Source organism: Roseobacter sp. MH60115 (assembly GCF_015644665.1).
In the GTDB taxonomy this organism is placed as follows: Bacteria; Pseudomonadota; Alphaproteobacteria; order Rhodobacterales; family Rhodobacteraceae; genus Roseobacter.
The window spans coordinates 57,672-105,876 of the sequence record NZ_JADOBQ010000009.1 but is presented as its reverse complement, the minus strand read 5'-3'; the positions used below and the strand labels follow the sequence as shown (position 1 = coordinate 105,876).

The window sequence follows — 48,205 nt, the reverse complement described above, 5'->3', positions numbered from 1 at the left end:
GTTTCAACAAGCTCAAACACTTCCGACGCATCGCCACCCGCTTCGACCGCCGCGCAATCTATTTCCTCAGCTTCCTGCACATTGCATCAGCAATACTATGGATGCGCTGAATGTCGATTCAGCCTAGAGGCGCTGCGGGTCAGGCGGCGGCGTTCTTGTTTGCAGCCTTGCGCGGTTTGCGGGCAGGCTTGCCGCTGTTGGCATCGATGAAATCGAGCACAAGCGGGCGGATGTTCCTACGCCAGCTCTTGCCTGCGAAAATCCCGTAGTGGCCCGCACCGTCTTCAACATGGCTGGCTTTCTTGTCGTCTGGCAGACCGGTACAGAGGTCGAGCGCCGCAATGCATTGGCCGGGTGCCGAGATATCGTCATTGGACCCTTCGACCGTCTTGACGGCTACCGTGGTGATCTTGCCGATATCGACCTCTTTGCCCGCAACGGTGAATTCGTTTTTGGCAATCTCGCCGTTCTTGAAGATACGCTCTACGGTCGACAGGTAGAATTCCGCCGTCATGTCCATGACCGCCAGATATTCATCGTAGAACTTATTGTGCTTGTCGTGGTCCGCGCCTTCGCCCCGCGCCACGCGCCCGATCTGATCGGTGAAGGCCTTTGCATGTGTCTCGGCGTTCATCGAGATGAAGGAGCTGAGCTGCAGGAGGCCGGGATAAACCATGCGGCCCACGCCGGGGTATTTGAAGCCCACGCGCTGGATCATCATTTCCTCAAGCTGACCCATCGTCATCCGGTGACCGAAATCCGTGACATCCGTGGGTGTCGCATTCGGATCAATGGGTCCGCCGATCAGCGTCAGACTGCGGGGCTGTGCCTTGGGGTCTTCTTCGGCCAGATAAGCGGTGGCGGCCAGTGTCAGCGGAGCGGGCTGGCACACGGCGATCACATGCGTGTCGGGGCCAAGCTCTTTCAGGAAATCCACGAGGTAGAGGGTATAGTCTTCGATGTCGAACTTCCCGGCGCTGACCGGAATGTCCCGCGCATTGTGCCAATCGGTGATGTAGAGATCGGCATCGGGCAGCAGGCTGATCACGGTGGAGCGGAGCAGCGTTGCGTAGTGCCCCGACATCGGTGCCACCAGCAGCACCTTGCGATCAGGCGTCTCCCGCCCGGGGACTTCGAAATGCAGCAAATCGCCAAAATCGCGCTTCACGACAATCTCGGTTGTAACCAGATGGTCCTGCCCGTCATTTGTCGGAACCGCAGGAATGTTCCAGTCAGGCTTGACGATCATGCGCTGAAAGGTGCGTTCCGTCACCTCACCCCAGGCCTGCATCCAGGCGAAGGCAGGGTTTGGAATCAAGGAGAAAGCAGGGTAGGCTGCCATGGCGAGGGCGGTCGCGCCGAGCCATTGGTTTGTGTTGCGCATCGTTTCCATCAAGTCGTATGTCGCCATATAGCGCATAAGGGGTCTCCTTGTTACAATCCGGGCGCACCGGTTACACGCAGTCGCTTCGCCCCCTGAAGCCAACGACTTTATGCTGCAACTGCAAACATACGAGGGAAAGGTTAACATGACAACACATTCCGACAGCGACGTGATCCCCTCGGGTGAAACACTTGAGAGGATGACTGAAAACCTCCAGAAAGTGGAGGAACTGTCGGAACGATTGCAGCGGGTTCTGACCAACCGTCAGACCCATAACCCCGCGTTAGATGGGCCGAATCAAGAGTTGTTCGGCCGCGCGGCACAGGCCTATTGGGCCGAGGCCGTTAACAATCCCGCGAAGGTTTTTGAACACCAGATGACCTACTGGGCCGACACAATGAAACAATTTGTGCAGGCGCAGCAAGAGCTGGCCAAGGGTAAATTAACGGCACCGGAAGACCCTGGCCCAAAGGACAGACGCTTTGCGAATCCGCTCTGGGACACGCATCCCTACTTCAATTACGTCAAGAAACAGTACCTCATTAACGCCGAAGCGCTGACAACCGCAGTGCAGGATGTGACCGACCTCGATCCGTCGGAGAAAAACCGGCTGACCTATTTCGCGCGTCAGATCGTGGATCTGATGTCGCCAACCAATTTTCTGGCAACGAACCCGGACGCGCTGGAAAAAGCGTTGGAGACAGAGGGGCAGAGCCTGGTTCAGGGGTTGGAAAACCTGATCCATGATCTTGAGGCAAACAAGGGTGAGCTGGTCGTCAAGCTTGCGGATGAGACCGCCTTTGAGCTGGGACGCAACATTGCCACGACGCCGGGCAAGGTGGTCTTTCGCAACCGGATGATGGAATTGATCCAATACACGGCCACCACCGAGGAGGTCCATAAAACGCCGCTGGTGATCTTCCCGCCCTGGATCAACAAATTCTACATCCTTGATCTCAAGGCGCAGAACAGTCTGGTGAAATGGCTGGTAGATCAGGGTCACACGGTGTTTGTCGTCTCTTGGGTCAACCCCGATCCGACATACCGGGACATCGGGATGGAAGACTACATTGAAGACGGCTACCTGACCGCGATTGCGGAAATCAAAGACATCACTGGCGAAAAGCAGGTCAATGCCATTGGCTACTGTATTGCCGGCACGACACTTGCGCTGACCCTGTCGTTGCTAAAGCAGAAGGGCGATAAATCCGTCAAATCCGCGACCTTCTTTACGGCGCTGACCGATTTTTCAGATCAGGGCGAATTCGCGCCCTTCCTGACCAATGACTTTATCGACGGCATCGAAGAGGAGATCGAGGACAAGGGCGTGCTGCCTTCGGTCATCATGGCGCGGACGTTTTCCTTTCTGCGCTCCAACGATCTGATCTATGGCCCGGCGATCAAGAGCTACATGATGGGGGAAACACCGCCCGCCTTCGATCTTCTCTATTGGAATGGGGACGGGGCCAACCTGCCCGGCAAGATGTCGATGCAATATCTGCGCGGGTTGTGCCAGCGGGACGAGTTGGCGCAGGGCGGGTTCGATCTGCTGGGGCACAAGCTGACCCTTGGCGATGTCGATGTCCCGCTCTGTGCCATCGCCTGCGAGACGGATCACATCGCCGCCTGGAAAGACAGCTACCGTGGCATTCAGCAGATGGGGTCAAAGGATAAGACCTTCATCATGACCCAATCGGGCCATATCGCCGGGATTGTGAACCCGCCGACCCGGAACAAGTACGGACACTATACCAACCCTGATCTGAAGCTGGACTACACGGACTGGCTTGCAGGGGCCGATTTCCACGAAGGATCCTGGTGGCCGCGGTGGGAAAGCTGGCTGAAAAAGCGCGCGGGCAAGATGATTCCCGCACGCATACCGGGAGATTCGAGCCATCTGGTGCTCTGTGATGCGCCCGGAACCTATGTGGCCAAGAAGGCAACCCTCTGATTTCAATAGCGGTTTCTGCTAAATCAAAAAAATGCTGCAATGCAGAAAAAACACTTGAAATGCTGCGCTGCGGCATGTATATCCTGTTGCAGACGCAGAAACGCGGGGATCATCCCGCAAGCGACAAAGGATTATTGAAATGACAAAGACACCTGACATGACAGCGATGCTCAAAGACGTCATGGGCGCATTCCCGGTTGACACAGCAGCCATGGAAGACGCGTTCAAGACAACAGCAAGCCTGAACGAAAAACTGTCCGGCGTGGCCCTGACAGCTGCAGAGAAATCCACCGAGATCTCCAGCAAGTGGACCCAAGACACCCTGGCCAAACTGGCAGAGATGTCCAAAGCCAAGGCAGAGCCTGTTGATTATGCAAAAGCGATGACCGATTTCGCCTCCGCATATTCCGAAACAGCTGCTGAGCACATGGCCGCTTTCGCTGAAGTCGCGAAAAAAGCGCAGATGGAAACAGTTGAACTGATGATGGCTGCCGGCAAAGACATGAGCGAAGACGCGTCTGCCGCCGTGAAAAAAGCCACCAAAGAAGCAACAGCTGCCGTCAAAAAAGCAGCAACTGCGAAGTAATTAGTATCCCAGTTAGCGCCTACTTCCTCCCTGAATGGCGTAAACTTTGCGGGCGGGCTTTTTAAAAGCCCGCCCTTTCTTTTTACAAATCTGTGTCCTAAGCTGCAATGCAGCGCAGGATGAGGGAGAAGTCGTGTGGCGGATAAAGACAAACCATTGCTGATCAAGCGATACGCAAGCCGGCGTCTCTACAATACCGAAACCAGCGACTATGTGACATTGGACGATATTGCCACGCTGATCCGCGAGGGCCGGGAGGTGCAGATCGTCGATCTGAAGTCGGGCGACGACCTGACGCGCCAGTACCTGCTTCAAATCATTGCCGAACATGAAAGCCGCGGGGAAAGTGTCCTGCCGGTGGATGTGCTGAACGATCTGGTGCGCAGTTACATGACACCGGGTGCCAGTGTCGTGCCGCAATTCCTGCAAGCGTCCTTTGAGATGCTGCGCGACGGTCAGAGCCAGATGATGGACAAGATGAGCGCGATGAACCCAATGGCCAAGATGCCGGGGTTCGAACTGATGCAGGCGCAGCAACAGGCCTTCATGAAGGCGATGACCGGGGGCTTGGGCGGCGGCAGCGGCTGGAAGGCGCCGGACGAGGAGGCCGCGTCAACGGACCCTGAAAAGGGCGAAGACCTCGACGCGATCAAACAGCAGTTGGCAGAGCTTCAGAACAAACTTTCCAAGTTGAAGTAACCGGTCATCACGCCACGGCGGGCTGCGCGTCTGCCGTGACGGTCTCGATGGCGTTCAGCAGCACGTCTGTGACCGCATCCAATTCCGCGCGGGAGAGGCGCACAGGCAACCGGACATCGCAGGCCCGCATCAGCATGGCACGGGTGCGCGGCAGCTCGGGCAGATCCTCGATAAACTGCCAGTTCCAGAAGGCCCGCGCATTGTCCGCGCTCTGCCCGAAGACCTGCACTTTGACCCCGGCGGCCTCCGCTCTGCGCGCGAAGGCGGCTATGGTGGCGTCCTCCAGTCCGACCAGGTTGAACTGAATGCTGTCGGGCGCGCGCTCTTCGCCCTCCAGCGGCGCAGGCACGTCGATGAAGGGGGAGCGGTTCAGCCGGTCCGCCACGTAGTCGTGATTGCGCCGCCCATCCCGCACCCTCTGCGCCAGGGCATCCAGTTGCGGGCGGATCAGTGCTGCTGACAGGTTGTTCAGCCGCAGATTGTAGAGCGGCAGTTTGTTTTGATGGCGGGAAAAGGCTTCCAGCAGGACCGGGTGTTTCTTCCAATTGTGCTCATAGGCACCCGACATGATGATCGCGCGGGCCACAAGATCGGCGTCATCCGTGATCAGAATGCCGCCTTCACCTGCATTGACCATCTTGTAGGACTGAAAAGAAAAACAGCCGACCTTGCCGAGGGTACCAATCTTTTGCCCGCGCCAGAGCGTGCCGAGCGAGTGTGCAGCATCTTCGATGACGGGGATATCGGCTGCGGTGCAGAGCTTCATGATCGCGTCCATGTCGGACGTATGACCGCGCATATGGCTGATGATGACCGCCTTGATATCGCCTGCCAGCTTTGCTTCGAAGTCGTCCAGATCGATGCGGTAATTGTCGCCAACCTCGCAGAGCACGGGTGTGCACTCCGCATGCACGACCGAAGACGGCACGGCGGCGAAGGTAAAGCCGGGGATCAGTACCCGCGCGCCCCGGGGCAGATCCAACGCTTTGAGGGAGAGGAAGAGGGCTGCCGAACAGGAGGACACGGCCAGCGCATATTTGCTGCCCATCAGCGCGGCAAACTCCGCCTCCAGCAGGGCTACGGGGGCATCTGAGGCGGCAGTGTAGCGAAAGAGATCCCCGGTTTGCAGCAAACGCTCGATCTCCGCACGGGCGGCTTCGGGAATGGGTTCAGCCGTGTGCATGTCGGGGAGCGTCATATTCGGATTTCCTTAATGTGACTTTTGGAAATTCTAAAACAACCGATCCACCACGCCAAGTAAATAGTTTGTAACGTCGCGCCCCGCGTCAGAAACCAAGCCGGTCGCGCAGGGCGTACCAACTCATGGCCAGCACCAGCAGCGGTGTGCGCAAGGCACCGCCGCCCGGGAACGCAGGCGTGGGGATGGTGCGCATCGTGTCGAACCCGTCCGTCTCTCCCTCGATGGCCTGCGCCATCAGCTTGCCTGCGTGCGTTGCGGTCCCGACGCCATGGCCGGAATATCCGGAGGCCGACAGAATGTTGGGCGCAACCCGCGCCAGATAGGGAAAGCGTTTCATCGTGATCCCCAACGTGCCACCCCAGGCGTAATCCACCTTGACGCCCTTGAGATGCGGAAAGACGGTTTCCATCGGTTTGCGCACCGTTGCGGCGATGTCGCGCGGGAATTTGTACCCGTAGCTTTCGCCACCGCCGAACAGCAGGCGGCCGTCATGGCTGAGCCGGAAGTAGTTGACCACAAACCGGCTGTCGGCGACGGCCACATCGCGCGCCAGAACCCGATGCGCCTGATCCTCCAGCGGTTCGGTGGCCACGATGAAATTGTTGATCGGCATGACGCGGGCAGAGACGGAAGGCGCGAGGGATGACAGATACCCGTTGCAGGCCAGGATCACGTGATCAGCTACAACCCGTCCGGCATCCGTGCGGAGGGTTGCCGGCGCCCCGTGCTCCAGCCCGTGCACACAGGACCGTTCGTAAACTGTCACGCCCGCAGCCGTCGCCGCACGCGCTAGACCAAGGGCAAAGGCTAACGGGTGCAGATGCGCGGCCCCCATATCCAACAGGCCGCCCTTGTAGTCCGGCGAGGGGCAGATTGCGTGGCAGGCCTCTGCATCCAGCGCTTCGACCGCGTCATATCCATATTTGTCATTCAGCAGTGCGGCGTATTTGTGCAAATACGCAACGTCTGATTTTGTGGAGCCTGTCCACGCCACGCCGGGTTTCAGGTGGCAGTCAATTTTGTGATCCGCGATCAGTGATTTGACCAGCGCCTTGGCCTCTTCACCCAGGTCCCACAGCGCGCGGGCCTGGGTATCGCCCACCATGCTTTCCAACCCGTGCTGATCGACGCGCTGCCCGCTGCCCAATTGCCCGCCGTTGCGCCCGGAGGCCCCAAACCCCACACGATGGGCCTCCAGAACCACAATCCGCCGCCCCGCTTGCGCCAGATGCAGCGCGGCTGACAGCCCGGTGTAACCTGCGCCGACCACGCAAACATCTGCCTTGACCTCGCCCTTGAGACTGTCAAAGGGCGCGGGCGCCGGGGTGCTGGCCGCGTACCAGCTGGCAGGGTAGGTCCCGAGTGTGTCGTTTGCGTAAAGCAGGTTCAAGGGGCCACCCTCTCCGTGAAATGCGCCTGCGATCAGACGTTCATCAGCAGGTGTTCCCGCTCCCAGGGGGAGATGACCTGCAGGAACTCGTCATATTCGGCCCGTTTCACGATGGAATAGACGCGTGCAAACTCCGATCCAAGCACCTCGTGTAACTCTGTCGCCTGCTCGAATAAATCCAAGGCAGACCCCAGGACGCGCGGAATATCCCCGTCGCCGTCATAGGCGTCCCCTTTGAATTCCGCGGCGGGCATCTTGCCCTGGGTCATCCCGAGGTAGCCGCAGGCCAGGCTTGCCGCGATCCCGAGGTAGGGGTTGCAGTCCATCCCGGCGAGACGGTTCTCGACCCGCCGTGCATCGGGATCGGAGAGCGGAATGCGAATGCCGGTGGTGCGGTTGTCGCGCCCCCAATCGAGGTTGATCGGGGCAGCGTGGTCTTTCACATAGCGGCGGTAGCTGTTCACATAGGGCGCAATCACCGCCAGTGCTGCGGGCATGTGGTTTTGCAGCCCTGCGATGAAATGCATGAAGGCATCGGTCTCGCCCGCGTCCTTGTCGGAAAAGACATTGGCCCCGGTTTCGCTGTCCAGCACGGAGTGGTGAATATGCATGGCACTGCCCGGCTCATCCGCAATCGGCTTGGCCATGAAGGTGGCAAAGCAGTCGTGGCGCAGCGCGGCTTCGCGGATCAGGCGCTTGAAATAAAACACCTCGTCGGCGAGCTTGACCGGATCGCCGTGGCGGAGGTTGATCTCCAGTTGTCCCGCCCCGCCTTCCTGCGTGATGCCGTCGATCTCGAACCCCTGCGCTTCGGCAAAATCATAGATGTCATCGATCACCGGGCCGAATTCGTCCACGGCGGTCATCGAATAGGCTTGCCGTGCAGCGGCAGGGCGACCGGAACGGCCCATCATCGGCTTGATGTCGTGGGCCGGATCGATGTTGCGGGCGACCAGAAAGAATTCCATCTCCGGGGCCACGATCGGCTCCCACCCCTTGTCGCGATAAAGCTGGCAGACCCGTTTGAGCACATTTCGCGGGCTGAAGGGCACTGGCACATCCTCCCGGTCATAAGCGTCATGGATCACCTGCAGGGTCCAGTCGCCGGTCCAGGGGGCAGCGGTGGCCGTGGTCATATCGGGCTTGAGGATCATATCCTTTTCGATGAATCCGTCCTCGCCCGCCGCTTCGCCCCAGTCGCCGGTGATCGTCTGGTAGAAGATGCTGTCGGGCAAATGGAAGTAATCCTGCCGGGCGAATTTCGAGGCGGGCACCGCCTTGCCTCGGGCAATTCCGGGCAGGTCAGAGATGATGCATTCCACCTCGTCCAGCCTACGCCCTTCGAGATAGATCTGCGCGGCGGCAGGCAGTTCTTGCGTCCAGTCGGCCATCAGGCCCTCTCTTTCTTGAAAAACGCGGCCATCATCTCGGCCACATCCATCCGGTCGGTGGGGGCCTGCAGCCGGGCACTGGCCTCATCCAGCAACGTGTCCGGCACAACGCCCTTGCCCCGGGTTCTGATCAGCCCGTCGATGAAATCCGCGTCATATTCGGGGTGCGGCTGGATCGTCCACATCAGGTCACCATAGAACAGGCCCGCGTATTGGCAAAAGGCATTGCTGGCAAATACTTCCGCGCTCTCGGGCTTTGCGACAACCTGATCCTGGTGCCAGGCATTGATGGTCGTGGTGGTGCCGTTCAGGACATAGTCGGTCGCGCCCACGGCCCATCCGCCCTCGAATTTCTCGATGCGTCCCCCCATGGCCTGGGCGATGATCTGATGTCCGAAACAGACGCCGATCATCGGTTTGCGCGCCGCATGTGCGGTGCGAATGAACGCTTCCAGCGGCGGGATCCAATCGTGATCCTCATACGCGCCGTGTTTCGATCCGGTGATCAGCCAGCCATCCGCCGCATCAACGCCGTCGGGAAAGGTGCCATCGCAAACCGCCCAGCCCTCAAAGGTAAATCCATGCCCGTCCAGCAGGCGGGCGAAATACTGATCGTAGAGCCCCCCCTGCATCATCGTATCGGGCGGGTGGCCGGTGATCAGGATTCCGATTTTCATAACCGCCTCATACCGTATCGAGGTAAATGGTAACTTGCTCAGCGGGCGAGAGTTCCTGCATGTAGTGCAGCTCCTGGCGCTTAGTCAGCACATAGTTGCGAATGAGGTCCGGCGCAAAGATGCGTTTCATCTGCGGGCTCGCCTCAAAGGCATCAATCGCGGAGCGCCAGTCGGCTGGGATCTGCGGCAGATCGGCGGCATAGGCATTCCCGGTAATGGGGGCGGGCGGGTCCTCTGCGTCCTCGATCCCGTTGAGCGCGGCGCCCAGAACGGCAGCGAGCATAAGGTAAGGGTTCACGTCCCCGCCCGCGACCCGGTGTTCGATACGGCGCGCAACAGGGGGACCCGAGGGGATGCGAATGGCTGAGGTACGGTTCTCATAGGCCCAGCTGACACCGGTCGGCGCGTGATTGCCCGGCACCATCCGGTCAAAGCTGTTGGCATGGGGCGCAAATACCAGGGCTGAGCTTTGCATCGCATCCAGACAGCCCGCCACCGCGTGGCGCAGAACACCCGTGCCCTCGGGGCCGCCATTGTCAAAGATGTTATGCCCGCCGGCGTCCAGCACCGAAAAATGCACATGCAGGCCAGAGCCGGAATAATCCTCGTAAGGTTTGGCCATGAAACTGGCCGCAAACCCGTGACGCCGCGCCAGCCCCTTGACCAGCATTTTGAAGAGCCAGGCATCATCAGCCGCCCGCAGCGCATCATCGCAATGCATCAGGTTGATCTCGAACTGGCCCAAACCGGCCTCTGAGATGGCGGTATCGGCGGGGATATCCATCTCTTCGCAGGCGTCGTAGAGATCGGTGAAAAAGGTGTCGAACTGGTCCAGGGCGCGCAGGGACAGGATTTCGCCGGCGACCCGGCGCTTGCCTGACCGTGGAGAGGGTGGAACCTGCAGATTGCGCCCGGAATCGTCGATGAGGAAGAACTCCAGCTCCATGGCACAGACGGGCGTCAGCCCGCGCGCTTTGTAGCGGTCCAGCACGGCGCGCAGGGCGTGGCGGGGGTCGCCCTCATAGGGCTTGCCATCCTCATGAAACATCCAGATGGGTAGCAGGGCGGTTGGCGCCTCAAGCCAGGGCATCGGCATGAAACCCCGCTCGGTCGGCTTCAGGACGCCGTCCTTGTCGCCGCTTTCAAAGACCAGTGGGCTGTCGTCGATGTCTTCGCCCCAGATGTCGAGGTTGAGCACCGACATGGGAAACCGCGTGCCGCCCTCCACCGCCTTGTCCGCATAACGCGAGGGGATACGTTTGCCGCGGGCCTGGCCATTGAGGTCGGCAGCAGCCACACGAATGGTGCGGACTTGCGGGTTCTTGCGGAGCCAGTTCTTCATAGGTCACCGATGCGGTGGGCTGGCGAACACGGCTGCAAACCGGCCCATGATCAGCGCCACGGATAATTTGATCAAATTATGGATACTACCGGATCAGGTTCGGGCGCAACCTGATTTTCTGCCGTGTATTTTGCGGCAAATGCCGGTTCAGCCGTTTGTTCACAAAGCCGAAGACAGCGATCACGATCAGGGTCAGCAGGATGAAGTAGAAGGCCAGAATGGGGTAGGGCACAAATGGGTTGAAGGTCTTGTCGGCAAAGTAGCTCGCGTAGTAGAGCGCATCCCCGCGTTGCTGCCAGGCTGGAAAGCCGGAGAAGAACACCAGCGCCGTGGCGTGAAACAGAAAGATTGCCTCGTTGGTATAGCCCGGCCACGCCAGACGCAGCATCGTCGGCCAGATCACACGTGTGAAGCGGGACCAGCCGGACAGGCCATAGGCATCCGCAGCTTCGATGTCGCCTTTTGGGATCGACAGCAGGGCCCCATAGAAGATCTCGGCCGAATAGGCGGCGGTATTGAAGAACAAGACAACCAGCGCGCCGAGCCATGCCGCGGTGAAGGGTTCAAAAAACGGGTGGACCGATTTCAGGTTCAAAAACAGGAAGTAAGCGAAGAAGAACTGGATGAAGAGCGGTGAGCCCCTGAACAGGAAAATGAACCACTCGCTGGGTTTGCGAAAGAGCGTGCGCGATGACGCCTTGCCCATGGCCAGCGCCGTGGCGAGAAAGAAGCCCAGCGTGAGGGCCAGCAGGCCGAAGTAGATGTTCCAGATCATGCCGGAGCCGATCAGGGTGAACTGGTGACAGAGCGTGAAATCCTCGCGTGGAAGTAGTCGTTCACCGATGCCAATGGCACGCAGGCCGTAGTCCTGGATGGTCTGGAAGCAGGACATCAGGCGGTCGCCTTGCGTTGAGCTTCGCCGCCTGCCGTGGCCTGACCATGGGTCAGGCGCGACATGATCCGCGCCAGCACGATTTCCGAGACGCGGGTGAAGAGCAGGTAGAAAACCAGCAGGGCAAGGAAGTACCACATGCGCCAGTCGCCATGCGGATAGTCGGTAAAGCGGGGCGTTTTTGTGCCGCCGAGTTCGCGGGCCCAATAGACGATGTCTTCGACGCCGAGCAGGAACAACAGCGGCGTTGCTTTGATCAAAACCATCCAGAGGTTGCTGAGACCGGGCAGGGCGTAGACCCACATCTGCGGCACAAGGATGCGCCAGAAGGTCTGGTGTTGGCTCATGCCGTAGGCTTCGGCTGTTTCCAGTTGCGCGCGCGGCACCGCGCGCATCGCTCCGAACAGAACATTGGCGGCAAACGCGCCGAACACGATGGCAAACGTCAGAACGGCGAGGCCAAACCCATAGCTTTCGTGCACCCACTGCGGCGCATTGCCCAGCGGCATCTTGGCTGCCTGGCAGACCACGAAATCGTTGCCCTGCCGAATGGGCCCTTCCCAATCGGGGCAGAGCACCTTGTGACGCAGGTATTCGACCGCCTGATCCAGCGCAATGACAAAGAACAAGAAGAACGCGATATCAGGGACGCCGCGGACGATGGCGATGTAGGCTTTTCCGAACCACCGCAGCGGCGCAATCTGTGACCGGGCCGCGGTGGCACCGCCAAACCCGAACGCCAGCGCGATGGGCGCCGTGATCCCCAGCAGCAGCAAAACCGTCAGCACGGAAGTATAGATCGACATGTGCTTGCCCGTGGTCAGGTAGCACGCCATCCATTGCCAGTCCGGCAAGGTGCTGGGATCTGTACAAAAACTGAAAATAATAACCTCTTGAAAAATCAGGGGGCAGCGTCGGGCCGCCCCCTGGCATCAGATCAGAACTGCCCGAAAATTTCCCACTTGGTGAGCAATTCGTTCAGGGAACCGTCTTCCTTCATCGTGGTGATGGCGGCGTTGAACTTCTCTTTCAATTCGGCATCGCTTTCGCGCAGGCCCAGCCCGATGCCACCACCGATCAACTCTTCCTGCTCCAGCAGAACCAGGTCGGCATCAGCCTCCGCGATGGGCAAAAGGAAAGCCTTGTCGGCCAGAACGGCATCCGCTTCACCATTCTTGACGGCGGCGATGGTCTCTTCGGGCGTTGCGAATTCAACCAATGTCGCGCCACCTTCCGCGATAAAGGCGGCCTGGATAGTGTTGGTCTGCGCCGCGACAACACCGCCGGTCAGATCAGCGTCTTCGGATGTGGCGATGTAGGCCGATGGGTCGGGCAGCGTGTAATTCTGTGTGAAATCAATCACCTCGTCCCGCTCGTCGGTGATCGACATGCCCGCGATGATGACATCGTAGTTGCCGGAGACGAGGTTGGGGATGATGCTGTCCCATTCATTGGTGACCCACTCACAGGTCAATTCCGCCCGCTTGCAAAGCTCATCGCCCAGTTCGCGCTCGAAGCCTGCAACCTCGCCAGCGTCATTGAGAAAGTTGTACGGAGGGTAGGCACCTTCTGTGCCCAGACGGATGGTTTTACCGTGGCCGTCGGCCATCACCATGCCAGCCGAAAGAGCCAGCACAGCAGTCGTAAGGATAAGGTTTTTCATTTTGTTACTCCCTTGTTTTTATTTGAGTTACGCCGCGTGGGTTGCTGATAGGAACCCGCGCAATCGTTCGGATTTGGGCGCGCCAAAGAGCGTCTCCGGCGGCCCTTGTTCTTCGATCAGCCCCTGATGCAGGAAGACCACGTGGTCCGACACATCAGCGGCCAGTTTCATATCATGGGTCACGATGATCATGGTGCGGCCTTCGGCGGCCAGATCCTTGATCACCCGGACCACTTCCTGCTCCAGCTCCGGATCAAGCGCAGAGGTGGGTTCGTCAAAGAGCAGCGCCTCGGGCTCCATGCACAGACCGCGCGCAATGGCTGCGCGCTGCTGCTGGCCGCCGGACAGCTGTGCGGGGTAGACGTCACATTTGTCGCCAATGCCGACCTTTGCCAGATAACCGCGTGCCGCCTTTTCCACCTCATCTCTGTCGCGTCGCAGGACGGTCAGCGGCGCTTCCATCACATTCTGCAGGATCGACATATGCGCCCAGAGATTGAACTGCTGGAACACCATCGACAGGTTCGTGCGCATCCGCAGCACCTGGGCCGCATCCGCCGGGCGGCGTCCATGGCCCGATCCTTTCCAGGTGACAGGTTCTCCTTTGAATCTGATCTCACCCTCCTGGCTGTCCTCCAGAAGGTTGCAACAGCGCAGCAAAGTGGACTTGCCGGACCCAGACGATCCGATCAGAGAGATCACGTGGCCCTTCTGCGCCGTGATGCTAACACCCTTGAGCACTTCCAGCGCACCGTAGGCCTTGTGCAGGTTGGTAATTTCAATAACCGGTTGCGCAGCAGTCAACGTAAAGCCTCGTAATGATTCAAGGCGGTATAAGGGGTCAAAATCGCAGCTTTTGCAACGTGGAATGCGGCAAACAACGCCTTCCGCTAGGTCAGGATGCGCATTTTTGGGCTGGATAGCCGGATTTCAGCCCGGAGGCAGCGGTTCGGCTAGGTAGTCTGTCGCCGGAATGGCAACAATCCCTTTCAGCAAAAGCCGGGCGCGATCACGGGCGCTGAGCGCTGAGATGGCTGAGTGCACGGCAGTGAAAAGCGGGTCTGGATCGCGTCCCCGCGCCGTGATCAGCGGCAGCCCCGGTGTCGGCCGCGTGGAGAGCAACACGCGCAGCCGCGGAGCAAGGGACGTTTCGCGTTTGATCAACGTCCAGGTGACAGCGTCGAGGGATGCAAGATCGGCCCGCCCCTCGGCCACGGCCTCGGCAGAGAGAGCATGGCTACCGGTATCGAGCGTATTGCCCGCGAAACTGAAACCGAAGCCGTTTTCCACCAAATGCCCCTCGATTGCGGCCCAGCCGGATTGCGACCGCACGTCATTGCGCGCCAGTCGCGTGCCTGCAAACGCGGCAAGATCGCCGCGTGGATCCTCTTTGCGCACCACGATGATGGATTTGTAATATCCGGGCGGGCAGCCACGTACGCCATAGTCCGGCGTGCCGACCAGCTGCACGCGCCCGTGCAACGCGCTGCGGTAGGGCAGGCCGCAGGTCTGCGACAATACCAGATCAGGGTCTTCCCATGTCTTGTGCGGATCGGTGGTGCGGTCGAGCGCCCTTGGACCAGCACCGTAGCATGCGCGAATTTCCGTCCAGAGCCGGTCATTGGCGGCCTGTGTGCTTGCCACATCGTACATGGGCAGGCTGGCGGTCATGCGCTGCCGTCGACCGCCTGTCGTGCCAAAGCGGAATCACGATCGCTTATCCCCAGGAAATTGGTGACCATACGCACAAGCGCATCTTCTTCCTGCGCGCGGGACCCATCGGCCAACACCACCTGCCAGAGCGCCTGCACCACAGCGCGCCGCTCCTCGTAGGGTACGGCATCCTTGATGGACCGGGTGAACCGCACCGTATCGGGGGCTTCGGCTTCAAGCGCCTCCGCCTCGGAACGCAGGGCAGAGGTGGCCCCGGGCCCAAGCCCGTAGCGCTGTGCGATGATCTGGTCGATCCGGTCCTTTTCGCCTGCACTGTAATCATTGTCGGACCGTGCAATACGGACCAGCAGGGCGGTCAGGGCCAGCCGCGCATCCTCATCGGGGAGCGCGTCTTCACCGGGCTGCGTCAAGCGCTTTAAGAGTTCTCCAAACATAAGCGCGATATAGTCAGGTTTCGCGCGGCTGCCAATATTACTTTGGCGTCAGGGCATTTTGGCGGGCGGCGGCGATGTCTTCATCGGTCAGGCCAAGGGCAGTTTCGATGGCCATCAGCTGCACCTCTTCAGTCGCGTCGCGCTCCCCATCGACCAGGGCGACCGACCACATGGCATCGGCCAGCGCCTTGCGATCATCATAGGCCACTTCGTCCCGCAATATCTGGGCAAACTCCGGCGTGCCCGGCGCATGGCGCTCCAGCGCCTCGCAGGTGGCGCGCAGCTTCGCCGCCTCCAGCGGTTTGAGATCGAAGGTGGCGGAGAGGATCCTGTCAATCTGGCCGACTTCCGAGGCCTGATAGGTGCGATCTGCCATTGCCACGCGCACCAGCAAGGCCCCCAGGGCCAGTTGGGCATTGGGCTGCGGCAGCGGTTTCGGGTCGGGTTTTCTGCGGGGGAAGAGACGTTCAAACATATAGGGTCAGCTGGGTTCCGGGTTCTTTCCAAAGGAGATGTTGTCCCACGCCGACCCCTGCGGATCGATGTCGGAGCGCGTTTCTTTAAAGGTCGTGGTGCGGCCCGGCGCGGAAGCATCGAGTTCCACGAGACGCATGGGCATTTCACAGGCTGCCGCCATGTGGCCAAAGGTCAGGAAGATCAGCGTCAGGCTCAAGCGCATACGCCCATCTTGGCACGCAGCGGCGGGACTGCCTAGAGGGCAGGACATCAATCGGCGGTGAGCGTGGCAAAGCGGTCCGAGAGACGCGCGGCTTCAGCCTCAAGCCCGTAGGGTGGGTTGATCACGAACATGCCCGACCCGATCATGCCATGGCCTTTGCGCGCGGGCGGAAACCGGACCTCGTGCCGCAGCGCGCTTGGGTGTGCCTTGTGCAGCGCGGTGAGCATCGGCAGGTGACTTTGGGCAGTCAGCATCGGGTACCACAAACATATGATCCCGACGTTCCACGCCCGCGTGACACCCGCAATATGCCGTGGAATATCCGCGTAATCCGTTTTGATCTCATAGCTGGGATCGATCAGCATGAGGCCGCGCCGAGGGGTTGGAGGCGTCAGCGAATGGGCCAGTTCAAACCCGTCTTGCCGGTAGCATTTGGCCGGGAAGCTGGAGAGCGCAAAGTCCAGGGCCGCGTGTTCGCCGGGGTGCAGTTCGGCCAGATGCATCCGATCATCCGGGCGCAACACATGCGCTGCGATCAACGGTGACCCGGCATAACTGTCGGCGCCATGGGTGGTGCGAACGGCGTTGAGCGCATTGGTCAGAGGATGTGCATCGTCGAACCAGGAGGCGACCCTGCCAATGCCAGCGGCTGCTTCACCGGTTTTGAGTGCTGCCGCATCCTGCAGATTATAGAGCGCCCGGCCCGCATGGGTTTCGATGTAGGTAAGTGGTTTGTCCTTTGCCGTCAGATAGTTCAGCATCCAGGCCAGCAGCCCATGCTTGTGCACATCCGCGAGATTGCCCGCGTGATAGATATGTTGGTAGCTGAGCATGCGTTTGGGTGTAGCCGACTGGCGGGTGGGCGCAACGACTAATGACCGCGGATCGACAATCGGCGGATATGGCGTGTCCGTGCGTGGCGCGTGTATCTGGACGCTTGCATGACGTCGGTATTCTGTCAGGGGGGCTTCGGTTCGCGGCGCGGACACAGGCGCCGCCTGTCACAGCACTTTCCGACGTGTCAAGAACGTTGCGCGACGCGGGATGGCGCTCTACACTTTATGCGTGTCTTTGCAAACCACGAGGCCGCTGCCCATGACCCTGACATCACCACAGCGCAGACCGGCCCCGACAGCGGCGGCACTTTCTCAGCGGAGCCATTCGCATCAAGACGCCGCTTCTTCCACCGGTTGGCAGGACGCTGCGCAACACAGCCCGGTGGTGGAACGATTGCAGGCGCTGCAGCGCAAGGCGGACCGGAGCTTTGGCAAGCCGCTCACCGCTGCTGCGCCGATCCAGCGCAAGGTGGTGATCAACGGCAAGGTCTATGGCAGCCGTCGCGACATTGCGATGAGCACCGACGGCGATGCCTTCGGAGCCTTTCAGGCCGTCACCGATAGCGACAAGACCGACAAACTGACCTCGGACACGCTTTACGAGATCAAGGGCGGGGCACTGGTCGAACCGGAAGGCGAAGTTGCGGCAGAGGAACCGGCGCTGCGCGAATCCCCCGAAGACCGACGTGCGCGGGAGGAAGAAGCGGCCCGCGAGCAAACAGAGCAGGAAAAGCGGGATTGGGGCGCGCGGATTGATGATCTGAAAGTCAAGATCACGGCGCGCAGCTATGTGACCCACGGCCGCTCTTTTGCGCATCTGGCCACGCGTGGGGGCGGGGACGGGCTGACCCGTTTTGCATCACGCGATGATGTTCTCACATATCTGGCCACCAAGGTGGATGATTTCACTTGCCAGGGCGCACAGGAATACAACCGCCGCGCCGCCGGTATCTTCCGCGCCACGATAGAATCCCAGCATATGGACGACAGTGGCAAGCGCGGCTCGGTCATCCTGTTGCTGCTGCCCGACAAGCGCGTGGTGCTGCACCATTTCGGCAATATCTGAGGGCCGGGTCGCGGTCAGACCAGCCGTGAGATTTCCTTGGCAGCGCGCACGAAATCCTTGAACAGCGGGTGCGGATCGAAAGGTTTCGACTTCAGCTCGGGGTGGAACTGCACGCCTATGAACCAAGGGTGGTCCGGCCATTCCACGATTTCCGGCAGCTTGCCATCAGGGGACATACCGGAGAAGCACAGGCCCGCGTTCTCCAGTTTATCGCGGTACTTGATGTCCACCTCGTAGCGGTGGCGATGCCTTTCGTCGATGGTGGTGGTGCCGTAAACCTCGGCCACCTTTGACCCATCGGTCAGCACCGCGTCATAGGCGCCCAGACGCATGGTGCCGCCCTTGTCATCCTCGACCTTACGGCTGACTTTGGCGTTGCCCTGCACCCATTCCTTGAGGTGATACACCACTGGTTCAAAACGCTTTTTACCGGATTCATGGTCGAATTCCTCGGAGCCGGCGGTCTTGATGTCGGCCACGTTGCGTGCCGCCTCGATCACCGCCATCTGCATGCCAAGGCAAATGCCCAGGTAAGGTACTTTGCGGGTGCGGGCGAATTCCGCCGCCTTGATCTTGCCTTCTGTCCCGCGTTCTCCGAAACCGCCCGGGACGAGGATCGCGTGGAACCCTTCAAGATGCGGTGCGACGTCATCGGCCTGGTCGAAGACTTCCGCGTCCACCCACTCCACCTTGACCTTCACCCGATTGGCCATGCCGCCATGGCTCAGCGCTTCGGCAATGGATTTATAGGCGTCTTCAAGCTGCGTGTATTTGCCGACAATCGCGACTTTAACCTCGCCTTCGGGGTTATGCACCCGGTCGGAGACATCCTGCCAGACGGTCAGATCAGGGCGAGGGGCAGGTGAGATGTCGAAGGCATCCAGCACCGCCTGATCCAGCCCCTGTTCGTGGTAGGCCAGCGGCGCGTCATAGATCGTTTTGAGATCATAGGCGGCCACCACGGCCTCCTTGCGCACGTTGCAGAAGAGCGCGATTTTCTCGCGTTCCTTTTCGGGGATCGGATGTTCAGAGCGGCAGACCAGAATATCCGGCGCGATGCCGATGGATTGCAATTCTTTCACCGAGTGCTGCGTCGGCTTGGTTTTCAACTCGCCCGAGGCCGCGAGATAGGGCAGCAGCGTCAGATGCATGAAGATGCACTGCCCGCGGGGTTTGTCATGAGCGTATTGGCGGATCGCCTCGAAGAAGGGCAGCCCTTCGATGTCACCGACCGTGCCGCCGATCTCGCATAGCATGAAATCAACTTCGTCATCGCCCACGTCCAGGAAGGCTTTGATCTCGTTTGTGACATGCGGCACCACCTGAATAGTCTTGCCTAGATAATCGCCGCGCCGTTCCTTTTCCAGTACGGTGGAATAGATACGCCCGGATGAAACGGAATCGGTGTTGCGCGCGGGCACGCCGGTAAAGCGCTCATAGTGACCAAGGTCGAGGTCGGTCTCTGCGCCATCGTCGGTCACGAAAACCTCGCCATGCTCAAAGGGCGACATCGTGCCCGGATCGACGTTCAGATAGGGATCAAGCTTGCGCAACCGCACCGAAAAGCCCCGCGCCTGCAGCAAAGCCCCCAGCGCGGCAGAGGACAGCCCCTTGCCGAGGGAGGACACCACACCACCGGTGATAAAGATATAACGTGCCATGGTCTGATATGCTCCCGTGCATCTTTACGGTCAGAAAAGCCGATCCAGGCGAGCTGCGAAAGTCGCAGGTCCACGGGACTTAAGGCTAACAGGATTCGGGCGCAGATGGCAAGACGTGCCGCAACATGATGTTGCAAAACATCTCGCATCCGCAAGGGGTTGTAGTTAGGCGTTAATCGGCGGTCGGAACCAGGGGCGCATTGTCACCCGGCGTGGGGGGCAGCAGCAAATCGCCTTCGGGCACCGCAGGTGCGGCGGGTTCGTTCAGCGCCGGTGGGGTCACGCCCAGGCGATCCACAACGGAGGAACCGGAGGCGTTTTCGGCGGCAAAGATGGTCAGCGTGATCGAGGTGCAGATGAAGGCGATCGCCAGCAACCATGTCACTTTGCCAAGCGCCGTTGCCGCGGCCCGGCCGGACATGGCGCCACCGCCACCGCCGCCCATGCCCAGCCCACCGCCTTCGGAGCGCTGCATGAGCACAACGGCAATCAGGCTCAGCGCCAGAATGAGGTGGACGATCAGGACGACGTTTTCCATGAATGACTCAATGCGTTTCGATTTTGCTTTCGGGGTATCTAGGCAAGTTTGGCCCCACCCGCAAGGGAGGATTGCCAAGGCAATACGCCTGCGCCACAAGCCGAGACCGCCGCCTGATCATTCCGCCGGGCGACGGTCCGCTGAAGCTGTTCTCTAATGCGCACCGATTAAGAGGGTTATCCTGGAATTGAGGCGCTGCAGACTCACTTCGTAAGAATTGCATAACACGTTTTGCGGGAAAAATCGCCGTGAAAATCCGGCCTGTGGATAAGTCCGGCGGGTAAGCGCTGGACAACGTCGAAGGAGGGCTCCAAAGTCGCGCCATGCCTCATGATGATCCCGACCACCCGCATAGCCTGTTGCCGCCGGATCCAGCGCTCCGCGTCAAGGCGCTGGAGACGATTTTGACCCGCAAAGGGCTGATCGATCCTGCCGCCCTAGACGTCATCATCGACACCTATGAGAACAAGATCGGTCCGCGCAATGGCGCCCATGTCGTCGCGCGTGCATGGAGCGATCCGGCTTTCAAAACAGCGCTGTTGGAGGATGCAACGGCGGTGGTGTCCGAGATGGGATATTATGGTCGGCAGGGCGAACATATGGTGGCGGTGGAGAACACAGCTGATGTTCACAATATGGTCGTCTGTACCCTATGCAGCTGTTACCCGTGGCCGCTTCTGGGCATTCCGCCAGGGTGGTACAAATCCGATGCCTACCGCGCCCGCGCCGTGCGTGAGCCGCGCGCCGTGCTGGCCGATTTCGGGGTGACGCTGCCAGAGGACACTGCCGTTCGGGTCTGGGATTCGACGGCAGAGGTGCGGTATCTGGTGATCCCCGAGCGCCCCGCAGGCAGCGACGGTATGGACGAGGCGGCGCTGATGGATCTGGTCACCCGCGACAGCATGATCGGCACCGGGCTTGCGCTGCCAGTTGAGGGGTCCGCACCATGAGTCGCCCGCATGACATGGGCGGGCGCTATGGTGACGGGCCGGTGGTCCCGGAAGAAGAGGGCACCGTATTCCATGCCGATTGGCACAAGCGCGCCCTGGCCATCACCCTGGCGTCCGCTGCACACGGGGCATGGAACATCGACGTGTCACGACATGCGCGTGAACGACTGGCGCCGATGGATTACACGCGGTTTTCCTACTACGAAAAATGGATGGCTGGCCTGGCGGATCTGCTCGTTGAGGCCAAGCTGGTGAGCCGCGAGGAACTGGCCGGCCAAGCGCCCACGCTGAGCCCGAGCGCGGATAAGAGGCTCAAGGCCGACGCCGTTCCGGCCGTTTTGGCCGCGGGTGGTCCTGCCGACCGCCCCAGCGATATCGCGCCAGCGTTTCAACCCGGAGATGCCGTGCGCACCCGCCGCCTTGCCGCCAATGCCCTGGTCGATGGCGGTCACACGCGGTTGCCCCGCTATGCCGCAGGCGCCACGGGACGCGTCGTGCGGTATCATGGCACGCACATCCTGCCGGACAGCTCCGCGCACCGGCTGGGGGATGCGGCGGAACCGCTTTACGCGGTGGCCTTCCCGGCGTCAGAGCTTTGGGCGCATCCCGAACATCCTCGTGACGAGGTCGTTCTTGATCTGTGGCAAAGCTATCTGGCCCCGGCATGACGGACGCGCCGGACCCCGTTTTCACCGAACCCTGGCATGCGCAGGTCTTTGCCCTGACCGTGCATCTGAACGAAGCGGGTCATTTTGACTGGCCGGAGTGGGCAAGCTGCTTTGGCGCGACGTTGAAAAAGAACGGGCTGAGCAAGGAGCTCGATGGCGGGGATGATTACTTCACGGCATGGCTGGAGACGTTGGAGCAGTTCTTGGCCAGCAAGGACTTGGCTGATCTCCGGGATGTTGCTGAGATGAGAAATGCCTGGGAACGGGCTTACCTCAGCACACCACATGGCGCGCCGGTGACCTTGGAATAGGAAAAGTCCGAAAAGCGGTGAGATGCTGGACCTGGTGTCAGGTTTTGGGCCGCGAGGTCAGCCCTGCCTTGTTGAGAAACCGCCGCCACGCGCCTTTTTGGGGCAATCGCGGCAGGTGCAGTTTTGACTTGCCCGCGAGGCGATCAAACTCATGCATGTCAATGACCCGTTCCGCGCACCCGCAGCCTTCGCCGAGGCCGACTTTGGCATAGTAGAACTTCTGAAAATCTTCGGGTTTGTCTGGTCTGCGCGGCATCGGGTGATCTCCTTTCCCGATCAGTTTAGCGCTGAGACCTAACATGCGCCACTTACATTGGCGCTTTTGCCCTCGGAGCACGCTGACTAGTCATCAATGTCATCGACATCCGACTGCCCAGACAGCGCGCGGCGTACGTGGCTCCAGCTGAGCCCGATGCCCAGCACCAGCGAGAGCGCCCCAAGTCCCAACCAGACGTTCAGGCTGGAGTTGTCGAGCCGCAGGATACCCAGATCGTAAAGCACCCAGACCAAGGCGCCCACGACCGCCAGAACCAGGATCATGCCCGCCGCCCCGATGGAGCGGAGCGTGGCGCGCAGGTAGATGATGTAGCCGATCGCCAGCAACAGCGCGAGCAGCACCGCGATCGACAGGTTCATATGGCCATAGTCGCGCACCCAGTTGATGTAGTTGTATTGCGTCGGGTTGAAGGTCAGCGCCAATAGCGCAAAGGCAAAAAACCATCGGGTGAAAAATCCCATCGTCGCCTGGTCCTCGGTCTTGTTGTCTTTGGCCCAGAACTATCCCTGCTCACGGCCCAAAGTCCATGATCAATGCAGGTGTTTGGCGGCCCACGGGGGCGCCTCTTTTGCCCTTTCGCCCCTTGGGCTCTGCCGCTATACCGGCGCGGGTTTGAAACACACCAAAGGGGACCAGCCATGGCAAATGTCGTTGTTGTCGGCGCGCAATGGGGCGATGAGGGAAAAGGCAAGATCGTGGACTGGCTTTCCGAGCGGGCGGATGTGATCGCGCGTTTCCAGGGCGGTCACAATGCGGGCCACACGCTGGTGATCGATGGCAAGGTTTACAAGTTGAATGCGTTGCCGTCCGGTGTGGTGCGCGGCGGCAAGCTCTCCGTTATTGGCAATGGTGTGGTGCTGGACCCCTGGCATCTGCTGAAAGAGATCGAAACGATCCAAGGGCAAGGCGTTGAAATCACGCCTGAAACCCTGATGATCGCGGAGAATACGCCGCTTATCCTGCCGATTCACGGCGAGCTCGACCGCGCCCGCGAGGAGGCGGCGAGCAAGGGCACGAAGATCGGTACCACAGGGCGCGGCATCGGGCCGGCCTATGAGGATAAGGTGGGCCGCCGGTCCGTGCGTGTGGCCGATCTCGCGGATCCTGCGACGCTGGAGGCGCGTGTGGACCGGGCCCTGCAACACCATGACCCGTTGCGCCGCGGCTTAGGGATAGAGCCCGTGGACCGCGACGCGCTGCTGGCGCAGATGCGCGAGATCGCACCCGAGATCCTGCAATATGCGGCGCCAGCGTGGAAGGTGCTGAACGAGAAGCGCAAGGCGGGCAAACGCATCCTTTTTGAAGGGGCGCAGGGCGCTCTGCTCGACATTGATTTTGGCACCTACCCTTTTGTGACGTCCTCCAACGTGATCGCGGGACAGGCCGCGACCGGCGTCGGCATTGGCCCGGGGGCGATCAACTACGTGCTTGGTATCGTGAAAGCTTATACCACGCGCGTGGGCGAGGGGCCTTTCCCGACGGAACTGGACGATGACGACGGTCAGCGGTTGGGCGAACGCGGGCATGAGTTCGGCACCGTCACGGGGCGCAAGCGGCGGTGCGGCTGGTTTGACGCGGTGCTGGTGCGCCAGACCTGTGCCACCTCAGGCGTGAATGGCATTGCGTTCACCAAGCTGGACGTCCTGGACGGGTTCGAGACATTGAAGATATGCGTTGGATATGACCTGGACGGCGTCCGCATGGACTACCTGCCCACCGCAGCGGATCATCAGGCGCGCTGCACCCCGATTTACGAAGAAATGCCTGGTTGGTCGGAGTCCACGGAAGGCGCGCGCAGCTGGGCGGAGCTACCTGCAAACGCGATCAAATATGTGCGGCGGGTCGAGGAGTTGATCAACTGTCCGGTCGCGCTACTTTCTACATCACCGGAACGCGATGACACGATCCTTGTCACGGACCCATTTGCCGATTGAGACCCGCATGCCTGTCAGCCACAAAGCCCGTCGCCGCCTGTCCCTGCTGATCTTGTTGGTCGGGCTGCCGCTCTACATCATCGTTGCCGTCTCGGTGATCAACGCACTGGATCGCCCGTCGATCCTTGTGGAACTCTTGGTCTATTTGGTTCTGGGCGTTGTCTGGGCGCTGCCGTTCAAGTTTATCTTCAAAGGCATCGGTCAAGCGGACCCGGACAAGCCGGACAGCTAAGGTGTCGCTGGGCGCGTCCCGCAGGCAGGTCCATTTTCCAACATTTTATTTCGATGTATCAGCTTGCGGCGCGTTCATCGGGTTTAAATCCGATAGCATCGGACGCCGCAAAGCGTCCGCCCTTGATTTTTTCGATCTTGCCGGATCGTAAGAGCTGCCCGAAGGAGCGCAGCCCGTCTTCGCGGCTGAAATCGCCACAGTCGGCCTGACGTACGCGGGTCATGAGCTGCGGGCGCGAGAACTGATCGTGTCCTTCGACAAAGCAGAGATAGGCCGCAGCGGCTTCCAGCACCTCTGGCAGCTTGGTCGCGCCCATCTGCTCTGCGAATTCCGCAAAACCGGTATCTTCCGCAAACGCCGGGTCGTCTTCAAGCGTGGCGGCAACGCGACGCGGGGTCACGGGGTCGGCATTGGTTGCGCTTTCGTCGATCCGTTGTTCGGCCACCAGCTTCAGCGGGGCCGGGCGTGGCTCTGCCGGGCGTTCGGTCCGGCTGCCGGACGCAACAGGGCGGCGGGGTTTGACCACCTGCGCCAGATCACTGCGATACGCTTTGGTGGTTTCTTCCTCGGTCTCTTCCTTTGCCATGGAGGTATCGGCAAAGCGGGCGGCGACCGCGGCACGCAGATGGGCAAAGGCGCTGCGCCGCGTTGCGCCTTCGGGCTCTTCCATCTGATGATCCGCTTCGGCCATCAGGCGGGAGACGTCCTCGGACATCCCGGAATCGATCGCGGGCAGGGCATCGCGCGCCGTCGATGTTTCCTTCTCTGCCTGGTCGTTCTCGGCCGTCACCGCATCGAGTTCATGCTGTCGCGCGGCCTCATGCTGATCGGACAGGATCGCGTCGTCACCATCGAATTCTTCCAGATCACCGGATTCCAATGCGGCTTCCAGATCGGCCCGATCAACCTTTAGGACCCGGCCTTTCACTTCCCGGGTCTCGGGCTGATCCTCCTCCACCTCTTCTGCGTCATGTGCGGCGGCTGGCGTATCCTCCTGATCTTCTGCCACGTCGCCAAACAGATTTTCCGCCGCGTCCTGTGCATCGACCTCTGTTTCATCGGTGTCCAACAGGCTGTCCGCGCTGTCGTGCTCATCGGCTTCGAGACGGCTCAGCACGGCGGAGAGGTCGTCTTCCTCCTCAGGCGTTTCTGCGGCCTCTGCTGCGATCTGATCATCAACATCGAAAGCTTCTGCGATGTCCTGCGCTGCTGCGGTCAGTGTCTCGTTGGTCTCGTCTGTCTCTTCTTCCGTTTCTTCCGCTGACGGTTGGATCGCCAGATCGAAAGGCATATCGAGGATATCAATCGACTCTTCCGACGTGGCTGTTTCTTCTTCGGCAGGAGCTTCGTCTTCCTGTTGAGAGACCACCTCGCGAATGCGTTGCAGCTTCGCGGCGATGGACTCGGCTGCCGCTTCGGAGGCCGCTTGCGGAGGCTCGAAAGATGCAACCGGTTCAAAGGCGGAAAACTCTGATGACGTGGTCATCTCGGCTTCCATCTCCGGATCGATATCCGAAGGCGCCGGACTGTTGGCAAAGAAAGCTTCCGCGTTCAGAGCGGCGTCCTGTTCCGGCAGTTCTTCAGTCTCGGCGCTGTCTTCAGTCACAACATCGACATCCGCAGGCTCTTCTTCAGGTATTGTCGCCTCGACAGGTGCCACATCGACTGCGTCATCGGGCGCCGCGACCTCTGCCACCTTGGGTTCAAGAGCGGCTTCGACCTCTGCGACATCCGGTTCATCGTCTTCCGGGGCCGCCTGTGCAGCACCCTCTTCGATCACAGGTGTCGTCTCCTGATCCGTCTCAACTTCTGCTTCCGTAGCCTCTGAAACCTCTTCTGTGTCACTTGTTTCGGAATTGACGGTCTCTGCGTCGGCGAGCGGTTCCTTGACGTCTTCCGGCTCGCTTACGTCTTCCACGTCCAGAGCGGCAGCTGCATCGTCTTCTTCGGGCTGAACCGTTTCATCCTGAGCTTTGAGGAGAATCCGTCCGTCCTGTTCACGCGCTTCCACGCGACGTGCCACTTCACGTTCTGCAATCCGAGCGAGCATCTCGGCATCCGGCTGTGGAGGTTCTGCGCCAAAATAGCGGTCATCCGACGCGAGATCGCGGAAATATTCAGCAATCGCCTTCATCGTGTCGAAGGAATCGTCAAACCCTTCCAGCGTGCAGGAAAAAGTCCCGTAGGAAACGGTCAGAATTTTGCTGCTATTCGTCATCGGATGCTCGTCCTCAGCGTGACTTCAACAAACTGTTTACCATAATTGAAAAGTCTAAATCGGCTCGAATCTGTGGCCATTAACGTATCATTTTATGGCGAGATTGTGTTCTGTTTCCAAAAAGGACATTAAACTTAAGTGAATACTAAAATTATAGATAAATTGACTCCGGTCACGCTGGTGGGCGGAGGCGCAGTAGGCGACGGCGATTTGCAGGCTGCTCTGGCGCTGGCACCGACCTGTGTTGCTGCGGACAGCGGTGCAGATACGGTGTTGGCGGCCGGGATAGAATTGTCGGCCGTCATCGGCGATATGGATTCCATCTCAGCAGAAGCGCGATCCCGGCTTCCCGTTGATATACAACATAAAATTCCTGAACAGATGAGCACGGATTTCGACAAGGCGCTGCGCTATATCGCGGCGCCGCTGGTGATTGCCGTCGGCTTTTGTGGCTTGCGGATCGATCACCAACTGGCGGCCTTGCACACATTGGTGATGCGCCCGGATGTCACCTGCCTGATGCTGGGTGCAGAGGACATCATTTTTCTCTGCCCGCGTCAGTTTGATTTGCCGATGGCGGCGGGGACGCGGGTGTCATTGTTTCCAATGGGACCTGTAAAGGGGCAGTCGACGGGATTGGAATGGCCGATCGACGGGCTCGCCTTTGCGCCTGATGGGGTCTCTGGCACGTCCAATCAGGCGACGGGGGATGTGCGCATCGAGGTGGATCAGCCGGCGATGCTCTGCATCCTGCCGCGCCGCTTCATGGCAGCGGTTGCGGAGAGTTTGGCTGCCCTACCGGCGTCCGCGCGGTGGCCCGCTCGCGCAGCACCACGTAGAGACCCGCCGCAATCGTGATCAGGATGCCCACCGCCGCGAGGTTGTTGGGCAGATCGCCAAATACGAGAAAGCCGATGACCGTGGCGAAGGGGATTTCAAGATACTGCATCGGCGCGAGCGTGGTGGACGGCGCATAGCGCAACGACCAGGTCATCAGCAGATGCGCGATGGTTCCCAGCAGTCCGATGCTGACCAGCAGGGTCCAGTCAAAGGTGTCAACCGCAATCAATTGCAGATTCCAGATGCCGCTGTCCTTGAACCAGAGCAGAGCGGGCACCATGACCGCCACCGCCATGAGACCGCTGACCGCCTGCAACCCGATGGGGTCTGTCTCGCGGGCGATCTGGCGTGTCAGGAGCATGAAGAACGCAAAGTTCAGGGCAACGGCGACCGGCAGCAAAGCGGGCCAGCCCACTTCGCGGAAACTGGGCTGCACGACCAGCAGCGTCCCGAGAAAGCCGACAAGGCAAGCCATCAGGCGACGTGCGCCCACTTCCTCTTTTAAGAAGTATTTCCCCAGGATCAGCATGATGAACGGCATCACAAATGCAATGGCAACCGCATCGGCCAAGGGCAGATACTTCAGGGCGGTGACCATGGTGCCAATGCCCAGGATATGAAGGAGCGTGCGCAGGAAAGTGAGCGTGAGAACGCGACCGCGCATATGCCACTTGCGCCCGGTCAGCAGCACAAGGGGAATGAGTACAATGGCTTGGATTGCGAACCGCACAAGCACCAGTTGACCGACCGGCACAGTCTCTCCAAGGATCTTGGCAATGGCATCGCCCACCGGTGCCAGGATGCAAAATCCCAGCATGAGCATGATACCAAGAAGGGGGCGGTCAAAATTCATTTGCCGAACCTAGATGTGCCCTTCAATCATTGCAAGAAATGCTTGGATGGGTGCTCAACTTTTAGCAGTTTGGCACATTGACCGCCAAACCACCGAGCGATGTTTCCTTGTATTTCTCGGACATATCCACCCCGGTCTGCCGCATCGTCTCGATGCAGGCGTCCAGCGGCACCAGATGGGTGCCATCCCCCCGCAAGGCCAGCGAAGCGGCGGAGACCGCCTTGATGGCGCCCAGACCGTTGCGCTCGATGCAGGGCACCTGCACCAGGCCTTTGACCGGATCGCACGTCATGCCGAGGTGATGTTCCAGGGCAATCTCGGCGGCATTCTCCACCTGCTGGGGTGTGCCGCCCATCACCGCACAGAGACCGGCGGCGGCCATGGCGGCGGCAGAGCCCACCTCGGCCTGACAACCCGCTTCCGCACCAGAGATGGAGGCGTTGTACTTCACCAACCCGCCAATGGCGGCGGCGGTCAGCAGGAAATCCTCGACATGGGTCTCGGACGCGCCGGGCACGTGGTCCAGATAATAGCGCAAGGTGGCCGGCAGCACGCCGGCGGCGCCATTGGTGGGGGCCGTGACAACCTGACCGCCCCCAGCGTTCTCTTCGTTGACCGCCATGGCGTAGACGCTCATCCAGTCGTTGATCGTATGCGGCGGTGTGAGGTTCATCCCCCGTTCCTGCATGAGCTTGTCATGGATGCCCTTGGCGCGTCGCTTGACCGACAGGCCACCGGGCAGAATGCCTTCGGTTGTCAGGCCACGATCGATGCAATCATTCATCACCTGCCAAAGCCGTTTGGTGCCCGTTTTCAGGGTGTCGGCACCGCCCCGCGCGAATTCGTTAGATCGTTTCATTTCGGCAATTGAGCGGCCTGACGCTGTGGACATCTCGAGCATTTGAGCTGCGGTTTTGAAAGGGAAGGGGATGGGCGGACCCTCGTCCGTGTCCTTGCCCGCGGCCAGTTCCGCCTCGGTCATCACGAAACCGCCGCCGATGGAATAGTAGGTTTCGCGCAATGTCACATCGCCTTGCGCATCCGTGGCCATGAGCATCATGCCGTTGGCATGACCTTCCAGAATGGTGTCGAAGTCGAAGATCAGATCGGTGGCCGGATCAAAGGACAGCGCGCCCAGACCATCAGGGTGGATTGTACGCTGCGCCTTGATCTTCTCCAACACCTGATCCGCCTTTTCCCGGTCGTAGGTGTCCGGCACGAAACCGGCCAGCCCCAGGATCGTGGCGCGGTCTGTCGCGTGGCCCACGCCGGTGAAGGCCAGTGACCCATGCAACGAGGCGCGCAGCCCGTGAAAGGCAAAAGGAGAGGCGCGCATCAGGTCGAGAAAACGCGCGGCAGCCACCATCGGGCCCATCGTGTGCGAAGACGACGGGCCGATGCCCACTTTGAACATGTCGAAAACCGATAAGAACATCTAAAGAGCGCTTCCTTCCGGAGGGTGTGGCACCTGTGGCGCGGTAAAGGGGGTGGGGCCAAGACCTTCTGCGGCCTGTGCTGCATGCACACTTGCGCGCGGCTCCAACATCATTGTCATCCGGTGTAGGGCAGGGAAGGCGGATAGGTCAAACCAGTCGCGATTGCTGTCCCGAGGATAGAGCTGCACCCAGCGCAACATCGGTGCGAGATAGAGATCGAGGATCGAGGGCGTCTCGCGCGCCGACCAATGGGCATCCAGCAGGGCAAGGTGGCGCAGGATGTTGTCACGCGTCTGGTCCCGCAGGCGCTGCTGGTCCGCATCACCGGCGCCGATGTAGACCGATGGGTAAAAGAGCATGCGCAGGGCGGGGTGCAGCGTGTTAGAGAGGTAAAACAGCCACTTGAGCGTGTCCGCGCGGCCCGGTGCGGTGGCGGCGGGGGCCGGTGCGGTGGCGGCGGGGGCCGGTGCGGTGGCGGCGGGGGCCAACTGCCCATGTTGATCCGCAAGCCAGAGCAGAATGGCCGCGGTTTCGAAGATCGGGCCCTGGGGTGTTTCAAGCGCCGGGATCAGCCCGCCGGGGTTCAAGGCCAGATAGTCCGGCGCGCGTTGGGCTTTGATGCTGCGATCCACCAGATGCGTGCGATAGGGCACCTGCAGTTCTTCCAGGGCCAGACGAATGACCAGCGACGCATTGTCCGGGGCATAGTGCAATATGTAGGCAGGTGTTGTCATACGCGCATCTAATATGATTCACGGCGGACAAAGCGGCAGAAAACGACTCCTTTTCGAGATTTGAAACGCAAGAACCGGAGTATGGGGGAGCCGCCGACCGATTGCCGGCCGGCGGCGGCGGATCACAGCAGCCGGACCGACATGCCGCCATCCACGATCATGGGTGCCCCTGTCACGAAACTGGCCCTGTCCGACAGCAGGTAGAGCGCGGATTGCGCGATTTCCCGCGGGTCCGCCAGCCGCTTGATCGGGTGCAGGTTGGCCACGAAGTCATGGGTGTTGGGATCCTCCCCTGCCATCGGGGTTTTCGTGCCGCCGGGCAGAATGGCGTTGATCCGCACACCGTAGCCGGCATGCTCCGCCGCGAGCGCCTGTACCAGGCCGATCATGCCCGCTTTGGATGCCGCATAGGCCGCCATGCCGGGCATGCCGCCGTTGCTGTAGCCGACGAATGAGCTGGTAAAGACGATGGCCCCGCTGCGTTTTTCTGCGAAGAATGGGATCTGGGCTTTGGCTGCATAAAAGGCGCTGGTGAGGTTTGCCGCGATGACCGCGTCCCAGTTGGCCCTATCCATCTGCGACACCGGGCCCATTTCCCCCATCACGCCCGCATTGTTGAACGCCCCGTCCACCGTCCCAAACCGGTCCTGGGCGAAGTCCATAAGAGACCCGGCATAGGTTTCATCCGTCACGTCGCCGGGCAGACAGGCCGCCTTGCCATTGCTCTGCACGATCTGACCAACCAGTTGGTCCAGTTCTTCCTTGCGCCGCGCCCCGAGCACGACATTCGCGCCTTCGGATGCAAAGAGCAAAGCCGCCGCTGCCCCTATGCCGCTGCTGGCGCCGGTCACGATGATTGTTTTTCCGTCAAGTTCCATGAATTCGCACTCCTTTTCGTGGATGCTCAGCGGATACAGAGGATGTGCGGGCAGGCGCGATCCGTTTCCTGCGCCTAGCGTGCAGTGCTGATTCAATGCGCAGAAATCGGGTCATCGCGGGCGGTGGTGCGGATGAATTTTACGGGGCGATCACGCGGGTTTTCCTCAATCCTCGCGGCCAGCGCGGAGAGGTAAATCACTGAAAAAATGAGACTATGAGTGCGCAGGGTGCTGCGAGACAACCGCGGCTTTCCCGCACGATCTCATAAGGACTGGAGAATGCGAGCCACTGCCGCGCCCGCAGTCGATCAGCATGGGAGCCCCTGTCACCGTGACAGTATCCGTTTCGGGGGGCTGTGCTGTCACAGCCTATGATCCCAGCAAGGGCGCGACTGCCGGAATGCCGCGCCCTTCGATTGTCACGCCCCGGGGCCGAGAAAGCGCAAACCTGCGCTCCCTCGTTCAGATCGCCTTGAACCGCGCAGTGAGGTCTTCGATGGCCGCTGCATAAGGCCCGGGTCCAAAGCTGACGCGGGACACGCCCAGTTTTGCCGCGTCAGCCACCGATGTCAGACCTCCGCGCATCATCATGTTCACCGGCAGGCTGCCCGCTTCGCAGATTTTTCGGATCAGGGGGCCATCAGTCAGCCCGGGAACGAAAATCCCGTCCGCGCCCGCTTCCGTATAGGCGGCTTGCCGCGCCAGTGCGTCTTCCATGACATCGGCATGCGCGCCCTCTGTTCCGGCCTTGAGGAAGACATCCGTGCGGGCGTTGATGAACAGGGGAACGCCCGCGGTCTCTGCGGCCCGCCGCACGGCCTTGATGCGCGCAACCTGGTCGGGGATCGCGTAAAGACCCGTGCCGTTCACGATCTGATCCTCGAAGTTGATCCCGACAGCTCCCGCCTCGATGACACGGCCCACGTTCTTTTCGATCTGGTCGGGCTCTGCTGCATAGCCGCCCTCGAAATCAACCGTGAGGGGCAGGTCAGTGCTCTGCGCAATGCGCGCCACAACCATCAGCGCGAAATCGAGCGGCATGGCCTCGCCGTCCTTGTACCCATGGGCGGCCGCCACGGACCAGCTTCCCGTGGCGATGGCCTTTGCCCCTGCCTTGTCCAACGCCCGTGCGCCACCCGCATCCCAGATATTATAGAGGACGACGGGTTTTCCGGCGATGTGCAAGCTTTTGAACAGACGTGCTTTTTCAACCTGAGACATGTGGTCGTGTATCCTTGTTGCATGATTTGAAGTGTCGTTCGATTTCGATCAGACGCTGCTTGCGCCAGAGCCCGCCCCCGTAGCCCGTAAGCGCGCCATCCGCGCCAAGGACCCGGTGGCAGGGGACCATCAGGGCAATCTGATTGGCACCGTTCGCCCGCGCCACCGCACGGGTCGCGTTCGGTCTGCCGATGCGGTGCGCGATCTCGGAATAGCTCTGCGTGGTGCCTGCCGGAATGGTCAGGAGTTCTTCCCAGACCCGTCGCGTGAACGCGCTGCCGTGAAAGGCCAATGGTGTGTGAAACACTGCCGATTGTCCGGCAAAGAAGGTGTCCAGCTCCGCGCGCGCCTGTTCCGTCGGGGGTGGGGTGCCAATCCCGACCTGTTCCTTTGCATGTCTCTGCAGTTTCGCCAGTTCAGCAGGCAGGGCTTTGCGGTCCACGAACTCCAGCAGGTGCAGATGGGTCGTACTGCTGACCGCAATCATGTCGCCAAGCGGCGTGCCAATCCAGCTTGCCTGCAGCAGGCCGCCTCGGGTCAGGCTGCCCGGCGCGCAGCCCAAGAGCCTCCCAAAGGCCGCGCGAAAGGCGCTGGGAGATTCGAACCCCGCCTCATGCTGCGCGGTGATGACCTTGCCGCCGCCCGACAGGGTTTCAAACCCCTCTCGCAGGCGCCGTTGCCGCGCCATTTCGAGAAAGGTCATGCCAAACTGACGCTTGAAGCTGCGCCGCACGGTCGACAGGTCAAACCCCAATTGCACGATGTGCCGTTCGGACCAGCGAATATCCGGACGCTCATCCAGCGCGGCAAGCAGCGCGCCAATCGCCGGATCGGCAAGGGCAGCAGCCTGCAGGGGATGGCATCTCTTGCAGGGTCGGAACCCGGCCTCGATACACTCGCCGATGGTGGCCCGAAACGCGCAGTTTTCAGGTTTGGGCTTCCGGGCCGGGCAGGTCAGACGACAGAAGGTACCCGTGGTGGCGACGCAGACATAGGCCTGTCCATCATAGCGGGCATCCCTGTCGAGAAGCGCCTGGTAAAGCGTGTCGTGGTCTGGCAGATCAAAGAGCATGCGTGTTGTCTAACACTGATCAAAACTGCCGTCCGCCGAAAATCGGGCGCGTATTTCTTTTGAGTGCGCGCGATTGTTTTTCGGGCGTGACGGCGTGGGTTTTGCCGATAGGTCACTTTGCAAAGCCTGGTGAAGGGCTTTGAAAAGGCAACACGGATCGATGTGACGTTAGCCCCGTTTTTTCTTGTGTTTCATGATGGACCGTATGGTTTTGCCCAGCTGCTTATCCTTCGATTTCCGTTCCGCGAGGGTGGAGGAATTGAACGCTTCTTCTGCTTGCAGCTTCTTCCAACGGGTCAGGCGCGCGGCCTCGATCTCACCCACCTCAATGGCCTGAAGAACGGCGCATCCGGGTTCGGTGTCATGCTGGCAATCCCGAAAGCGACAGCGCTGGGACAACGCGTGCAGATCCGCAAAGACATCGTTGATCCCGGACGCGGCATCCGTCAATTGCAGTTCACGCATGCCGGGCGTGTCCAGCACGATGCAGCCGGAGGGCACGACATGCAGCTGGCGCCGCGTCGTGGTGTGCCGACCCTTTGCATCGTCCTCGCGAATGGTGTTGGTCTCGGCCAGATGCGCGCCAGAGAGGGCATTGGTGAGCGTCGATTTCCCAACCCCGGAGGAGCCCAGAAAGGCGACGGTCTTACCGCGTTTGCACCAGGGGGCCAGCTTTTCGCGCGGGGCGTCGCCGCGGGCATCCAGCGTCAGCACCGGCACCATCTCGGAAATGGCGCGGGCGGCATCGACATAGACGCTGGTATCGGCACAGAGATCAGCCTTGGTCAGAATGATGACCGGCGCAATCTCGGCCTCGAAGGCCAGGGCAACATAGCGTTCCAGCCGCGCGATGTTGAAATCCTGGTTGCACGAGGACACGATGAACCCGGTGTCGATGTTGGCGGCGATCAGCTGGGTGTGCCGGTCTGTGCCGGGCGCGCGCCTTTTGATCAGGCTCTTGCGGTCCAGCGGTCGGCTGTGCTGTGGGGTCAGTGCGTCAAACAGCAGCCAGTCGCCCACCGTGAGCTCGGGCAGGGGCGGTATGGTTGTATCCACCCCGTCGCCCACGACATGCAGGCCATTGCGGTGCACTTCGATGACGCGGACAGGCGGTGTCTCAGTCAGTTCTTCAATGCTGATCTGCTGTGCGAAAAACGGCTGCCAGCCGAGGCTGTCGCGGGTGGAGAGTGATGGTTTCGGTGTGCCACCCTTTAGATTTGGCGGAAAGAATTTGGAATAGTCCCGTGTCATGGGGGTCAGACTTTCATGTCAGTGCCGCGGGGCGCACCCGGGCGCAGATTTCGGTAGAATGTATGTCGCAATTCAACGGGCGCGCTCATGTGACATGGGCGTCGCGCTTCGCGTGCTGATCTTGCATCGGGAGGACTTTTGCCTCCCCACATTACCGGGCCATGAAATCTCCATTTCGACACTTTCAAGGTAAGCCGATGAACGCCTGTATTCAAGCGCGATCCGTCGCTGCGCGGTCGCAAGTCTCATGTAATTGGCATTCGACGGGATGGCGCAGACCGTCCGATTGCCTCTTCCGCCGTGCTGACATCAATTCGGGTCTCGCGCCCGCGGTACTTGTTTCCTATAAGGCGGTCATCTCAGCGCGAAGGAATCTGCTCATGTCCTCAGACCTCTCTCCCATCGACAAGGCCAAATTCGTCGCGGCAAAGCGCGCCGCGCAACTGGTGGAAACCGGCATGCGGGTGGGGCTGGGGACCGGATCGACCGCTGCCTGGCTGGTGCGCTGCCTGGGCGAAATGGTGCGCGACGATGGGCTGAGCATCAAGGCGGTGCCGACCTCCACGCGCACCGCGGATCTGGCGCGCGAGGTGGGCATCGAGGTGATCTCTCTCGATGAAGCCAAGTGGCTGGACATCACCATCGACGGGGCGGACGAATTTGACGGGCAGCTGAATTTGATCAAGGGCGGTGGCGGCGCCCTGTTGCAGGAAAAGATCGTGGCCACGGCGTCCGACCAGATGGTGGTGATTGCGGACGCGGGCAAGGAAGTGGAGACGTTGGGCGCCTTCCCCCTGCCCATCGAAGTCATCCCCTTCGGCTGGCAGACCACGCAGGCGCTGGTCGAGGAAACACTGGTGTCGATGGACGTGCTGGGCCGCGAGACCACGCTGCGCATGGACGGCCAGAAACCGTTTCTCACCGATGAAGGCAACCACATCCTCGACCTGCATGTGAAACGTATCGGCAATGCGCGACAGCTGGCGCTGGTGCTCAACCAGATGCCGGGCGTGGTGGAGAACGGCCTCTTCATCGACATCTGTGACCGGGTGATCATCGGATTTGGCGATGGCAGGGTCGAGGTGCGCGACATCAACGAAGGCACGGTTGAAACCGGCAAGCTGGATTTCGTGGAGAGTGACAATCTTTTTGCGGATCTGTCCGACTGACGGCTAAGGCCAGACTAACAGCGACGTGATGTGGTAATACCGCGTCACAGGCATATATATAGACCTCCAATACCCAAAGACCCGGAAAGGCCCCCGCGATGAGCGATTTTGACTACGATCTCTTTGTGATCGGTGGCGGTTCGGGGGGCGTGCGCGCCGCGCGTGTCGCAGCCGGAGAGGCAGGCGCGAAAGTCGCCCTGGCAGAGGATGACCGCTATGGCGGCACCTGCGTGATCCGGGGCTGCGTCCCGAAGAAGCTGATGGTTTTTGCCAGCGAATACGCGGGCGTGGTCGAGGATGCGGCCTCTTACGGGTGGGATCTCACGCAGGGACCCTTCGACTGGCACTCCTTTCGGAGCCGTCTGAACGAGGAGCTGGACCGGCTGGAGCAGGTCTATCGCAATCTGCTCAAGGGCTCTGGCGTCGATACTTTCGATGCACGTGCCTCCTTGGCCGGACGGCATGAGGTGAAACTCTCCACTGGAGAAACCAAAAGCGCCAAGCACATCCTGATTGCCACCGGCGGGCATCCCGTCCGACCGGACACGCCGAATGCGCATCTGGGCATCGTATCAGACGACATCTTTCATCTGGAAAGCCTGCCCAAATCGCTGCTGATCGTGGGGGGGGGATACATCGCCTGTGAATTTGCCGGCATCATGAACGGGTTGGGCGTCGAGGTGACGCAGTATTATCGCGGGGCGCAGATCCTGCGCGGTTTCGACGAAGAGGCGCGCGGGCTGGTGGCAGAATCCATGCGCGAACGCGGCATCGATCTGCGTGTCGGGACCAACATCGTCGAAATGGCACCTGCCAGTGCCGACCGTTCCATGAGCCACGCAGGCACCGCATCGGATGCGGCGATGGGCGCCTCTGCCCAGCAAGTGCAGGAGATGCAGGCCAAAGCGGAGGCTTCCGACGGCCCGATCTGGGTGAAATCCACAAACGGGGGCGAGCGTGTCTTTGACATGGTGCTGTTTGCCACCGGGCGGGATCCCAACACCAAGGACATGGGCCTGGAAGAGGTCGGCGTGAAACTCGGCCGCCGCGGTCAGATCGAGGTAGATGACTATAGCCAAACCGCCGTACCCTCCATCTATGCCATTGGCGACGTGACGGACCGGGTCAATCTGACGCCGGTGGCCATCCGCGAAGGCATGGCTTTTGTCGAGACGGTGTTCAAAGGCAACCCCACGCCGGTTGATCATGATTTGATCCCCTCGGCCATCTTTACGCAGCCCGAAATGGGTACTGTCGGCCTCAGCGAAGAAGATGCGCGCGATCAGGAGGCGATTGAGGTATACTGCACATCATTCCGCCCGATGCAGACGGCTTTTGCCGGGCGGCCGGATCGGGTGTTGATGAAGCTGGTGGTGTCCAAGGCAACGCGCAAGGTGCTGGGTTGCCACATCGTCGCACCCGGCGCGGGTGAAATGATCCAACTGGCAGGCATCGCCGTTAAAATGGGTGCGACCAAAGAAGATTTCGACAGGACGGTGGCGGTACACCCCACGATGTCGGAAGAGATTGTCACGATGCGAACACCGATGCGGACGGCTTGAATTCCGCATATTCTTACGTACCTATGGCTTGAATTTAATCGCATCTGCACGCGATTTAGGAGGGAAAGAGACTGAATGGCTGGGAATAATGGCGGCCCCTGGGGGGGCGGCGGTGGAAACTCCGATGATGATGGGCCGCGCAGGCCAAACCGCGGGAACAATGGCGGTGGTCCACGCGGACCAGGCGGTGAGGGGCCACAAATCCCGGAAATCGACGAGCTGGTGAAAAAGGGTCAGGAGCGTCTGCGCGTCCTGATGGGCGGCAAAGGCGGCGGTGGCGGCACCGGCGGAAACGGCGGCGGCGGCGGTGGCCCTGCGCTGACACGTGGCACAATCGGCATCGGTGTCGTGGCCGCGATCGTGGCCTGGGGCCTGGCCAGCTTCTACACCGTTGCACCGGATGAGCAGTCGGTGGAACTGTTTCTGGGTGAGTATTCCTCGACCGGTAACCCGGGTCTGAATTTTGCGCCCTGGCCCTTGGTCACGGCGGAAGTGCTGCCCGTGACGCGTGAACAGACCGAAGATATCGGGTCTCGCGTCGACAGCGGCCTGATGCTGACGACGGATGAGAACATCATCGACATCGATTTCCAGGTGGTCTGGAACATCAGCGATCCGGCCAAGTACCTGTTCAATCTGGCCGATGCGCGTGAGACCATTCGCGCCGTGTCGGAATCGGCCATGCGCGAGGTGATTGCGCGCAACCAACTGGCGCCGATCCTCAACCGCGACCGGGGCATCATTGCCGATGAGGCCGAGCAACTCATTCAGGGCACGCTGGATGCCTATGACAGCGGCGTGAATATCGTGCGTCTCAACCTCGACAAGGCCGACCCGCCCCGCGAGGTGATCGACAGTTTCCGCGAGGTTCAGGCGGCAGAGCAGGAGCGTGACCGGCTGGAGCGTCAGGCGGATGCCTATGCCAACCGCGTGACTGCGGGCGCCCGTGGTGAAGCCGCGAGCCAGCTGGAACAGGCCGAAGCCTACCGTGCTCAGCAGGTCAATGAGGCCGAAGGTGAAGCCGCGCGCTTTACCTCGGTGCTTGAGGAATACGCCAAGGCGCCGGAGGTGACCCGCAAGCGGCTCTATCTGGAAACGATGGAGCGTGTCTTTGGCGATGTTGACAAGATCATTCTCGAAAACGATCTCGGCGGCAATGGCGGGCAGGGTGTCGTGCCTTATCTGCCTCTGAATGAATTGCGCCGTGGCGCTGCTGCGGGAGGAACCAACTGATGCGAGCTGGCAATTTTCTGATCCCAATCGTTGTAATCGCCCTTGTGGGCGTTCTGAGTTCTGTCTTTATCGTGGACGAGCGTGAAAAGGCGCTGGTCCTGCAGTTTGGTCAGATCAAATCGGTCAAGGAAGACCCCGGTATCGCGTTCAAGATCCCGTTCATTCAGGAGGTGGTCCGCTATGACGACCGCATCCTGTCGCTGGATACGGATGTGACAGAGGTGACGCCGTCGGATGACCGGCGGCTCGTGGTGGACGCTTTTGCGCGCTATCGGATTTCTGATGTCGTTCAGTTTCGACAGGCAGCGGGTGCCAATGGGTTGCAGGCGGCAGAGGGCTTGCTGGAACGTATCCTGAACCCGACCATTCGCCGTGTGCTGGGCTCCGACGGGGTCACGTCGAACACCATCCTGTCGGCGGATCGGGCGCAATTGATGGCGCGGATCACCGAACAGGCGCGGCTGCGTGCGCTGCCGCTGGGCCTCGAAGTGGTCGACGTGCGTCTCAAACAGACCAACCTGCCGGAGCAGAACCTCGATGCGACATTCGCGCGGATGCGGGCCGAACGGGAACGGGAAGCCGCCGACGAGATTGCGCGCGGTGAAGAGGCCGCGCAGCGGGTGCGGGCTCTTGCAGACCGGACTGTTGTCGAGGTGACATCGGATGCAACGCGGGAAGCGGACATCATTCGCGGTCAGGCCGACGCGGAACGCAACGCGATTTTTGCACAGGCCTTTGGCGCGGACCCGGAATTCTTTGAATTCTACCGGTCGCTGACGGCCTATGAGCGGTCGCTGCGGGGGACCAACTCGACGATGGTTCTGTCGCCGGACAGCGAATTCTTCAACTACCTGCGCTCCGATCAGGGGCTGCGGTCGGAAGAAGGTGAGCGTCGGTGAGCACGCTGCTGCTGGCTCTCGGGCTTGTGATGATTATCGAGGGGCTGGCCTATGCGCTGGCCCCTTCGCTTATTGAGCGGATGCTGGAAGCCCTGCGGGCTTTGCCCGAGGCTGCGGTGCGCCAGTTGGGGCTGCTGATCGTGGTCAGCGGGCTGATCCTAGTCTGGTTCGCCTGGCAGCTGGGTGCCAGCATCGGCTGAGTGTTGCGCATCCGGCGGGAACGGCCTTTGCCTTCACACTTTGGTAACGCACTGTTGAAACTGTGACAGAGTGATACATCTTTGATGTTGCACGAAGGTCACCCTAAATGCAGTCTGTGAGCATTCACGAAAGATAACGAGCAAGAGGGCATTTGAGCCCGAAACAAGAGATTTCAGGAGACGACGCATGCAGCCCAAGGCAGTATCCATGTCCAACATCAGCCTCATCCCCGTCCAGATGCGCCTGTTGCTCTTGGCGGTTCTGACACTGGCATTCATGCTGGTTCAGCCGCTGAGCGCCCTCGCGCAGCAGCAAAGCCTGGCCCCGCTGGCGGAAAAAATCAGCCCCTCTGTAGTGAACATCACGACATCGACGGTCGTGGCGGGGCGCACCGGCCCGCAGGGCATCGTGCCCGAGGGATCACCCTTTGAGGATTTCTTCCGCGAATTTCAGGATCGCAACAATCAAGGTGATGGCAATCGGCCACGCCGCTCCTCCGCGCTTGGGTCTGGGTTTGTGATATCAGAAGACGGTTACGTGGTGACGAACAACCACGTGATCGAGGGGGCGGATGAGATCATGATCGAATTCTACCCCGGCGATGGTGAATTGATGAAAGCCGAAGTGATCGGCACCGATCCGAATACAGATATTGCCCTGCTGAAAGTGGAGGCGGATGGTCCGCTGCCCTTTGTGAGCTTTGCCGACAGCGATCTGGCGCGGGTCGGCGACTGGGTCGTGGCGATGGGTAACCCGCTGGGCCAAGGCTTCTCGGTCAGCGCTGGCATCGTTTCGGCCCGCAATCGCGCGCTGAGCGGGACCTATGATGACTACATTCAGACGGATGCGGCGATCAACCGGGGCAACTCGGGTGGACCGCTCTTCAACATGGAGGGCGAGGTGATCGGCGTGAACACCGCGATCCTGTCGCCCAATGGCGGCTCCATCGGGATCGGGTTTTCGATGGCCTCCAACGTGGTGACCCGCGTGGTGGATCAGCTCAAGGAGTTTGGCGAAACCCGTCGCGGCTGGCTGGGTGTGCGCATTCAGGATGTGACAGAGGACGTGGCTGAAGCCATGGGGCTTGAAACCGCCTCCGGTGCCCTGGTCACGGATGTGCCCGAAGGCCCGGCAAGCGAGGCGGGCATGGAAGCTGGCGACGTGATCATCAGCTTTGCGGGCACGACCGTGGAGGACACGCGCGCTTTGGTTCGCCAGGTGGGCAACAGCCCGGTGGGCGAAACCGTGCGCGTGACGGTGATGCGGGAAGGCAAATCGATGACCTTGCGTGTGACCCTGGGCCGTCGTGAGGAAGCCGAAGGTGCCGTGCCTGCTGTGGCTGCGGGACCGGAGGAAGAGAGCGATGACCCGGTTACAAAGGACCTGCTGGGGCTGACCCTGACAACGCTGACGGACGCCCTGCGCGAAGAGCTTGGTGCCGATGCGAACATGCAGGGTCTTGCCGTGACAGGGGTTGATGAAACCTCCGAGGCCTTCGAAAAAGGTCTGCGGGCAGGGGATATCATCACGGAGGCCGGACAAGAGAAGGTCACCAGCATCGCCGAGCTGGAGCAGCGTGTGGCAGCGGCCGAAGAAGCGGGACGCAAATCGCTTCTGCTGCTGGTACGGCGCGCAGGCGATCCGCGGTTTGTGGCCCTGTCTCTGGCAGAGTAACCCTTTGCATAGAACGGCTGGAGAGCGCCCCGCCCGGGCGCTCTTTTTTGTTCAGCTTTCCGGGTTTACCAGTGAGTCCAGCAGGGGAGAGATATCCTCCACATCTTCGGCCAGCACATGGGTGACCGCATGGGCGCGCTGGAGCCTGCCGGTGATGCGCAGCAGGCGGCCCGCGATCACGGCGCGGCGGAATTTCTCGTAGATATGCCGCCAGATGATCACGTTCACCACCCCGGTTTCATCTTCGAGGGTGATGAAGATCACGCCCTTGGCGGTGCCCGGGCGTTGGCGCAGGATCACCAGACCGGCCACCGTGATGCGCGCATTGACCGGCGGCAGATGCAGATCCGCGGCCACCAGACAGGCGGGCGGGCGGGGCCAGTGCCCTTTCGCAGTCTGCGGTTGCCGGTCAGCAGGGAGGGCAGTCATCACACGCATGGGAACAAATATAGAACAAGTTGGAGATGTCGCAAGCCTGTTCCTTCGGGGTCGCAAAAGAGGCTGGCGCGCCCTATATCGCCCCGGTAGACAGGCGGAAACGGATCAGGAAGGGAACGACACACGTGGCCAAGATCACCTATATCGAACACGGCGGCACCGAGCATGTGGTGGAGGTCGCCAATGGCCTTACCGTGATGGAAGGTGCGCGGGACAATAACATCCCCGGCATCGAAGCCGACTGCGGCGGGGCCTGTGCCTGTTCCACCTGCCACGTCTATGTGGACCCGGCCTGGACCGATAAGCTGCCTGCGAAGGAAGACATGGAAGAAGACATGCTCGATTTCGCCTATGAGCCTGATCCAGCCCGATCGCGCCTGACCTGTCAGATCAAGGTGACCGATGCGCTGGACGGTCTCGTTGTGCAGATGCCTGAAAAACAGATCTGATGCGGGCCAGGGCGCGGCGTCTGCCCGCGCGCGGGTGGCACCCTTTCGTCCGCCGCGCGCGGCTGGCCTTGTGCCTGGTGGCAGGGGGGCAGGCGGTTGCGGCTGAGCCGGTAATCATCGCAGCCAGCTATGCGGGTCCAACGACACGTTATGCACATGCCGTTCTTGGCGATGCCATCGAACACACCAGCCTTGTTCTGCGCTATGCCGATGGGACGGAGCGCCGGTTCTCTCTACCGGATGATCTCGTCTTTGAGGACACCGCGCCGCGGCTTGTCGATCTCGACTTTGACGGTGCGGCGGAAGTCATTGCCGTTGAGAGCAGCCAGACGAAAGGTGCGCGTCTGGCGGTTTATGGTGCCGACGGCCGGATCACGTCGACCCCTCACATCGGAACGCGTTTCCGCTGGCTGGCGCCAGTGGGGGCTGCGGATCTGGATGGGGATGGCGGGATGGAGATTGCCTATGTGGATCGCCCGCATTTGGCCAAGACCCTGCGCCTGTGGCGGTACGAAAATGGCAGGCTATCGGAGCTTGCGGCACTGCCAGGCGTCACGAACCACCGCATCGGCGAGGCGGATATTGCGGGCGGCATCCGGACCTGCGCTGGCGTGCCGGAGATGATCCTTGCCACGGCAAATTGGTCCCGGCTGGTTTCGGTCTCCTATATGGATGGGGCATTCACGACGAAAACCCTCGGCAGCGATACCAGCAGGCCGGGTTTTGCCCGCGCCATGGCCTGCGCGCCGTAGCTCTGTGGGTGTGCGTGAGGCGCGGTCTCAGTCGGACTGCAATGCGCGCCAGCCGATATCACGGCGACAAAAGCCTTCGGGCCAGTCGATCTGATCCACCATCTGGTATGCCGTGTCACGGGCGTCCTGCAGGGTACCTGCACGGGCCGTCACGGCCAACACACGTCCCCCCTGGGCCGTGAATTTGCCAGCCGCCCGCCCGGTGCCTGCATGGAACACCATGTGGCTGCTGTCTTCCGGCACGTCTTCTAGACCATGAATGGCGGAACCTTTTTCGTAGCTTCCCGGATACCCGTTTGCCGCCAGCACTACCGTCATGGCGTGATCCGCCGCCCAGTTGACCTGTGCCTCGGCCAGCCGGCCCTCGGCACAGGCCTGCAACAGATCCAGCACCTGCGCGCCCAGCCGCATCATCAGCACCTGGCATTCGGGGTCGCCAAAGCGCACGTTGTACTCCACCAGGCGCGGTTGTCCGTCCTGGATCATCAGGCCGACAAACAGAACGCCCTGGTAAGGCGTGCCCTGACGGACCATTTCCGCCATAGTGGGGCGCACGATCTCGTCCAGCGCCTTGCGGGTCACGGCCTCGGTCATCACAGGGGCGGGGGAATAGGCGCCCATGCCGCCGGTGTTTGGCCCAGTGTCGCCTTCGCCAACCCGCTTGTGATCCTGCGCCGTGCCGATGGGCAGGACGGTTTCGCCGTCGCAGAGCACGAAGAACGAGGCCTCCTCGCCGGTCATGAACTCTTCGATCACCACTTCCGCGCCCGCATCGCCAAAGGCGCCGGAGAACATGTCATCCACCGCAGCCAGCGCTAGCGCCTCGGTCTCCGCGATGATCACGCCCTTGCCGGCGGCCAGACCGTCGGCCTTGATCACGATGGGCGCGCCCTGCGCCGTCACATAGGCCTTGGCGGCATCGGCATCGGTGAAGTGACCATAGGCGGCGGTAGGGGCGCCTGCGGCGTCGCATATCTGCTTGGTAAAGGCCTTGGAGGCCTCCAGCCGCGCCGCCGCACCACTGGGACCAAAGACCGAAATTCCCGCATCGCGCAGACGATCAGACACGCCTGCGGCGAGCGGTGCCTCGGGGCCGACGATCACGAAATCAATCGCATTTTCCTCGGCAAACCCCACGACCGCGCCGCCATCTTCGATGTCCAGGCTGGCACAATCCGCGATCTCCGCGATCCCGGCATTGCCCGGTGCCACGATCAGCTTGTCGCATTTGGGGTTCTGCATGACGGCCCAGGCGAGACTGTGTTCGCGACCGCCGCTGCCAAGGATGAGAATGTTCATAGGGGCTCCTGATCTGCTTGGCCTCGGGTTCCCGGCGTTCTAAGCTGCGCGCACCCGCGTTACAACACCAGAGGTTTCATGGATCTGATCGACGCCCCCGACGACGGGCTCAACAGCCCCGAATTCACCGTGACCGAGCTCTCTGGCGCGATCAAACGCGTGATTGAGGGCGAGTTTGGTCACGTGCGCATCAAGGGGGAAGTGGGCCGCGTGTCGCGCCCGCGCTCAGGCCACATCTACCTTGACCTGAAAGATGACCGTGCGGTGATTTCCGGTGTGATCTGGAAAGGCGTCTCCGCCCGTCTGCAAACCCAGCCCGAAGAAGGGATGGAGGTTGTCGCCACGGGCCGGGTGACCACCTTTGGCGGGCAGTCGAAGTATCAGATTGTCATCGAAGACATCAAACCGGCGGGCATGGGCGCGCTGATGGCGCTGCTGGAAAAGCGCAAGAAGATGCTGGAGGCGGAAGGGCTGTTTGATCCGGCCCGCAAGCGCACCTTGCCTTACCTGCCGGAGGTCATCGGCGTGGTCACCTCGCCTTCCGGTGCCGTGATCCGCGACATCCTGCACCGTCTGCGCGACAGGTTTCCTCGCAAGGTGCTGATCTGGCCGGTGGCCGTGCAGGGTGAGAAATGTGCACCTGAAGTGACCCGCGCGATTGAAGGGTTCAACGCCATGACACCGGGCGGTGCGCTGCCCCGGCCCGATTTGCTGATCGTGGCGCGGGGGGGCGGCTCTGTCGAAGACCTCTGGGGGTTCAACGAGGAAAGCGTGGCGCGGGCGGCGGCGGCCTCTGACATCCCGCTGATCTCGGCGGTGGGGCATGAGACGGATACGACGCTGATCGATTTCGTATCGGACAAACGCGCGCCGACCCCGACGGCGGCGGCGGAACTGGCGGTGCCGGTGCGCCATGAATTGATGGCCTGGCTGGATGGTCAGGACGCACGCATGCGGCAGGCGCTGAGCCAGGGGCTGACACGTCGCGATCAGCGTCTGCGTGACATGGCGCGGGCGCTGCCGCGCGCGGAAAGCCTGCTGGAGGCGCCCCGCCAGCGGCTCGATATGATCGGCGGGCGTCTTGGTCCCGCGCTGATCTCCGGCGTGCAGAAACGCAAGCTGCGGCTGGCGGACATGAGCGGGTCCCTGCGGCCCGCAACCCTGTCTCGCGGTGTTTCAGTCGAACAGAGACGCCTGCGCGAACTGTCCGGGCGGCTTGCCCCGGCGCTGCGCCGCGCGATGGCGGTCAAGGAGGAACAGCTGGCGGCACAGGCCCGGCGTTTCCGCCCGGCAACGCTGCAACAGGACCGGGACAGGAAAGCGCGGGACTTCGCCCGTCTGGTCACCCGTCTCTCGGATGCCGGTCAGCGCAACATCGCAACATGGCGCAGCCGGATCGATGCGGTGGAACGGTTGCGCCGAACCCTGGGGTATGAGGCGACACTTGAGCGTGGCTTTGCCGTGGTACGCAGCAACGGTGCCGTGGTGACGGACAGCAAGACGGCGAAATCCGCCGCTGCGCTGGAAATTCAGTTTGCCGACGGTCGTGTCACGGTTGGCGGCAAGCCGACCCCGCGCAAGGCGCCCGCGAAACCCCCGAAACAGGGATCACTGTTCTAGACGCGGCTCATACGCCGATCCGGGGGCCCAGGCAGACCATCTCCTCGTCGAAATCCCCGGCTTCATAGAGCTCCGTCATCCCGGGGGCGTTCTGGAAGCGTGCGACCAGCCGGCCCTCTTCGGTGTGGAAGGTCCAGCATTGCGGATTGGGGTTGTCCTCGTAGATAAAACAAATCTGATCGGCCTGCTCGTACCAGGTGCCGGATTTGCATTCCCCGTCCAGAAAGGACCAGATTACCCGACGGTTATCGAGGTATTCCTCGGCCCCATAGGCCACGCCGTTTTCCCCGTAAAAGAGGGTTTTTCCGCGCGTATACTCATCAAATTCCTGTGCGTTCATCGGGGGTTGCGCGTGGCCGGGACCCAACATCAGGCTTAGGATCGTCACAGTCAGCGCAGCGATTTTCGACAAAGGGATCATCAGTTTATTCTGGCAGACCTGACGCTTGGGAGCCAGCCTGCTGGGTTGTTTTCGGCATGACGTTGCCGTGATGCGCCTGCGCCACTAACTGATACTTGCGCGCACGGGGGTCCATCACGCGGCGCCAGAGCGGCGGAACCAGCGCCAGCGCGCCCATGACCGGCATGGAGCGCGGCAGGGTGGGCATCGCGTTCGCCTCAAACCGCAGCTCCGGAAAGGGGCGCGACGGATTCATATGATGGTCGGAATGCAGCGGCGCGTTCAGCATCAATGCAGCCGAGAAACCGCGCGGCGCGTTCCAGCTGTGATGGGCGCGCATCGGCTCCACCCGGCCCGATGCGTCAACCGCCCGGCGCAGCCCGTAGTGTTGCAGATAATCCGAAAGCATCAATTGCATCTGCGCATGCAGCGCGAGGATGAGGAGACCGACGACGGCCAGACCGCCGCCGAGCAGGAACGCCGCAAGCAGTGATACGGCCGCGCCCCCAAGATAGACAGTGTAGGGGTGGATAGCCTGCCTGCGTCGGTTTTCGGCCTGCAGGCCGGCGACAAACTCATCAATCACCGCGCGACCAAAGAACCGCCAGAAGCCCCGGCCCAGAGGCGCCGAATTCGGGTCTCGCGCCGTGCCCGCATGCACGTGATGCACGAGCATATGCGCCGAGACGTGCTGGCCGTTGAGCAGGGAACAATAGATCGCTGTCCCCAGCGCGCGCATGTTGCGGTCGCTGCGGTGAATGAGCTCATGTGCGCAGGCGTTTGACACCTGCCCGAAATAGAGACCCAACCCGGCGACAAGCGCGATTTTCTGGCCGGTGTCGAGGTGATCCGCCGCGCCCACTGCCCAGAGGCCGAGGCCCAGCAGAACGAAATGTGCCACGCCAATGACGCGCGGCAACCAGGTCGCCTGATCCGCGCTGGCCATCCGGCCCACCTGTGTTTTGTCCATAAGCAGCACGAAAAGGGTCATGCAGAGCAAGCCCGCATAGGGCCAACCGGCGCCCAGAATAGCGCCCAGGGCCAGAATGCTCGCCGGGCCAAGGCTGGCGCAGGCAAAACCAAGGGAAGAAAAGCGCGCGGTCATCTTGCACATCTGTGTACCTTGATATCGCTCATGCTCCAAGCGTCAGCGCAGTTCCGGTCGGGCGCAGAAGTTTCTGATCAGACACAGAGTGTCGTTTCTGGTCCTCACTGGCGGTGGGTTTGGCAGTATCTTGTGGCAAATCGGGCTGATAGAGTCCGCGCAACGTGACGCTTTTGCAATCGCGCCGGGGATACCCGGGGCACGGAGACGATGACCTATGGCACTGGATACGGCAGATAAATCCCCCAAGAAAGGGGTGTGGAAATCGGGCAAGGGCAAGGGCCGCCGTCACACCAAGGGCCGTCAGTTGCAGGACCAGGCGTGGGATGAGGTCAAGGTGCTGTTGGGCGATGCGCCGCGCCGCGCCGATCTGCTGATCGAACATCTGCATAAGATTCAGGACCACTATGGCCATCTGTCGGCGGCGCATCTGCGCGCCCTGGCGGAAGAAATGCGCATGTCGAT

The 48,205-nt window shown here is 61.1% G+C and carries 51 protein-coding genes and 1 pseudogene (1 of these 52 running past the window's edge); 21 read left to right on the top strand and 31 right to left on the bottom strand.

Translation table 11 applies throughout. The features are described 5' to 3' along the window. A pseudogene (locus tag ISX84_RS23310) lies at window positions 1–110 on the top strand (IS5-like element ISNeu3 family transposase); the annotation flags it as partial. A 29-nt stretch (window positions 111–139) separates the two neighbouring features. Here ISX84_RS23310 and phaZ read toward each other — a convergent pair. Next, on the bottom strand, window positions 140–1,420 hold the full coding sequence (gene phaZ, locus ISX84_RS21195) for a polyhydroxyalkanoate depolymerase (RefSeq protein WP_195822409.1): 1,281 nt from the start codon (window positions 1,418–1,420) through the stop codon (window positions 140–142). 109 nt (window positions 1,421–1,529) lie between these two features. Here phaZ and ISX84_RS21190 point away from each other — a divergent pair, with 109 nt between their 5' ends. The 3 genes from ISX84_RS21190 (at window position 1,530) to phaR (ending at window position 4,620) form a co-directional block, all read left to right on the top strand. Further along, the gene (locus ISX84_RS21190) at window positions 1,530–3,335 is read left to right on the top strand and encodes a PHA/PHB synthase family protein (protein ID WP_195822408.1); all 1,806 of its coding nucleotides are present in this window, start codon (window positions 1,530–1,532) and stop codon (window positions 3,333–3,335) included. Window positions 3,336–3,474: 139 nt separating this feature from the next. Then, window positions 3,475–3,921 (top strand): phasin family protein, encoded by a 447-nt coding sequence (locus ISX84_RS21185; RefSeq protein WP_195822407.1) that lies wholly within the window; start codon window positions 3,475–3,477, stop codon window positions 3,919–3,921. 135 nt (window positions 3,922–4,056) lie between these two features. Beyond that, on the top strand, window positions 4,057–4,620 hold the full coding sequence (gene phaR, locus ISX84_RS21180; protein WP_195822406.1) for a polyhydroxyalkanoate synthesis repressor PhaR: 564 nt from the start codon (window positions 4,057–4,059) through the stop codon (window positions 4,618–4,620). 7 nt (window positions 4,621–4,627) lie between these two features. Here phaR and ISX84_RS21175 read toward each other — a convergent pair whose 3' ends face one another. The 14 genes from ISX84_RS21175 to rlmJ all read right to left on the bottom strand — a co-directional run bounded on the left by ISX84_RS21175 (window position 4,628) and on the right by rlmJ (window position 16,796). Next, complete coding sequence (locus ISX84_RS21175; protein WP_195822405.1) at window positions 4,628–5,818, bottom strand: DegT/DnrJ/EryC1/StrS family aminotransferase; 1,191 nt, start codon at window positions 5,816–5,818, stop codon at window positions 4,628–4,630. 88 nt (window positions 5,819–5,906) lie between these two features. Next, on the bottom strand, window positions 5,907–7,211 hold the full coding sequence (locus ISX84_RS21170; RefSeq protein WP_195822404.1) for an NAD(P)/FAD-dependent oxidoreductase: 1,305 nt from the start codon (window positions 7,209–7,211) through the stop codon (window positions 5,907–5,909). Between the two features lie 32 nt (window positions 7,212–7,243). Then, complete coding sequence (locus tag ISX84_RS21165) at window positions 7,244–8,602, bottom strand: glutamine synthetase family protein (RefSeq protein ID WP_195822403.1); 1,359 nt, start codon at window positions 8,600–8,602, stop codon at window positions 7,244–7,246. Continuing rightward, window positions 8,602–9,279, bottom strand: a complete 678-nt coding sequence (locus tag ISX84_RS21160) for a type 1 glutamine amidotransferase (RefSeq protein ID WP_195822402.1) — start codon at window positions 9,277–9,279, stop codon at window positions 8,602–8,604. The genes ISX84_RS21165 and ISX84_RS21160 overlap by 1 nt, the downstream gene beginning before the upstream one ends. Window positions 9,280–9,286: 7 nt before the next feature. Further along, window positions 9,287–10,621: a glutamine synthetase family protein gene (locus ISX84_RS21155; RefSeq protein WP_195822401.1), complete on the bottom strand. Its 1,335-nt coding sequence runs from the start codon at window positions 10,619–10,621 to the stop codon at window positions 9,287–9,289. Window positions 10,622–10,706: 85 nt separating this feature from the next. Then, entirely contained in the window at window positions 10,707–11,513 is an 807-nt protein-coding gene (locus tag ISX84_RS21150) for an ABC transporter permease (RefSeq protein ID WP_195822400.1), read from the bottom strand. Further along, window positions 11,513–12,397: an ABC transporter permease gene (locus ISX84_RS21145; protein WP_195822418.1), complete on the bottom strand. Its 885-nt coding sequence runs from the start codon at window positions 12,395–12,397 to the stop codon at window positions 11,513–11,515. The genes ISX84_RS21150 and ISX84_RS21145 overlap by 1 nt, the downstream gene beginning before the upstream one ends. 53 nt (window positions 12,398–12,450) lie before the next feature. Further along, window positions 12,451–13,176, bottom strand: coding sequence for a transporter substrate-binding domain-containing protein (locus ISX84_RS21140; RefSeq protein ID WP_195822399.1), 726 nt, complete (start codon window positions 13,174–13,176; stop codon window positions 12,451–12,453). A 27-nt stretch (window positions 13,177–13,203) separates the two neighbouring features. Continuing rightward, window positions 13,204–13,980 carry an ABC transporter ATP-binding protein gene (locus ISX84_RS21135; protein WP_195822398.1) on the bottom strand — a complete coding sequence of 259 codons (777 nt, stop codon included), beginning with the start codon at window positions 13,978–13,980 and terminating at the stop codon, window positions 13,204–13,206. A gap of 126 nt (window positions 13,981–14,106) precedes the next feature. Further along, window positions 14,107–14,847: a phosphate/phosphite/phosphonate ABC transporter substrate-binding protein gene (locus ISX84_RS21130; protein ID WP_195822397.1), complete on the bottom strand. Its 741-nt coding sequence runs from the start codon at window positions 14,845–14,847 to the stop codon at window positions 14,107–14,109. Beyond that, complete coding sequence (locus tag ISX84_RS21125) at window positions 14,844–15,284, bottom strand: tellurite resistance TerB family protein (RefSeq protein ID WP_195822396.1); 441 nt, start codon at window positions 15,282–15,284, stop codon at window positions 14,844–14,846. Before ISX84_RS21125 ends, ISX84_RS21130 begins: the two co-directional genes overlap by 4 nt. Window positions 15,285–15,321: 37 nt before the next feature. Further along, entirely contained in the window at window positions 15,322–15,759 is a 438-nt protein-coding gene (locus tag ISX84_RS21120; protein WP_195822395.1) for a tellurite resistance TerB family protein, read from the bottom strand. Window positions 15,760–15,765: 6 nt separating this feature from the next. Continuing rightward, entirely contained in the window at window positions 15,766–15,963 is a 198-nt protein-coding gene (locus ISX84_RS21115) for a hypothetical protein (RefSeq protein WP_195822394.1), read from the bottom strand. A 47-nt stretch (window positions 15,964–16,010) separates the two neighbouring features. Then, window positions 16,011–16,796 carry a 23S rRNA (adenine(2030)-N(6))-methyltransferase RlmJ gene (rlmJ, locus tag ISX84_RS21110; RefSeq protein WP_195822417.1) on the bottom strand — a complete coding sequence of 262 codons (786 nt, stop codon included), beginning with the start codon at window positions 16,794–16,796 and terminating at the stop codon, window positions 16,011–16,013. Window positions 16,797–17,058: 262 nt separating this feature from the next. Between rlmJ and ISX84_RS21105 the strand changes: the two genes are divergently transcribed. Next, window positions 17,059–17,865, top strand: coding sequence for a hypothetical protein (locus tag ISX84_RS21105; protein ID WP_195822393.1), 807 nt, complete (start codon window positions 17,059–17,061; stop codon window positions 17,863–17,865). Window positions 17,866–17,879: 14 nt separating this feature from the next. On the opposite strand, the gene ISX84_RS21100 is transcribed toward ISX84_RS21105, so the two are convergent. Together ISX84_RS21100 and secG are read right to left on the bottom strand one after the other, a co-directional pair. Further along, entirely contained in the window at window positions 17,880–19,526 is a 1,647-nt protein-coding gene (locus tag ISX84_RS21100; RefSeq protein WP_195822392.1) for a CTP synthase, read from the bottom strand. Between the two features lie 172 nt (window positions 19,527–19,698). Then, window positions 19,699–20,064 carry a preprotein translocase subunit SecG gene (gene secG, locus ISX84_RS21095; protein WP_195822391.1) on the bottom strand — a complete coding sequence of 122 codons (366 nt, stop codon included), beginning with the start codon at window positions 20,062–20,064 and terminating at the stop codon, window positions 19,699–19,701. A gap of 323 nt (window positions 20,065–20,387) precedes the next feature. Between secG and nthA the strand changes: the two genes are divergently transcribed. Genes nthA through ISX84_RS21080 form a run of 3 tightly spaced genes read left to right on the top strand, consistent with a single transcriptional unit; the run spans window position 20,388 to window position 21,993 of the window. Continuing rightward, complete coding sequence (gene nthA, locus ISX84_RS21090; RefSeq protein WP_195822390.1) at window positions 20,388–21,014, top strand: nitrile hydratase subunit alpha; 627 nt, start codon at window positions 20,388–20,390, stop codon at window positions 21,012–21,014. Then, on the top strand, window positions 21,011–21,682 hold the full coding sequence (gene nthB, locus ISX84_RS21085; RefSeq protein WP_195822389.1) for a nitrile hydratase subunit beta: 672 nt from the start codon (window positions 21,011–21,013) through the stop codon (window positions 21,680–21,682). The genes nthA and nthB overlap by 4 nt, the downstream gene beginning before the upstream one ends. Beyond that, the gene (locus ISX84_RS21080) at window positions 21,679–21,993 is read left to right on the top strand and encodes a nitrile hydratase accessory protein (protein ID WP_195822388.1); all 315 of its coding nucleotides are present in this window, start codon (window positions 21,679–21,681) and stop codon (window positions 21,991–21,993) included. The genes nthB and ISX84_RS21080 overlap by 4 nt, the downstream gene beginning before the upstream one ends. A 37-nt stretch (window positions 21,994–22,030) precedes the next feature. Here the strand turns inward: ISX84_RS21080 and ISX84_RS21075 are convergent, their stop codons facing one another. Continuing rightward, entirely contained in the window at window positions 22,031–22,249 is a 219-nt protein-coding gene (locus ISX84_RS21075; protein WP_195822387.1) for a hypothetical protein, read from the bottom strand. A gap of 86 nt (window positions 22,250–22,335) precedes the next feature. Beyond that, window positions 22,336–22,731 carry a DUF6524 family protein gene (locus ISX84_RS21070; RefSeq protein ID WP_195822386.1) on the bottom strand — a complete coding sequence of 132 codons (396 nt, stop codon included), beginning with the start codon at window positions 22,729–22,731 and terminating at the stop codon, window positions 22,336–22,338. A 177-nt stretch (window positions 22,732–22,908) separates the two neighbouring features. Here ISX84_RS21070 and ISX84_RS21065 point away from each other — a divergent pair, with 177 nt between their 5' ends. Together ISX84_RS21065 and ISX84_RS21060 are read left to right on the top strand one after the other, a co-directional pair. Next, window positions 22,909–24,204 (top strand): adenylosuccinate synthase, encoded by a 1,296-nt coding sequence (locus tag ISX84_RS21065; protein WP_195822385.1) that lies wholly within the window; start codon window positions 22,909–22,911, stop codon window positions 24,202–24,204. A gap of 7 nt (window positions 24,205–24,211) precedes the next feature. After that, window positions 24,212–24,436: a DUF2842 domain-containing protein gene (locus ISX84_RS21060; protein ID WP_195822384.1), complete on the top strand. Its 225-nt coding sequence runs from the start codon at window positions 24,212–24,214 to the stop codon at window positions 24,434–24,436. A 58-nt stretch (window positions 24,437–24,494) separates the two neighbouring features. Here ISX84_RS21060 and ISX84_RS21055 read toward each other — a convergent pair whose 3' ends face one another. After that, on the bottom strand, window positions 24,495–26,654 hold the full coding sequence (locus tag ISX84_RS21055) for a hypothetical protein (protein WP_195822383.1): 2,160 nt from the start codon (window positions 26,652–26,654) through the stop codon (window positions 24,495–24,497). A 138-nt stretch (window positions 26,655–26,792) separates the two neighbouring features. On the opposite strand from ISX84_RS21055, the gene ISX84_RS21050 reads away from it, so the two are divergent. Beyond that, window positions 26,793–27,512: a thiamine diphosphokinase gene (locus tag ISX84_RS21050; protein ID WP_195822382.1), complete on the top strand. Its 720-nt coding sequence runs from the start codon at window positions 26,793–26,795 to the stop codon at window positions 27,510–27,512. Here ISX84_RS21050 and ISX84_RS21045 read toward each other — a convergent pair. The 7 genes from ISX84_RS21045 to rsgA all read right to left on the bottom strand — a co-directional run bounded on the left by ISX84_RS21045 (window position 27,418) and on the right by rsgA (window position 34,939). After that, on the bottom strand, window positions 27,418–28,347 hold the full coding sequence (locus ISX84_RS21045; protein WP_195822381.1) for a DMT family transporter: 930 nt from the start codon (window positions 28,345–28,347) through the stop codon (window positions 27,418–27,420). The genes ISX84_RS21050 and ISX84_RS21045 overlap by 95 nt on opposite strands. Before the next feature lie 61 nt (window positions 28,348–28,408). After that, a complete protein-coding gene (locus tag ISX84_RS21040; RefSeq protein WP_195822380.1) occupies window positions 28,409–29,782 on the bottom strand; it encodes an L-serine ammonia-lyase in 1,374 nt (457 codons plus the stop codon). Next, window positions 29,783–30,517, bottom strand: a complete 735-nt coding sequence (locus ISX84_RS21035) for a glutathione S-transferase family protein (protein WP_195822379.1) — start codon at window positions 30,515–30,517, stop codon at window positions 29,783–29,785. It lies immediately after the preceding gene. 122 nt (window positions 30,518–30,639) lie between these two features. Continuing rightward, a complete protein-coding gene (locus tag ISX84_RS21030; protein ID WP_195822378.1) occupies window positions 30,640–31,395 on the bottom strand; it encodes an SDR family oxidoreductase in 756 nt (251 codons plus the stop codon). A 462-nt stretch (window positions 31,396–31,857) separates the two neighbouring features. Beyond that, entirely contained in the window at window positions 31,858–32,616 is a 759-nt protein-coding gene (locus ISX84_RS21025; RefSeq protein ID WP_195822377.1) for an isocitrate lyase/PEP mutase family protein, read from the bottom strand. Beyond that, window positions 32,603–33,688 carry a bifunctional transcriptional activator/DNA repair enzyme AdaA gene (locus tag ISX84_RS21020; protein WP_195822376.1) on the bottom strand — a complete coding sequence of 362 codons (1,086 nt, stop codon included), beginning with the start codon at window positions 33,686–33,688 and terminating at the stop codon, window positions 32,603–32,605. The genes ISX84_RS21025 and ISX84_RS21020 overlap by 14 nt, the downstream gene beginning before the upstream one ends. Window positions 33,689–33,856: 168 nt before the next feature. Continuing rightward, entirely contained in the window at window positions 33,857–34,939 is a 1,083-nt protein-coding gene (gene rsgA, locus ISX84_RS21015; RefSeq protein ID WP_195822375.1) for a ribosome small subunit-dependent GTPase A, read from the bottom strand. A 380-nt stretch (window positions 34,940–35,319) separates the two neighbouring features. Here rsgA and rpiA point away from each other — a divergent pair, with 380 nt between their 5' ends. The 6 genes from rpiA (at window position 35,320) to ISX84_RS20985 (ending at window position 41,677) form a co-directional block, all read left to right on the top strand. Further along, window positions 35,320–36,108 carry a ribose-5-phosphate isomerase RpiA gene (gene rpiA, locus ISX84_RS21010; RefSeq protein ID WP_195822374.1) on the top strand — a complete coding sequence of 263 codons (789 nt, stop codon included), beginning with the start codon at window positions 35,320–35,322 and terminating at the stop codon, window positions 36,106–36,108. Between the two features lie 98 nt (window positions 36,109–36,206). After that, on the top strand, window positions 36,207–37,670 hold the full coding sequence (locus tag ISX84_RS21005) for an FAD-dependent oxidoreductase (RefSeq protein ID WP_195822373.1): 1,464 nt from the start codon (window positions 36,207–36,209) through the stop codon (window positions 37,668–37,670). 75 nt (window positions 37,671–37,745) lie between these two features. Next, window positions 37,746–38,903, top strand: a complete 1,158-nt coding sequence (gene hflK, locus ISX84_RS21000; protein ID WP_195822372.1) for an FtsH protease activity modulator HflK — start codon at window positions 37,746–37,748, stop codon at window positions 38,901–38,903. Next, window positions 38,903–39,802: a protease modulator HflC gene (hflC, locus tag ISX84_RS20995; RefSeq protein WP_195822371.1), complete on the top strand. Its 900-nt coding sequence runs from the start codon at window positions 38,903–38,905 to the stop codon at window positions 39,800–39,802. Before hflK ends, hflC begins: the two co-directional genes overlap by 1 nt. Continuing rightward, window positions 39,799–40,002: a DUF2065 domain-containing protein gene (locus tag ISX84_RS20990; RefSeq protein WP_195822370.1), complete on the top strand. Its 204-nt coding sequence runs from the start codon at window positions 39,799–39,801 to the stop codon at window positions 40,000–40,002. Before hflC ends, ISX84_RS20990 begins: the two co-directional genes overlap by 4 nt. 187 nt (window positions 40,003–40,189) lie before the next feature. Further along, a complete protein-coding gene (locus ISX84_RS20985) occupies window positions 40,190–41,677 on the top strand; it encodes a Do family serine endopeptidase (RefSeq protein ID WP_195822369.1) in 1,488 nt (495 codons plus the stop codon). A 51-nt stretch (window positions 41,678–41,728) separates the two neighbouring features. On the opposite strand, the gene ISX84_RS20980 is transcribed toward ISX84_RS20985, so the two are convergent. Continuing rightward, window positions 41,729–42,115: an OB-fold nucleic acid binding domain-containing protein gene (locus ISX84_RS20980; RefSeq protein WP_195822368.1), complete on the bottom strand. Its 387-nt coding sequence runs from the start codon at window positions 42,113–42,115 to the stop codon at window positions 41,729–41,731. Window positions 42,116–42,240: 125 nt separating this feature from the next. On the opposite strand from ISX84_RS20980, the gene ISX84_RS20975 reads away from it, so the two are divergent. Together ISX84_RS20975 and ISX84_RS20970 are read left to right on the top strand one after the other, a co-directional pair. Further along, window positions 42,241–42,564, top strand: a complete 324-nt coding sequence (locus tag ISX84_RS20975; protein WP_195822416.1) for a 2Fe-2S iron-sulfur cluster-binding protein — start codon at window positions 42,241–42,243, stop codon at window positions 42,562–42,564. Continuing rightward, window positions 42,564–43,316: an FG-GAP repeat domain-containing protein gene (locus ISX84_RS20970; protein ID WP_195822367.1), complete on the top strand. Its 753-nt coding sequence runs from the start codon at window positions 42,564–42,566 to the stop codon at window positions 43,314–43,316. Before ISX84_RS20975 ends, ISX84_RS20970 begins: the two co-directional genes overlap by 1 nt. A gap of 27 nt (window positions 43,317–43,343) precedes the next feature. Here ISX84_RS20970 and purD read toward each other — a convergent pair whose 3' ends face one another. Continuing rightward, a complete protein-coding gene (gene purD, locus ISX84_RS20965; protein WP_195822366.1) occupies window positions 43,344–44,615 on the bottom strand; it encodes a phosphoribosylamine--glycine ligase in 1,272 nt (423 codons plus the stop codon). A 78-nt stretch (window positions 44,616–44,693) separates the two neighbouring features. On the opposite strand from purD, the gene xseA reads away from it, so the two are divergent. Further along, window positions 44,694–46,235 (top strand): exodeoxyribonuclease VII large subunit, encoded by a 1,542-nt coding sequence (xseA, locus tag ISX84_RS20960; protein WP_195822365.1) that lies wholly within the window; start codon window positions 44,694–44,696, stop codon window positions 46,233–46,235. Window positions 46,236–46,242: 7 nt separating this feature from the next. On the opposite strand, the gene ISX84_RS20955 is transcribed toward xseA, so the two are convergent. Beyond that, on the bottom strand, window positions 46,243–46,656 hold the full coding sequence (locus ISX84_RS20955; protein ID WP_229884474.1) for a hypothetical protein: 414 nt from the start codon (window positions 46,654–46,656) through the stop codon (window positions 46,243–46,245). A gap of 4 nt (window positions 46,657–46,660) precedes the next feature. Next, the gene (locus ISX84_RS20950) at window positions 46,661–47,740 is read right to left on the bottom strand and encodes an alkane 1-monooxygenase (RefSeq protein ID WP_195822364.1); all 1,080 of its coding nucleotides are present in this window, start codon (window positions 47,738–47,740) and stop codon (window positions 46,661–46,663) included. A 217-nt stretch (window positions 47,741–47,957) separates the two neighbouring features. Between ISX84_RS20950 and ISX84_RS20945 the strand changes: the two genes are divergently transcribed. Continuing rightward, window positions 47,958–48,205, top strand: the beginning of a protein-coding gene (locus tag ISX84_RS20945) for an NAD(P)H-dependent oxidoreductase subunit E (protein ID WP_195822363.1). 1,453 nt of this gene lie beyond the right edge of the window; 248 of the gene's 1,701 nt are visible here — the first part of the coding sequence; it begins with the start codon at window positions 47,958–47,960; the stop codon falls past the right edge of the window.

Coding starts and splice junctions, on each gene's coding strand:
- phaZ (WP_195822409.1), bottom strand. CDS start 1,420: ATGCGCTATATGGCGACATACGACTTGATGGAAACGATGCGCAACACA.
- ISX84_RS21190 (WP_195822408.1), top strand. CDS start 1,530: ATGACAACACATTCCGACAGCGACGTGATCCCCTCGGGTGAAACACTT.
- ISX84_RS21185 (WP_195822407.1), top strand. CDS start 3,475: ATGACAAAGACACCTGACATGACAGCGATGCTCAAAGACGTCATGGGC.
- ISX84_RS21175 (WP_195822405.1), bottom strand. CDS start 5,818: ATGACGCTCCCCGACATGCACACGGCTGAACCCATTCCCGAAGCCGCC.
- ISX84_RS21165 (WP_195822403.1), bottom strand. CDS start 8,602: ATGGCCGACTGGACGCAAGAACTGCCTGCCGCCGCGCAGATCTATCTC.
- ISX84_RS21160 (WP_195822402.1), bottom strand. CDS start 9,279: ATGAAAATCGGAATCCTGATCACCGGCCACCCGCCCGATACGATGATG.
- ISX84_RS21155 (WP_195822401.1), bottom strand. CDS start 10,621: ATGAAGAACTGGCTCCGCAAGAACCCGCAAGTCCGCACCATTCGTGTG.
- ISX84_RS21150 (WP_195822400.1), bottom strand. CDS start 11,513: ATGTCCTGCTTCCAGACCATCCAGGACTACGGCCTGCGTGCCATTGGC.
- ISX84_RS21140 (WP_195822399.1), bottom strand. CDS start 13,176: ATGAAAAACCTTATCCTTACGACTGCTGTGCTGGCTCTTTCGGCTGGC.
- ISX84_RS21130 (WP_195822397.1), bottom strand. CDS start 14,847: ATGACCGCCAGCCTGCCCATGTACGATGTGGCAAGCACACAGGCCGCC.
- ISX84_RS21125 (WP_195822396.1), bottom strand. CDS start 15,284: ATGTTTGGAGAACTCTTAAAGCGCTTGACGCAGCCCGGTGAAGACGCG.
- ISX84_RS21120 (WP_195822395.1), bottom strand. CDS start 15,759: ATGTTTGAACGTCTCTTCCCCCGCAGAAAACCCGACCCGAAACCGCTG.
- ISX84_RS21115 (WP_195822394.1), bottom strand. CDS start 15,963: ATGCGCTTGAGCCTGACGCTGATCTTCCTGACCTTTGGCCACATGGCG.
- rlmJ (WP_195822417.1), bottom strand. CDS start 16,796: ATGCTCAGCTACCAACATATCTATCACGCGGGCAATCTCGCGGATGTG.
- ISX84_RS21105 (WP_195822393.1), top strand. CDS start 17,059: ATGACCCTGACATCACCACAGCGCAGACCGGCCCCGACAGCGGCGGCA.
- ISX84_RS21100 (WP_195822392.1), bottom strand. CDS start 19,526: ATGGCACGTTATATCTTTATCACCGGTGGTGTGGTGTCCTCCCTCGGC.
- secG (WP_195822391.1), bottom strand. CDS start 20,064: ATGGAAAACGTCGTCCTGATCGTCCACCTCATTCTGGCGCTGAGCCTG.
- nthA (WP_195822390.1), top strand. CDS start 20,388: ATGCCTCATGATGATCCCGACCACCCGCATAGCCTGTTGCCGCCGGAT.
- nthB (WP_195822389.1), top strand. CDS start 21,011: ATGAGTCGCCCGCATGACATGGGCGGGCGCTATGGTGACGGGCCGGTG.
- ISX84_RS21080 (WP_195822388.1), top strand. CDS start 21,679: ATGACGGACGCGCCGGACCCCGTTTTCACCGAACCCTGGCATGCGCAG.
- ISX84_RS21075 (WP_195822387.1), bottom strand. CDS start 22,249: ATGCCGCGCAGACCAGACAAACCCGAAGATTTTCAGAAGTTCTACTAT.
- ISX84_RS21070 (WP_195822386.1), bottom strand. CDS start 22,731: ATGGGATTTTTCACCCGATGGTTTTTTGCCTTTGCGCTATTGGCGCTG.
- ISX84_RS21065 (WP_195822385.1), top strand. CDS start 22,909: ATGGCAAATGTCGTTGTTGTCGGCGCGCAATGGGGCGATGAGGGAAAA.
- ISX84_RS21060 (WP_195822384.1), top strand. CDS start 24,212: ATGCCTGTCAGCCACAAAGCCCGTCGCCGCCTGTCCCTGCTGATCTTG.
- ISX84_RS21055 (WP_195822383.1), bottom strand. CDS start 26,654: ATGACGAATAGCAGCAAAATTCTGACCGTTTCCTACGGGACTTTTTCC.
- ISX84_RS21045 (WP_195822381.1), bottom strand. CDS start 28,347: ATGAATTTTGACCGCCCCCTTCTTGGTATCATGCTCATGCTGGGATTT.
- ISX84_RS21040 (WP_195822380.1), bottom strand. CDS start 29,782: ATGTTCTTATCGGTTTTCGACATGTTCAAAGTGGGCATCGGCCCGTCG.
- ISX84_RS21035 (WP_195822379.1), bottom strand. CDS start 30,517: ATGACAACACCTGCCTACATATTGCACTATGCCCCGGACAATGCGTCG.
- ISX84_RS21030 (WP_195822378.1), bottom strand. CDS start 31,395: ATGGAACTTGACGGAAAAACAATCATCGTGACCGGCGCCAGCAGCGGC.
- ISX84_RS21025 (WP_195822377.1), bottom strand. CDS start 32,616: ATGTCTCAGGTTGAAAAAGCACGTCTGTTCAAAAGCTTGCACATCGCC.
- ISX84_RS21020 (WP_195822376.1), bottom strand. CDS start 33,688: ATGCTCTTTGATCTGCCAGACCACGACACGCTTTACCAGGCGCTTCTC.
- rsgA (WP_195822375.1), bottom strand. CDS start 34,939: ATGACACGGGACTATTCCAAATTCTTTCCGCCAAATCTAAAGGGTGGC.
- rpiA (WP_195822374.1), top strand. CDS start 35,320: ATGTCCTCAGACCTCTCTCCCATCGACAAGGCCAAATTCGTCGCGGCA.
- ISX84_RS21005 (WP_195822373.1), top strand. CDS start 36,207: ATGAGCGATTTTGACTACGATCTCTTTGTGATCGGTGGCGGTTCGGGG.
- hflK (WP_195822372.1), top strand. CDS start 37,746: ATGGCTGGGAATAATGGCGGCCCCTGGGGGGGCGGCGGTGGAAACTCC.
- hflC (WP_195822371.1), top strand. CDS start 38,903: ATGCGAGCTGGCAATTTTCTGATCCCAATCGTTGTAATCGCCCTTGTG.
- ISX84_RS20985 (WP_195822369.1), top strand. CDS start 40,190: ATGCAGCCCAAGGCAGTATCCATGTCCAACATCAGCCTCATCCCCGTC.
- ISX84_RS20980 (WP_195822368.1), bottom strand. CDS start 42,115: ATGCGTGTGATGACTGCCCTCCCTGCTGACCGGCAACCGCAGACTGCG.
- ISX84_RS20970 (WP_195822367.1), top strand. CDS start 42,564: ATGCGGGCCAGGGCGCGGCGTCTGCCCGCGCGCGGGTGGCACCCTTTC.
- purD (WP_195822366.1), bottom strand. CDS start 44,615: ATGAACATTCTCATCCTTGGCAGCGGCGGTCGCGAACACAGTCTCGCC.
- xseA (WP_195822365.1), top strand. CDS start 44,694: ATGGATCTGATCGACGCCCCCGACGACGGGCTCAACAGCCCCGAATTC.
- ISX84_RS20955 (WP_229884474.1), bottom strand. CDS start 46,656: ATGATCCCTTTGTCGAAAATCGCTGCGCTGACTGTGACGATCCTAAGC.
- ISX84_RS20950 (WP_195822364.1), bottom strand. CDS start 47,740: ATGACCGCGCGCTTTTCTTCCCTTGGTTTTGCCTGCGCCAGCCTTGGC.